This window comes from Pelagibacterium sp. 26DY04, assembly GCF_031202305.1.
Taxonomy (GTDB): Bacteria; Pseudomonadota; Alphaproteobacteria; order Rhizobiales; family Devosiaceae; genus Pelagibacterium.
In genome coordinates this window covers 2,494,500-2,551,919 of sequence record NZ_CP101731.1, presented here as the reverse complement: position 1 = coordinate 2,551,919, position 57,420 = coordinate 2,494,500, and the positions used below count along the sequence as shown (strand labels likewise).

General features: G+C 62.6%; 52 protein-coding genes and 1 tRNA gene (2 of these 53 running past the window's edge). 36 read left to right on the top strand and 17 right to left on the bottom strand.

The window, feature by feature from the left end; translation table 11 throughout:
* The 4 genes from NO932_RS12665 to ilvC all read left to right on the top strand — a co-directional run.
* On the top strand, positions 1–916 hold the 3' portion of the coding sequence (locus tag NO932_RS12665; protein ID WP_309211041.1) for a sn-glycerol-3-phosphate ABC transporter ATP-binding protein UgpC. 170 nt of this gene lie to the left of the window's left edge; 916 of the gene's 1,086 nt are visible here — the last part of the coding sequence; its start codon lies beyond the left edge, outside the window; the stop codon is at positions 914–916.
* Positions 917–944: 28 nt separating this feature from the next.
* Positions 945–2,966: an aldo/keto reductase gene (locus NO932_RS12660; RefSeq protein ID WP_309207673.1), complete on the top strand. Its 2,022-nt coding sequence runs from the start codon at positions 945–947 to the stop codon at positions 2,964–2,966.
* A gap of 231 nt (positions 2,967–3,197) precedes the next feature.
* Entirely contained in the window at positions 3,198–3,827 is a 630-nt protein-coding gene (locus tag NO932_RS12655) for a TetR/AcrR family transcriptional regulator (RefSeq protein WP_309207672.1), read from the top strand.
* Between the two features lie 131 nt (positions 3,828–3,958).
* Complete coding sequence (gene ilvC, locus NO932_RS12650) at positions 3,959–4,978, top strand: ketol-acid reductoisomerase (protein ID WP_309207671.1); 1,020 nt, start codon at positions 3,959–3,961, stop codon at positions 4,976–4,978.
* A 117-nt stretch (positions 4,979–5,095) separates the two neighbouring features.
* Here ilvC and NO932_RS12645 read toward each other — a convergent pair whose 3' ends face one another.
* From NO932_RS12645 to NO932_RS12630, 4 genes are read right to left on the bottom strand one after another with little or no spacing between them, the layout of a single operon-like run.
* Positions 5,096–5,656 carry a dihydrofolate reductase family protein gene (locus tag NO932_RS12645; RefSeq protein ID WP_309207670.1) on the bottom strand — a complete coding sequence of 187 codons (561 nt, stop codon included), beginning with the start codon at positions 5,654–5,656 and terminating at the stop codon, positions 5,096–5,098.
* Positions 5,657–6,106: an SRPBCC family protein gene (locus NO932_RS12640; RefSeq protein ID WP_309207669.1), complete on the bottom strand. Its 450-nt coding sequence runs from the start codon at positions 6,104–6,106 to the stop codon at positions 5,657–5,659.
* Positions 6,103–6,444, bottom strand: coding sequence for a metalloregulator ArsR/SmtB family transcription factor (locus NO932_RS12635; RefSeq protein WP_309207668.1), 342 nt, complete (start codon positions 6,442–6,444; stop codon positions 6,103–6,105). The genes NO932_RS12640 and NO932_RS12635 overlap by 4 nt, the downstream gene beginning before the upstream one ends.
* 47 nt (positions 6,445–6,491) lie before the next feature.
* Positions 6,492–6,824 (bottom strand): helix-turn-helix domain-containing protein, encoded by a 333-nt coding sequence (locus NO932_RS12630; protein WP_309207667.1) that lies wholly within the window; start codon positions 6,822–6,824, stop codon positions 6,492–6,494.
* A 110-nt stretch (positions 6,825–6,934) separates the two neighbouring features.
* On the opposite strand from NO932_RS12630, the gene NO932_RS12625 reads away from it, so the two are divergent.
* The 5 genes from NO932_RS12625 to NO932_RS12605 all read left to right on the top strand — a co-directional run bounded on the left by NO932_RS12625 (position 6,935) and on the right by NO932_RS12605 (position 11,079).
* Complete coding sequence (locus NO932_RS12625; protein ID WP_309207666.1) at positions 6,935–7,639, top strand: glutathione S-transferase family protein; 705 nt, start codon at positions 6,935–6,937, stop codon at positions 7,637–7,639.
* A gap of 148 nt (positions 7,640–7,787) precedes the next feature.
* Entirely contained in the window at positions 7,788–8,681 is an 894-nt protein-coding gene (locus tag NO932_RS12620) for a PhzF family phenazine biosynthesis protein (RefSeq protein ID WP_309207665.1), read from the top strand.
* Between the two features lie 76 nt (positions 8,682–8,757).
* Complete coding sequence (locus tag NO932_RS12615) at positions 8,758–9,189, top strand: hypothetical protein (RefSeq protein ID WP_309207664.1); 432 nt, start codon at positions 8,758–8,760, stop codon at positions 9,187–9,189.
* A 78-nt stretch (positions 9,190–9,267) separates the two neighbouring features.
* The gene (locus NO932_RS12610; protein ID WP_309207663.1) at positions 9,268–9,396 is read left to right on the top strand and encodes a hypothetical protein; all 129 of its coding nucleotides are present in this window, start codon (positions 9,268–9,270) and stop codon (positions 9,394–9,396) included.
* 135 nt (positions 9,397–9,531) lie between these two features.
* Positions 9,532–11,079 carry a 2-isopropylmalate synthase gene (locus NO932_RS12605; protein ID WP_309160636.1) on the top strand — a complete coding sequence of 516 codons (1,548 nt, stop codon included), beginning with the start codon at positions 9,532–9,534 and terminating at the stop codon, positions 11,077–11,079.
* Between the two features lie 28 nt (positions 11,080–11,107).
* Here the strand turns inward: NO932_RS12605 and NO932_RS12600 are convergent, their stop codons facing one another.
* Complete coding sequence (locus NO932_RS12600) at positions 11,108–11,944, bottom strand: leucyl/phenylalanyl-tRNA--protein transferase (RefSeq protein WP_309207662.1); 837 nt, start codon at positions 11,942–11,944, stop codon at positions 11,108–11,110.
* A 225-nt stretch (positions 11,945–12,169) separates the two neighbouring features.
* On the opposite strand from NO932_RS12600, the gene msrA reads away from it, so the two are divergent.
* Both msrA and NO932_RS12590 read left to right on the top strand, forming a co-directional pair.
* A complete protein-coding gene (msrA, locus tag NO932_RS12595) occupies positions 12,170–12,784 on the top strand; it encodes a peptide-methionine (S)-S-oxide reductase MsrA (protein ID WP_309207660.1) in 615 nt (204 codons plus the stop codon).
* A gap of 98 nt (positions 12,785–12,882) precedes the next feature.
* Positions 12,883–12,958, top strand: a tRNA-Lys gene (locus tag NO932_RS12590).
* Positions 12,959–13,080: 122 nt separating this feature from the next.
* Here the strand turns inward: NO932_RS12590 and NO932_RS12585 are convergent.
* The gene (locus tag NO932_RS12585) at positions 13,081–14,433 is read right to left on the bottom strand and encodes a metallophosphoesterase (RefSeq protein WP_309207659.1); all 1,353 of its coding nucleotides are present in this window, start codon (positions 14,431–14,433) and stop codon (positions 13,081–13,083) included.
* A gap of 182 nt (positions 14,434–14,615) precedes the next feature.
* Between NO932_RS12585 and NO932_RS12580 the strand changes: the two genes are divergently transcribed.
* The gene (locus tag NO932_RS12580; RefSeq protein ID WP_309207658.1) at positions 14,616–15,806 is read left to right on the top strand and encodes a GNAT family N-acetyltransferase; all 1,191 of its coding nucleotides are present in this window, start codon (positions 14,616–14,618) and stop codon (positions 15,804–15,806) included.
* Between the two features lie 5 nt (positions 15,807–15,811).
* The gene (locus NO932_RS12575) at positions 15,812–17,119 is read left to right on the top strand and encodes a lipopolysaccharide biosynthesis protein (protein ID WP_309207657.1); all 1,308 of its coding nucleotides are present in this window, start codon (positions 15,812–15,814) and stop codon (positions 17,117–17,119) included.
* A gap of 2 nt (positions 17,120–17,121) precedes the next feature.
* Here NO932_RS12575 and NO932_RS12570 read toward each other — a convergent pair whose 3' ends face one another.
* Entirely contained in the window at positions 17,122–17,694 is a 573-nt protein-coding gene (locus NO932_RS12570; RefSeq protein WP_309207656.1) for a hypothetical protein, read from the bottom strand.
* Between the two features lie 172 nt (positions 17,695–17,866).
* On the opposite strand from NO932_RS12570, the gene acs reads away from it, so the two are divergent.
* From acs to NO932_RS12535, 7 genes are all read left to right on the top strand, one after another.
* Positions 17,867–19,816 (top strand): acetate--CoA ligase, encoded by a 1,950-nt coding sequence (acs, locus tag NO932_RS12565; protein ID WP_309207655.1) that lies wholly within the window; start codon positions 17,867–17,869, stop codon positions 19,814–19,816.
* Positions 19,817–19,931: 115 nt separating this feature from the next.
* The gene (locus NO932_RS12560) at positions 19,932–21,032 is read left to right on the top strand and encodes a glycoside hydrolase family 3 N-terminal domain-containing protein (protein ID WP_309207654.1); all 1,101 of its coding nucleotides are present in this window, start codon (positions 19,932–19,934) and stop codon (positions 21,030–21,032) included.
* Between the two features lie 75 nt (positions 21,033–21,107).
* Positions 21,108–21,704 (top strand): LysE family translocator, encoded by a 597-nt coding sequence (locus tag NO932_RS12555; protein ID WP_309207653.1) that lies wholly within the window; start codon positions 21,108–21,110, stop codon positions 21,702–21,704.
* A gap of 129 nt (positions 21,705–21,833) precedes the next feature.
* Positions 21,834–22,634 carry a UDP-2,3-diacylglucosamine diphosphatase gene (locus NO932_RS12550; protein ID WP_309207652.1) on the top strand — a complete coding sequence of 267 codons (801 nt, stop codon included), beginning with the start codon at positions 21,834–21,836 and terminating at the stop codon, positions 22,632–22,634.
* Between the two features lie 107 nt (positions 22,635–22,741).
* Entirely contained in the window at positions 22,742–23,935 is a 1,194-nt protein-coding gene (locus NO932_RS12545; protein WP_309207651.1) for an MFS transporter, read from the top strand.
* A gap of 91 nt (positions 23,936–24,026) precedes the next feature.
* Entirely contained in the window at positions 24,027–24,845 is an 819-nt protein-coding gene (locus NO932_RS12540; protein ID WP_309160648.1) for a UDP-2,3-diacylglucosamine diphosphatase, read from the top strand.
* Positions 24,820–25,845, top strand: coding sequence for a glycosyltransferase family 1 protein (locus NO932_RS12535; protein ID WP_309207650.1), 1,026 nt, complete (start codon positions 24,820–24,822; stop codon positions 25,843–25,845). The genes NO932_RS12540 and NO932_RS12535 overlap by 26 nt, the downstream gene beginning before the upstream one ends.
* Before the next feature lie 54 nt (positions 25,846–25,899).
* On the opposite strand, the gene NO932_RS12530 is transcribed toward NO932_RS12535, so the two are convergent.
* Positions 25,900–31,836: a hypothetical protein gene (locus NO932_RS12530; RefSeq protein WP_309207649.1), complete on the bottom strand. Its 5,937-nt coding sequence runs from the start codon at positions 31,834–31,836 to the stop codon at positions 25,900–25,902.
* Between the two features lie 333 nt (positions 31,837–32,169).
* Between NO932_RS12530 and NO932_RS12525 the strand changes: the two genes are divergently transcribed.
* The 11 genes from NO932_RS12525 to NO932_RS12475 all read left to right on the top strand — a co-directional run bounded on the left by NO932_RS12525 (position 32,170) and on the right by NO932_RS12475 (position 42,343).
* Positions 32,170–32,550: an Hpt domain-containing protein gene (locus NO932_RS12525; RefSeq protein WP_309207648.1), complete on the top strand. Its 381-nt coding sequence runs from the start codon at positions 32,170–32,172 to the stop codon at positions 32,548–32,550.
* A 141-nt stretch (positions 32,551–32,691) separates the two neighbouring features.
* Entirely contained in the window at positions 32,692–33,012 is a 321-nt protein-coding gene (locus NO932_RS12520; RefSeq protein ID WP_309207647.1) for a 2Fe-2S iron-sulfur cluster-binding protein, read from the top strand.
* 137 nt (positions 33,013–33,149) lie between these two features.
* Positions 33,150–34,244: a DNA glycosylase AlkZ-like family protein gene (locus NO932_RS12515; protein ID WP_309211040.1), complete on the top strand. Its 1,095-nt coding sequence runs from the start codon at positions 33,150–33,152 to the stop codon at positions 34,242–34,244.
* 429 nt (positions 34,245–34,673) lie between these two features.
* Positions 34,674–36,068, top strand: a complete 1,395-nt coding sequence (cysG, locus tag NO932_RS12510) for a siroheme synthase CysG (RefSeq protein ID WP_309207646.1) — start codon at positions 34,674–34,676, stop codon at positions 36,066–36,068.
* A gap of 136 nt (positions 36,069–36,204) precedes the next feature.
* On the top strand, positions 36,205–36,513 hold the full coding sequence (locus tag NO932_RS12505) for a DUF2849 domain-containing protein (protein WP_309207645.1): 309 nt from the start codon (positions 36,205–36,207) through the stop codon (positions 36,511–36,513).
* Entirely contained in the window at positions 36,500–38,158 is a 1,659-nt protein-coding gene (locus tag NO932_RS12500; RefSeq protein WP_309207644.1) for a nitrite/sulfite reductase, read from the top strand. The genes NO932_RS12505 and NO932_RS12500 overlap by 14 nt, the downstream gene beginning before the upstream one ends.
* The gene (locus NO932_RS12495) at positions 38,145–39,431 is read left to right on the top strand and encodes a phosphoadenylyl-sulfate reductase (protein ID WP_309207643.1); all 1,287 of its coding nucleotides are present in this window, start codon (positions 38,145–38,147) and stop codon (positions 39,429–39,431) included. The genes NO932_RS12500 and NO932_RS12495 overlap by 14 nt, the downstream gene beginning before the upstream one ends.
* 77 nt (positions 39,432–39,508) lie before the next feature.
* The gene (locus NO932_RS12490; protein WP_309160657.1) at positions 39,509–40,540 is read left to right on the top strand and encodes an NAD(P)/FAD-dependent oxidoreductase; all 1,032 of its coding nucleotides are present in this window, start codon (positions 39,509–39,511) and stop codon (positions 40,538–40,540) included.
* Positions 40,541–40,600: 60 nt separating this feature from the next.
* On the top strand, positions 40,601–40,930 hold the full coding sequence (locus NO932_RS12485; protein ID WP_309160658.1) for a 2Fe-2S iron-sulfur cluster-binding protein: 330 nt from the start codon (positions 40,601–40,603) through the stop codon (positions 40,928–40,930).
* Positions 40,931–41,061: 131 nt separating this feature from the next.
* On the top strand, positions 41,062–41,676 hold the full coding sequence (locus NO932_RS12480) for a LysE family translocator (RefSeq protein WP_309207642.1): 615 nt from the start codon (positions 41,062–41,064) through the stop codon (positions 41,674–41,676).
* Between the two features lie 289 nt (positions 41,677–41,965).
* Positions 41,966–42,343 carry a hypothetical protein gene (locus NO932_RS12475; RefSeq protein ID WP_309207641.1) on the top strand — a complete coding sequence of 126 codons (378 nt, stop codon included), beginning with the start codon at positions 41,966–41,968 and terminating at the stop codon, positions 42,341–42,343.
* A 66-nt stretch (positions 42,344–42,409) separates the two neighbouring features.
* Here the strand turns inward: NO932_RS12475 and NO932_RS12470 are convergent, their stop codons facing one another.
* Genes NO932_RS12470 through NO932_RS12460 form a run of 3 tightly spaced genes read right to left on the bottom strand, consistent with a single transcriptional unit; the run spans position 42,410 to position 45,608 of the window.
* Entirely contained in the window at positions 42,410–43,417 is a 1,008-nt protein-coding gene (locus tag NO932_RS12470; protein ID WP_309207640.1) for a TIGR01620 family protein, read from the bottom strand.
* A complete protein-coding gene (locus NO932_RS12465) occupies positions 43,414–44,871 on the bottom strand; it encodes a YcjX family protein (protein WP_309207639.1) in 1,458 nt (485 codons plus the stop codon). The genes NO932_RS12470 and NO932_RS12465 overlap by 4 nt, the downstream gene beginning before the upstream one ends.
* A gap of 56 nt (positions 44,872–44,927) precedes the next feature.
* Positions 44,928–45,608: a YafY family protein gene (locus tag NO932_RS12460; RefSeq protein WP_309207637.1), complete on the bottom strand. Its 681-nt coding sequence runs from the start codon at positions 45,606–45,608 to the stop codon at positions 44,928–44,930.
* A gap of 74 nt (positions 45,609–45,682) precedes the next feature.
* Between NO932_RS12460 and NO932_RS12455 the strand changes: the two genes are divergently transcribed.
* Complete coding sequence (locus NO932_RS12455) at positions 45,683–46,096, top strand: VOC family protein (RefSeq protein ID WP_309207636.1); 414 nt, start codon at positions 45,683–45,685, stop codon at positions 46,094–46,096.
* A gap of 240 nt (positions 46,097–46,336) precedes the next feature.
* Here the strand turns inward: NO932_RS12455 and metA are convergent, their stop codons facing one another.
* On the bottom strand, positions 46,337–47,257 hold the full coding sequence (gene metA, locus NO932_RS12450) for a homoserine O-succinyltransferase (RefSeq protein ID WP_309207635.1): 921 nt from the start codon (positions 47,255–47,257) through the stop codon (positions 46,337–46,339).
* Positions 47,258–47,321: 64 nt separating this feature from the next.
* Positions 47,322–48,203, bottom strand: coding sequence for an ATPase (locus NO932_RS12445; protein ID WP_309207634.1), 882 nt, complete (start codon positions 48,201–48,203; stop codon positions 47,322–47,324).
* A gap of 567 nt (positions 48,204–48,770) precedes the next feature.
* Between NO932_RS12445 and NO932_RS12440 the strand changes: the two genes are divergently transcribed.
* The 4 genes from NO932_RS12440 to NO932_RS12425 all read left to right on the top strand — a co-directional run bounded on the left by NO932_RS12440 (position 48,771) and on the right by NO932_RS12425 (position 54,072).
* Positions 48,771–50,390 (top strand): flagellar hook-basal body complex protein, encoded by a 1,620-nt coding sequence (locus tag NO932_RS12440; protein WP_309207633.1) that lies wholly within the window; start codon positions 48,771–48,773, stop codon positions 50,388–50,390.
* A 156-nt stretch (positions 50,391–50,546) separates the two neighbouring features.
* On the top strand, positions 50,547–52,382 hold the full coding sequence (gene flgK, locus NO932_RS12435) for a flagellar hook-associated protein FlgK (protein ID WP_309207632.1): 1,836 nt from the start codon (positions 50,547–50,549) through the stop codon (positions 52,380–52,382).
* A gap of 7 nt (positions 52,383–52,389) precedes the next feature.
* Positions 52,390–53,829, top strand: coding sequence for a hypothetical protein (locus NO932_RS12430; protein WP_309207631.1), 1,440 nt, complete (start codon positions 52,390–52,392; stop codon positions 53,827–53,829).
* A 9-nt stretch (positions 53,830–53,838) separates the two neighbouring features.
* Positions 53,839–54,072 (top strand): hypothetical protein, encoded by a 234-nt coding sequence (locus NO932_RS12425; RefSeq protein WP_309160670.1) that lies wholly within the window; start codon positions 53,839–53,841, stop codon positions 54,070–54,072.
* Positions 54,073–54,252: 180 nt separating this feature from the next.
* Here NO932_RS12425 and flaF read toward each other — a convergent pair whose 3' ends face one another.
* From flaF to NO932_RS12405, 4 genes are all read right to left on the bottom strand, one after another.
* On the bottom strand, positions 54,253–54,624 hold the full coding sequence (gene flaF / locus NO932_RS12420; protein WP_309160671.1) for a flagellar biosynthesis regulator FlaF: 372 nt from the start codon (positions 54,622–54,624) through the stop codon (positions 54,253–54,255).
* The gene (flbT, locus tag NO932_RS12415; protein ID WP_309160672.1) at positions 54,572–55,000 is read right to left on the bottom strand and encodes a flagellar biosynthesis repressor FlbT; all 429 of its coding nucleotides are present in this window, start codon (positions 54,998–55,000) and stop codon (positions 54,572–54,574) included. Before flbT ends, flaF begins: the two co-directional genes overlap by 53 nt.
* 102 nt (positions 55,001–55,102) lie before the next feature.
* Positions 55,103–56,545, bottom strand: coding sequence for a flagellin (locus NO932_RS12410; protein WP_309207630.1), 1,443 nt, complete (start codon positions 56,543–56,545; stop codon positions 55,103–55,105).
* 349 nt (positions 56,546–56,894) lie between these two features.
* Positions 56,895–57,420, bottom strand: partial view of a flagellin gene (locus NO932_RS12405; protein WP_309207629.1) — the final stretch only. 983 nt of this gene lie beyond the right edge of the window; only the last 526 of its 1,509 coding nucleotides appear in the window; its start codon lies off the right edge, out of view; it ends in the stop codon at positions 56,895–56,897.

The window sequence follows — 57,420 nt, the reverse complement described above, 5'->3', positions numbered from 1 at the left end:
CGGCGAGATCGCCATCGGGGGGAGAACCGTCAACGATATCGAGCCCGCCGATCGCGGCATCGCCATGGTGTTCCAGTCCTATGCGCTCTATCCGCATATGAGCGTCGAACAGAATCTCTCCTTCGGGCTGCGCATGAACGGACGGCCAAAGGAAGACATCGCCCGCCGCGTCGAAAAGGCTGCTTCGATCCTGCAGATCGAGCCGCTGCTGGACCGCCGCCCGCGTCAGCTTTCCGGCGGGCAGCGCCAGCGCGTCGCCATCGGCCGGGCCATCGTCCGCGAACCTGAAGTGTTCCTGTTCGACGAACCGCTTTCCAATCTCGACGCCGAATTGCGCGTGCAGATGCGGGTGGAGATCGCGCGGCTGCATTCCGAACTCGGCACGACGATGATCTATGTGACGCACGATCAGACCGAAGCCATGACGCTGGCCGACAAGATCGTGGTGTTGCGCGAGGGCCGCGTGGAACAGATCGGTGCGCCGCTCGATCTCTATGACGACCCGGCCAACCAGTTCGTCGCCGGTTTCGTTGGCTCGCCGCGCATGAATTTTCTCGCCGCCCGCGTGCTCGACTCCCAGTCCGGCAGCGCAAGACTCGCGCTAATCAATCATGGCGATGTCGAGATCACCCTGCCACTGGCCGAGGCCGTTCCCCAAGGCGAAACTGTCACTCTGGGCATCCGTCCCGAGCACTTCGGCGATGCGGACGAGCCGGGCTGCCAGCTCACTGCCAAGGTGGACGTCGCCGAGCATCTGGGTGCGACGAGCTATATCTACGCCAATATGGCGAGCGGCGAGCAATTGATCATCGAACGCGCGCAATCGCGGTCCGAAAAAGACAATACCGAACTCACCGTCACCATTCCCGCACCCCGCGCCTATCTCTTTGACGGCAGCGGGCGGCGCATCCGATAACCTCGAACATCTCGAAAGCGATTTCTTCATGACGCAGCAGCACAAAGTCCGTTGGGGCATTTTGGGTCCGGGCACCATCGCGCGGGCCTTTGCCGGCGGGCTGGCCCATAGCCAATCGGGCGAACTCGTCGCCCTGGGCGCCCGCAACCCGGCCAAGCCCGACTATGCCGAGCATTTTCCCGGCGCCCGCGTCCACAATGGCTATGACGCGCTGCTGGCCGATCCCGAAATCGACGCCGTCTATATCGCAACGCCCCATCCCCAGCACGCGCAATGGGCCATCAAGGCCACCGAAGCGGGCAAGCATGTGCTGTGCGAAAAGCCGATGGGACTCACCGCGTTCGAAGCCGACGCCATGTTCCACGCGGCGCGCAAGGCCGGAACGTTCATGGGCGAAGCGTTCATGTATCGCCTGCACCCGATGACGGAAAAAATCGTCGATCTGGTGCGATCGGGCGAAATCGGCGAAGTGCGGGCCATCAAGTCGAGCTTCGGCTTCGCCATGCCGCGCTTCGATCCCGAGCACAGGATGTATGCCAACGATCTGGCCGGCGGCGGCATCCTCGATGTCGGTTGCTACCCGGTCTCCATGGCCCGGCTGATTGCCGGCGCCGCTGCCGGAAAGCCGTTCCTCGAACCGGAAACCGTTTCCGGCATCGCCCATCTGGGCGAGACCGGGGTCGATGAATGGGCGGCCGCGGTGCTCAAATTCCCCGGCGGTATTCTCGCCGAAGTCTCCTGCTCGGTCTCGCTCGCCCAGGACAATGTACTGCGCATCCTGGGCACCAAGGGTCGCATCGAGGTCGCCGATTTCTGGTTCGCGACCGGCCACAAGGGCGGCACGGCGATCATCGACATCGTCCGGCCCGACGGCACGCACGAGCCGGTGGAAGTCTCCGAGGCCGGCTGGCTCTATGCGTTCGAGGCCGAAGCCGCGAGCCGGGCCATCCTCGCGGGCCAAACCCAGTTCGCCTGGCCGGGCATGAGCTGGGACGACACGCTGGGCAATTTGGGTGTGCTGGACAAATGGCGCCGGACGGCGGGCCTCGAATACGAGATCGAAAAACCTTCCCTGCGCACCCACACGCTCAAGGGCGAAGCCCTGGCCGTCAAGGCGGATAAAATCGGCCGCACCAACGTCCCGGGCCTGCCCAAACCCATCTCCCGCGTCGCGCTGGGTTTTGAGGATTTCCGCAGCTTTGCCAGCGCCGCCATCCTGCTCGACGCCTTCTACGAGGCGGGCGGGAACGCCTTCGACACCGCTTTCATCTATGGCAAGGGCATCACCGAAAGTTTGTTCGGGGATTGGCAGGCCTCGCGCGGCGTGCGCGAAAATATCGTGGTCATCGGCAAGGGCGCGCATTCTCCGCTCACCTACCCCGAAACCATCGCCAAGCAGCTCGACATCAGCCTTGAAAAGCTCAAGACAGATTATGTCGACATCTATTTCATGCACCGGGACAACCTCGACGTGCCCGTAGGCGAATTCGTCGACGCCATGGACGCCGAGGTCAGGCGCGGCCGCATCCGCGGCCCGTTCGGGGGCTCGAACTGGACGCGCGAACGGTTCGACGAGGCCGTCGCCTATGCGCAGCGGACCGGCAGGACGGCGCCGGCTGCGCTGTCGAACAATTTCTCGCTGGCCGAAATGCGCGAGCCGATCTGGGAGGGCTGCATCGCGGCGGCCGACAAGGACTGGCGCAAATGGTTCGCCGAAAAGGGGGTTACCAATTTCGCCTGGTCGAGCCAGGGGAGGGGGTTCTTCACCGAAAAGGCGGGGCGGGACAAGACCGACAATGAAGAGTTGGTGCGCGTCTGGTACACCGAGGATAATTTCGCCCGCCGCGACCGGGCCATCGCGATGGCCCAGAGATTGGGCAAGAAGCCCATACATGTGGCACTGGCCTATTGCCTCTACCAGTCCTTCCCGGTCATTCCGCTGATCGGCCCACGTACACTGGCCGAACTCGATGATAGCCTGAAGGCAATGGACATCACACTTTCACCCGAGGAAATCGCGTGGCTAAGCGAAGGCATAGGTCATGAGTGAAGCAGTGAGGTGACTGCATGTTGTCATTCTTTAAAGCACGGTGAACCGGCTGAGGCGCCCGATCGGCGACGTCACCTCTCGGTGGTGGTGGTAGCAAAGATGTGCAGATCGGGCTTGAAAAAGGGCGAACCGTACCGTACGGTACGGCTAAGCAGGAAGAGCCGAGGTCCGCGGAAACGGGGCTCGGCCTCTTTTTAGAGTCTTGAGAGCCAATCGCCAAGAGTATTGTTCGTGACGCCGCCGCCCCTGACGATCAGCGAAGAAAGCCTGACAGACCGGCAGAAGGACGTGCTGGATGCAGCGTTGGGCCTTCTGGTCGAGGGTGGGGATGGGCTCACGATGACTGGCGTCGCGAGGCGCGCGAGCTGCTCGAAGGAAACGCTCTATAAATGGTTCGGGGACCGGGACGGGCTGCTGACGGCGACCGTGCAATGGCAGGCCTCCAAGGTTCGCATGGTGCCGGTGGATCGCGAGACGCTGGAAAAGCGCACGCTGGCGATCGCGCTGGAAAAGTTCGGGCGCGACTGGCTGACGGTGTTGACGGGGGAAACCTCGGTGGCGCTCAACCGGCTGGCGGTTTCCCACGCAGGGCAGGAAAAACGCAATCTTGGGCGGATCGTGCTCGAGAACGGGCCGATCGGCATGGCCAAGCGCTGCATTCCGCTGCTCGAAGCCGGGCGTGAGGCGGGGCTGCTTGAGTTCGAGGATGCCGACCAGACATTCCGTACCTTTTTCGGGCTCGTGGTGCGCGACACCCAGATCCGGATGCTTTTGGGCGAGCAGCGGCGGCCGAGCGAAGAGCTGATCGCGGCGCAGGCGCGGCGGGCCCGGGAACAGTTCTTCACGCTCTTCGGCGTGTGATTTTGGGGCATGCCAACGTTTCGCCAACGCCGGCATGCCCCAGCTATTTTTTCGTCGCGTTTCCGAACCGCAAAAGTGGGACCACTTTTGCTGGAAACGCTCCAACCGACAAGCGAGCTAGGGAGAGACCAATGCGCGTTTATTACGATCGGGATGCCGATCTCAATCTTCTGAAATCCAAGAAGGTCGCCATCATCGGCTATGGCAGCCAGGGCCGCGCGCATGCGCTCAACCTGCGCGATTCCGGCGTGACCGACATCGCCATCGGCCTGCGGCCGGGCTCCTCGACCGCCAAGAAAGTCGAGGCCGACGGCCTCAAGGTGATGAGCGTGGCCGAGGCTGCGGCCTGGGCCGACATGATGATGATGGCGACGCCGGACGAGCTGCAGGCCGACATCTATCGCGACGAAATCGCCCCCAATATCCGGGATGGCGCAGCGCTGGCCTTCGCGCACGGGCTGAACGTCCATTTCGGGCTGATCGAGCCCAAGAACACTGTCGACGTGCTGATGATCGCGCCCAAGGGCCCCGGTCACACCGTGCGTGGCGAATACGAAAAGGGTGGCGGGGTGCCGTGCCTCATCGCTATCCATCACGACGCGACGGGCAATGCCCATGATCTCGGCCTCGCCTATGCTTCGGGCGTCGGCGGCGGGCGTTCGGGCATCATCGAGACGACCTTCAAGGAAGAGTGCGAGACCGACCTGTTCGGTGAGCAGGCCGTGCTTTGCGGCGGTCTGGTCGAGTTGATCCGTGCCGGGTTCGAGACGCTGGTGGAAGCCGGCTATGCGCCGGAAATGGCCTATTTCGAGTGCCTGCACGAAGTGAAGTTGATCGTCGACCTGATCTACCAGGGCGGCATCGCCAACATGAACTACTCGATCTCCAACACGGCAGAGTGGGGCGAGTACGTGACGGGTCCGCGCATCATCACGAGCGAAACCAAAGCAGAGATGAAGCGGGTTCTGGCCGACATCCAATCGGGCAAGTTCACCTCCGAATGGATGCAGGAATATCGCGCCGGCGCGGCCCGGTTCAAGGGCATCCGCCGCAACAATGACAGCCACCAGATCGAGGAAGTCGGCGGCAAGCTGCGCGACATGATGCCGTGGATCAAGGCTGGCGCCCTGGTGGACAAGTCGCGGAACTAGGGGCCGCTAAGCCAATTGTCGTCTCCTCCCTTCGTTGTCCCCGGGTCAAGCCCGAGGACGACGAGGTCGAGAGGGTAGAGCATCGTCAAAGGCCGGCTTTTGCCGGGCCTTTTTTGATTAGGCGGATGCGTTTTCCACACCGTAGTAGAGAACGATACCGCCGTTCATGAGTGGCTGGCTCTTGAGGAGCTTGAGGTCGATTCGTTCGTCGGACGGCTTGAAGAGCAGATTGCCGCGGCCGAGCAGCAGTGGGGCAATGCCAAGGCGGTATTCGTCGACGATGCCGGCTGCGAGCAGGGTCGAGAGCAGGTCGGCGCTGCCGAAGACGTAGAAATTGCGGGTGGCGGCGCGTTTGAGATCGGCGATCGCCGAGACGATGTCGCCGCTGATAATCTTCGTATTGTTCCAGTCCGCTTCGGTCAGGGTGTCGGAGACGACGTATTTGGGAAGGCTGTTCATCGCGTCGGCGATGGTGCCGGTTTGCCTGGTCCAGTGGGCAGCCATGCCCTCATAGGTTCTGCGTCCGAAGATCAAGCCTTCGGCATCTTCTTGCTGGGCGATGGAGAGGGCTTCCAATTCGTCGCCCCAGACGGTTTCGTGCATCGAGAGGTCCCACGGCTCGGTGCCTTCGAAATAGCCGTCGACGCTTGCGATGTTCCAGACGATGAGCTTACCCATTTATTCCTCCACGACTTTGGCAAGGGCGGCCAGCAGGTCGACGGTGCCGATCTCGCGCATTTTCGGATCGTCGTAGCCGTCGAGAAAAGCGCCTTGTTCAGTGAGCTTCAGGCGCGTGCCGTCCTCGGCTTCGGTGAGTTCGATGGTGGTCAGCGAGGCCGAGATGTGCTGGCCGTCGGCGTCCATGTCGTAGGCGTAGATGATGCGTTCGTTCTCGATGATATCGAGATAGATGGCGTCGAACCTGAAGGAATGGACGCGGCCATGCGCGTCGACGACGCCGTGGCTGTGTTCCCGGCCGCCCACGCGGAACTCCATGGTGGCGTTGTCGTTTCCGAACCACTTGCTCTTGGTTTCGATATTGGAAAAGGCCGAAAAGACCTTGGCGCGAGGGGCTTTGTAGGTGCGTTCAAGGGTGAAGGTAGCGTGAACGACGTTGCGTTGTGTCATGTGTCTTGTTTCCCAGAGTCGGTTTCGAGAAGGGCGCCCAAGGCATCCAGGCGCCGTCCCCAGAGATTGCGGCGCTCGTTGATCCACTGCTCGGCACGGCTCAATGCCTGCGTGTCGAGCGTGCAGGTGCGCACCCGCCCGACCTTTTGCGAGGAGACGAGGCCCGCTTGCTCGAGGACGGAAAGATGTTGCAGCACGGTGGGCAGCGAAACGCCGAGCTGGCCGGCAAAGTCGCTGACCTTTGCATCCGATTTGCTCAGCCGATCGATCATCGCGCGGCGATTGCCGTCGGCCAGAGCGTGGAACATGAGATCGAGTTGCTGCGAATGATTAGGCATGCACCTAACTATCGCGTGGCAATGCTTAGGTCAATGCCTAAGTTTTATCAGTCGACTGGAGCGAGGGCAGGGGTCGAGGTTTCTTCCCACCAGTTGCCCAGGGCGTCGATCAGCGGCACGAGCTTTTGGGCGGCGGGCGTGAGATCGTATTCCACCCGCAGGGGATAGCCGGAAAACTCGGTGCGCTGGACGATGCCGGCGTCTTCAAGCTTGCGCAGCTCGAGCGTCAGCATCTTGTGCGAGATGGTGGGATTGTCGCGAAGCAGGTCACTGAAGCGCTTGGTGCCGTCCTTGAGGTAATAGATGAGCAGGGTGGGCCAGCGGCCGCTCAGGACCTGCATCACCTCTTCGATGGGGCAGCGGGAAACAAGGTCTTTCATCGTCGGCCTCGTGGTTACAAAAAGGTGCGTAATTTACTTGGGACCGCGATCGGCTAGGGTCCGGCACTCGCTGCGCAGCGTGATCGAAAGAAATCACGGAGAAGACAATCATGGAACCGATCCTTATTTATGGCTTCCCTGCAGGAAGTTCCATGGGGCTGATGGCTACCCTCGAATGGATGGGTTTGCCGCACCGGCTTTGCCGCGTCGATATGATGGGCGAAATGCGTGAACCGGCCTATCGGAGGCTCAACCAGCGGGTGGAAACGCCGGCATTGGTCACCGACAAGGGCGAAATCATCACCGAAACCATGGCGATTGCCGCCTGGCTCGAAGCGCGCGATAGCGAGAGACGTGTGAGCTTCGATCCGCTCAGCGGGCAAGCCGATCGCATGCATCAGATGATGGCGTTCATAAACACCGGCTTTACCGGTTCGTTCGGCCCGCTGTGGGCGGCGCTGGAGATGGAAACGCCCGATCCGCAGGTGCAGGCAGTGCTCCGAAAATTCGGGAGCCAAGCGGTGATCGAGCGGCATGACAGGCTCGAAGAACTGGTCGGCGATGACCGGTTTCTCGTGGGCGATCGCCCCAGCATGGCCGATGGCGTGCTGATCGGGGTGGCGCGATGGCTCGATTTCCATCAGGTCGCCGACAAGAGCCGATGGCCGAAGCTTGCGGCGCTGCGCGGACGGATCGAGGCGGAACCGGCGGTCAAATACGCTACGGCGCTGGAAAGCGGCGAGGCGGCGACTGGTAGCGGCGCATGCCTGGGGCATGTCGAACTCGCCGAGGTGATCGAGCGGTTCGGCAAGTGAGACGACCGGGCGCGGGGCATGGCCTCGCGCCCGCATGATCGGTGTTGCGTCTATCCATTTAACGGGGCTTTATCAAAAGCGGCTTAGACACACAGCCAGAGGCCGCGCCGTGGGAGGCAGGGCGGCTGGCCGATCAAGGACGCTGGCGATGAAACTTCCCTATTTCCTGCTCGATGTGTTCACCCGCGACCGGCTGAGCGGCAATCCGCTGGCCGTGGTGCTCAAGGCCGACGAGCTTTCGAGCACGCGGATGCAGGCGATCGCCGCCGAGTTCAATCTTTCCGAGACCGTGTTCGTCCTCGCACCCAAGGTCGAGCGCAACACGGCGACGCTGCGCATTTTCAGCCCTGTCAATGAGATGCCCTTTGCCGGCCATCCCACAGTCGGGGCCGCCGTGCTGCTGGGGTTGCAGAACCGGTTGAGCGCGGTGCGGCTGGAGCTGGGCGTCGGCAATGTCACTGCCGTGATGGAAAAAATCGACAAGCGGACCGGCGAGGCCAAGTTCGCGCTGCCCAGGCTTCCCGGGCGGACCGGGGAATTGACCGATATCGCGGCAGTCGCGGCGCGGCTGGGATTGTCCGAGAGCGATATCGGCTGCGATGGCATGATGCCGGCGCAGTATTCGGCCGGCAACGCCTTCTATCTGGTGCCTCTTGCCGACGCGAAAGCGCTCGAAAGGATCAAGCTCGAGCGGCGCGGATGGACGGATACGTTTTCGGGCGAGCGTAATTCGGTCTATGTGTTTGCGCCGACGCCGAAGGAGCGCGGCAATGACTATGCGGCGCGGATGTTCCACATCGCTCATGGGAGCGGGGAGGACGCCGCCACGGGCTCCGCGGCTGCGGCCCTGATCGGGCTTCTTGCGGAGTATGGCGGTTATGGCGACGGGCACCACGGGCTCAAGGTCCGGCAAGGGCGCGAGATGGGGCGGCCGAGCGAAATCGGCGTGCAGTTCAATCTCGAGGGCGGCGTGCTCAAGCATGCGGGTATCGGCGGGCCGGCGGTCATTTTCGCTGAAGGCGTGATCGATCTGGACGAGTGATTCTCTAAAGGCATTGCGGTTGACATCGGCAGATGGAGGAGCCACCTCTCATCAAGGGCTGTCTCGGGAGGACATCATGGGCATAGTCAATTCCCTGTTGCTTGCGGCGCATCTGGCCGGGCTGGCAATGATCGTGGGTGCCACTTTGGTGCTATGGCGCGCCGGAGGCGTTCTGGCGCGGGGTGAAGGAAGTCCGGGGCTCACCCGGCTTGGCGAGCGGGTGATCGTTCTGGGCGATATCGGGCTGGGGCTCAACTGGATCAGCGGCCCTGTGATGATCTTCACCAAATATGGCGGGTTCGGTGCTTTCGTGGGGCTGGGCCCGTGGTTCTGGCTCAAGCTGGCATTTGTCGTGGCACTCAGCGGAATGCTGGGCGCCGCCGGCGGCAATTTCCGCCGCGCGCGTGCCGACCAGACCGGCGCGGGCGGCCGGATCGAGCGCATTGGCGGGATTGCGGCGCTCTGCGCTTTGGGGGTGATCGTTTCCGCCGCCTTCACTTTTGGGTAGGCCGAGCCGACCAACAGGGTTGCAAGGCGCGCCAGTTTTGCCCATGATAGAAAAATAGAACGCAACCAGGCAGGACTAATGCGCCGTCGTATCAACCGCGCCATTGCCATAGCCGCCAGCAAGCAGAAGGCTTTGCAGGATCGTATCCTTATTGGATCGGCGCTGCTGGTCTCGCTTGCGCTTCTACTCCTCCTTATCAGCCCCTGATCACCGGCAGTCCGCTCGACGTGAAGCGGACGGGTCGTCAGGGGATAGCGCCACAACAGCCGAACAGAACTGATTGTCCGGCCCAGATCTGCTGCACCAAACGTTCGCGCAGGGGCCGATAGAGGAAGATCCAAGATGAGCACCAATACCGATCGCGTCTATATTTTCGACACCACCCTGCGCGATGGCGAGCAGAGCCCCGGCGCGACCATGACGCTGGAAGAAAAGCTCCAGGTTGCCGAAATCCTCGACACCATGGGCGTCGACATCATTGAAGCCGGATTTCCGATCGCCTCCAATGGCGATTTCGAGGCCGTCGCAACCATCGCCAAGCGGTCCAAGAATGCGGTGATCGCCGGGTTGGCCCGCGCCATTCCCGCTGACATCGACCGGGCCGGGGAGGCGGTGCGGTTCGCCAAGCGCGGACGCATCCATACGTTCGTTTCGACCTCGCCCATCCATCTGGCGCACCAGATGAAAAAGACCGAGGACGAGGTGCTTGAAATCGTCACCAAGACGGTGACCCAGGCTCGCAATCTGATCGACGATGTCGAGTGGTCGGGCATGGACGCTACGCGCACGCCGATCGAATTCCTCGCCCGCTGCACCGAGGCGGCGATCAAGGCCGGCGCGACGACGATCAACATTCCCGATACTGTCGGCTACTCGACGCCCGAGGATTACTACCGCCTGATCAAGGATCTGATCGAGATGGTTCCCAATTCGGATCAGGCGATCTTTTCAACCCATTGCCACAACGATCTTGGCATGGCGGTGGCCAATTCGCTGGCTGGCGTGCGGGCCGGGGCGCGGCAGGTGGAATGCACGATCAACGGCATCGGCGAGCGCGCGGGCAATGCGGCGCTCGAAGAAATCGTGATGGCGCTCAAGACTCGGGTCGATGCGCTGCCGTTCCACACCAATATCGAATCCACCGCGCTTTCGCGGGCTTCCAAAGTGGTGTCGGCGGCGGCCAATTTCCCGGTGCAGTACAACAAGGCCATCGTTGGCAAGAACGCGTTCGCCCATGAGAGCGGCATCCACCAGGACGGCATGCTCAAGAACGCTTTGACCTATGAGATCATGACGCCCGAAAGCGTGGGGATCAAATCCACATCGCTGGTGATGGGCAAGCATTCCGGCCGCCACGCCTTCAAGGAAAAGCTCAAGGATCTGGGGTACGAGCTGGCCGACAACCAGTTCCAGGAGGCGTTCCAGCGCTTCAAGGATTTGGCGGACCGCAAGAAGCACGTCTATGATGATGACATCGTCGCGCTGGTGGACGACGAGATGGGTTCGGGCGCCGATCGGATCAAACTGGTCGATATGAGCGTCACCTCCAAGACGGGTGGGGTGCATCGCTGCGAGCTCAAGGTTGCGGTCGACGGGAGGCCGGTCGAGGTAGCGTTTGACGGTACCGGTTCGGTGGACGCGATCTTTAATGCCATCAAGGCGGCCGTCGATGCCGATCCGCATCTAGTGCTCTATGCCGTCGACGGCGTCACCGGCGGCACGGATGCGCAGGCCAACGCGCATGTGCGGCTGGAGATGAACGGGCGGATCGCCTCGGGCAATGCGACGGAGCCCGACACGCTGGTGGCTTCGGCGCGCGCCTATCTCAACGCGTACAACCGCCTGCTCGTCGAACGCGGCGCGCCGGCACAGGGCGCCTTGGCGGGATAGGCATGGAGATCGAGCCGCTGATTAAGAGTCAGCGGCTCTTTTCATTGGAGGGGCTCGGCTGCGCCGGCTCCCACGCCGCCGTTTCGGCGAGCGAGAATTTGGCGGTCCATGAGCCATTGCCCAGCGTGGAGATGTCGGGGCTGTTCAGGAGCGCTGCATACTCGGCCCGCGGCAGGATCGTGCCGCCCAACGCTTGGACCCATGGCGACATGATCTGATGGTCGACGGCGGTAAAGCCGGCGCTTGCCAGATGATGGTAGAGGCTGACGATGGCGAATTTTGACGCGTTGTCGGCAGTGTGGAACATCGACAGCGCGGAAAAGACCGGGCCGACCGCCACCCCGAACAGACCACCAACGAGTGTGCCGTCCGCGTCGTAAATTTCGACCGAATGGGCATGGCCTTCGGAATGGAGGCGGCTATAGAGCGCCTTCGCCTGAGGCGTAATCCAGGTGAGGTGCAGGCGGGAAGCCTCGCGCGGGGCCGCGCATCCGTCCAGAACGCCGGCAAAATCGGTATCGAAGGCGACGCGCATATCGGTGCCGCGCATGGTGCGGCGGAAGCGCTTGGCGATGTGGACGTGCTTCAAATCCATGACGGCCCGCTGGGGAGGGGACCACCATTTCATCGAGCCCCAATGGCCTTGCGGATAAAAACCGCGCGCCATGGCCGCCAGCACGGTGGGCGTGGAAAGGTCGTGGGCAACGCCTGCAAAGCCCGGTGGAAGGTCGCGGATGCTGGCGGGGTCAGGGATTGAGGGCGTTGGGGCGACCCTGTCGCGGATGAGGTTCCAGACCAGAAACGGCACATAGCGCGCTCTCGGCGGGCGCAACCAATAGGCGGTGGCGAGCGCAAGGCGTTGCAAGCTCCATGATCCGGGCACTCTGTCACCCGGGGATACCAAGCTTGTCATCGTATTGGGCTCGCTAGGTCGATCACTTACGGAAGATATACTGTAACCGAACCGATTGGCGCATCATATTTGGGATTAATGGTTGCCAGAGCATTGCGACCTCTGGCCTCACGACGGATTGACTTGCCGGCGCCTTGAGCGGGGCCCAGTCTGTCTACCCTGGAGAGGAGATTGCCCATGCGCGGGACTTTGATTGCTTTCGGCCTTGCCGGCTTGAGCCTTTTCGCCGGTGCGCCGGCTTTCGCCGATACGGCGCTTTTCGCCGGCGGGTGCTTCTGGAGCGTTGAATCCAATTTCGACAAGGTCGAAGGGGTCACCGCCACGACGTCGGGCTTTGCCGGCGGGCATGTGGAAAACCCAAGCTACGAGCAGGTCGTCTATGAGGATACCGGTCATTATGAAGTGGTCGAGATCGAATACGATCCGGACGTGGTGAGCTTTGCGCAACTGTTGACGGTTTTCTGGCACACCACGGACCCGACCGATGCGGGCGGGCAGTTCTGCGATCGCGGCGAAAGCTACCGTACGGCGATCTTTGCGCTCGATGAGGAGCAGCGTCAGACAGCCGAAGCGAGCAAGGCCACATTGGCCGAGAAGACCGGACTGACCATCGTTACCGAGATCAAGGACGCGGCGCCTTTTTACGCGGCCGAGGATTACCACCAGAACTTCCACGTCACCAACCCGGTTCACTACGAGGCCTATCGCGTCGGGTGCGGGCGCGACATCCGCATCAATCAATTGTGGGGCGAGCAGGCGTTTCTGGGAACCAGCGCCAATCCGTTTCCTTAGAACCCAGAAAAATCTCGTTGGACGGGTGGACAGGGCGAAACGCGTTTGATAGAGAGGCCGAACTTCGGCGGTGCGCTGAGCGCGCCGCCCGATGGTTTGGGTGTATAGCTCAGTTGGTAGAGCAGCTGACTCTTAATCAGCGGGTCCAAGGTTCGAGTCCTTGTACACCCACCAAAAACCTCTAAAGAATCGATGGCCAGAGATGCGCGCTTCGCGGGGCAGTTACTGTTCCGCGACGAACGGATTGAACATTGTGTTCCATCCGTTCATCTCATCGGGCTGGCGCGCGGGATGCATCAAAGCGCGTCGATGACCACTGATTTGACCCTAAGGTCGGGGACATCGACGAAAACAAGGTCTTCCCGGCCGAAATAGTTCTTCTGGTTGGTTGCAGACCAGTCGTTGGCGGCAATGAGGTAGGTGTCCTTTTCCGGCAGGTCGGTCGGAGCGCCGTAGAGGAAATCGCCTGTGCGCCGGGCAAGGGGGATGTCGCCGTCCTGGTTCACGCGGCCCAGGATTTCCTCGAGCGTTTCGCGGCTGATTTCGGCGGTCTTGAGGGTGCCGTCAAACCTGACGATGGAATCGAAAGCGTAGCGGGTGACCTCGCCTTCGGGAAAACCAGTGCCAAAAGTGGTGTGGCCGATGAAACCGATATCGGCGCCGGCGGCACTTGCCAGGGTCGCGGCGACGAAGCGGGCGCTGTCGGCAAGCGATTGCGCGGCTTGGCTGCTGCCGATGACAGCGCGTTCCTCGGCGGTCAGGTGCTCTTCCATAGTGCTGGCGATCAGCGCGGCGAGGTCTGCGTCGGCCTGGCCCGTGGCGGCGATCGGTCGACGCTCGACGGCCAGCGGGCCGGAGGCATCGATATCCACCACCGTCATGAGACTGGACCACGAGCCGGTGTGCAGGTAGCGGGTGGCGCCTTCGCTGTGGTCGAGAACCACATGGTCGTGCCCGCCGACCAACAGCGTACCCGCCGGGAGCAGGGGCAGCATATCGCGGTCGGCAGTGATGCCGGCATGGCTGAGCACGACCCGGGCGCCGGAGGGATCGAGCAGATTGATAAGATGCTCGCCAGCCCATTGAACGGGATCGGGCACTTCGATCATCTCGCGCGTCGCGGCAGGATAGGTGTTGATGGCCGCAGTACCCAACCCGACGATTGAAATCTGCATTCCACCCAGGGTGAGGCTCAGAGCGGCAGGGGCGTAGGCCTCGCCGGTGCGGGAGTCGAGGATGTTGGAGATAACGGTGACGCCGCGCTGCTCTGCCTTGGAGATGAAATGGGCTAGGTCGTTGTCGAGATCGGGTTCGTGATTACCGATGTTGAGAACCGTGGGCGCGAGACGGCCCAGCGCCTCGAGCAAGGCCCAGTCGATGACACCGCCCGATCGTACCGCAACCACATTTCCGAGTTCGAACACGTCGCCGTTGATGAGGATGGCAACCGGGCCTTGGCTCGCCTCGACCTCAGCGGCGACCGCAGCCAGAAGCTGGGCGGAGACCTCATAGGCGGAGTGAAGATCTGAGAGGATGATCAGCCGGATCGGTGCGTTCTCCTGCGCGAAAGCGGGACGGACGAGAGGAAGGAGAGCCGTCGAGCTCATGAGCATGAGGGCTTGGCGGCGATCGAGCGAGAAGCTTGGCACGGGCTGATCCTGCTGGCGGTGGATGCAAGGGAAGCGTCGGGCGATTCACTAGGGTCGCGTGATGACACTGCGATGACGTGGCGGGAGCATAAGCGTTCCTTTACCACTTGGGCAGTTGAGCGGTTTTGCAGTTATTGCGGAAACGGTTCGGCAGGTGGTGGCGAGGTACGGTAACGCAATGAATGCCCATACGTCCTCAGTCCGTAGCAGCGGTGATGCCGATGTCGTTGACCAGCCAGCCCCCCTTTGTTGCCCCCCGCACGGTGGTGGATGAGCGCGCGGATATCCTGGACTATCGCGTCCTCGACGGCGAGGAATGGGACCGTGCCATTGCCGGTTTCGACGGGGTTTGCCAGGAGCAGCTCTTCGCCTATGCGCGGCTGCGTTGGCCAGGCGTGGCGCTCGAGCCTGTGCTGTTTTCCCAGGGGGGACGCGCGCTGGGCGGCGCGTTGGTGATGCTGCAGCGGCTGCCGTTGGGGCTGGCGACGATCGCGCTGGTCAAGTGGGGGCCCTTCCTGGCGGATAACCGGGCTGGTGCCGCCGAAGGCAGAATGGCGTGGATTATCGACACGCTCGTTGCCGAATATGTGGATCGGCGCGGGATGATGGTTTCGATCATGCCCAAGGTGGAGGCCAGCGAGGACAATCGCGTAGCTGCGATGTTGGCGGAGCGCGGGTTCAGGCCGGGCGTGGGCGTCAAATATCCGCTGCGCTATGTGGTGGACGTGACGCTCGACGATGACACGCGCATGGCCGCGTTCGGGCAGAAATGGCGCTACAATTTGCGTAAGTCGCTCAAGGCCGGGCTCGATTTCGAGACGGCCGCTCCTCATGAGGTGGAGCGCTTCATGGCGCTTTATCAGGCGATGAGCGAGCGCAAGCTGTTTCCCGATTTTTCCGGCATCGCGACGGTCGAGGGATTGATGGCGATGCCGGAGGGGACGGCGCGGCCGGAGCTGTTCTTTGTCCGGCACGGGGAAAAGACAGTGGCCGGCGCAGTGATCTTCACCGCCGGCGACACCGCTTGCTACCTTTATGGCGCCACCGATGATGCGGCGCTGGACCTGCGGGCGGGGTATTTCCTGCATTGGCACATCATCCGCTGGCTGCGGGACAATAGCCGGGCCAAGCTCTACGATCTTGGCGGCACAGACGGATTTGCCGGATTGCATCAGTTCAAGAGCGGCATGGTGGGCGAGGCGGGGCATATCAGCCCGCTGCCGCCGGTGATGAACCACGCCACCCATTGGCGCGCCTATGCGATGGGGACGGCGGCGTACAAGGGGCGCGAAATCCTCACGCGCAGCCGCGATGCGGTGCTGGCAGCGCGGCTGGACCTGCAGCGGCGTTTCAAACGCGGCGTCAAGGCGTGAGCGGCATGTCGGTTACCCGCAAGCTGGCATCGAAATCGGTGCTGATCTTTGGCCTTCGCATCTTCGGCGCGGGGTTCGTCTTTATCGTCCAGGCGGCAATCTCGCGCGCCTGGGGAGCGCAATCGCTCGGTGATTTTCTGCTGGTCATCGCTGCGGCCAACCTGATCGCCGTTGTGCTGCCGTTGGGCTTCCAGACGGTGGGGACATATTTTTCCGCCGAATACGGTTCACGCGGTGAAGGAGCACATCTGCGGCGATTCGTGGGGCGATCATACTGGCAGATGGCGCTTGGCGGGGTCGCGTTGCTCAGCCTGGGCTGGCCTCTCACATTCCTGCTTGGAGAGGCAGGCGAGCATTTGCGACCGCTCTGGATTCCCACCGCACTGATCGGAATAGCGACGGCCATCACCTATGTGAGCACAATGGTGCTGGTGGGGCTCAAACAGCCCATGGCCGGATACCTGCCCGACATGATCTTCCGGCCGGGGCTGACGCTTGCGGCCTTCGGCGCGGTGGCGCTGCTGAGCCCGGTGCCCGACATGGGACGCATGCTCTGGCTGCTTTCCGTGCTGCTGCTTGGGTTGTTTCTCGTCCAGTGCTTCTGGGTGCAGCGTGCGGTGGCGGCGGTACCGGCGGCCGATACGGTGCGTGCCAGCGAGCCAAGGCGCTGGTGGCGGTTTGCGGCGCCCTGGGTGCTGATCACGCTGGCCTCGGACTATTTCTTCGACATCAACCTGATACTGCTTGCGGGGCTGCTCGACCGGACCGATCTGGCGATATTCGGGGTATCGACGCGGATTTTCGCGCTGGCCGCTTTTGGCGTCGTCGCCGTTTATTCCCTGACGCTACCCAATATGTTCGACGCCGAACGCGATGCCGACAAAAGCGCCTATGGCCGGCGGGTTGGCGAGGCCAATCTGGTGGCGACGGGATTGGCCCTGGCGCTGTTCGCGGGCGTTCTGGTTTTCGGACGCTATGTGCTGATGCTGTTCGGGCCCGAATTCGCCGACGGCGCTCTGCCGGTGGCGATCCTGTGCCTGGGACTGGTCGTCCGCGCCGCGTTCGGACCGGCTTCGCTGGTGCTTTCGATGCGGGACCGGCCCTGGGACAGCCTTCCGTCGGTGGTGCTGGGAATCTTGGCGCTGGTTATCGGCAACAATGCCCTGGTGCCCGCTCATGGCCTCATGGGCGCGGCGATCTCGGCCTTCGTCGCCATCTCGCTATGGTCGGTTTCGCTATGGTTGACGGCGCTTTACCGCACCGGGATCGACGTTTCGATATTTGGGTTGATGCGGAAGCCGGTGGCCGTCTGACCTCAGCGATCCAGCAGCGCCATTGCCTTGAGCTTCAGACGCTTGCTCAGCGGCAGGGTGATGCCGTTATCGTATTCCTCGACCGTTTTGGTGAATTTACGCTCCATGACGAGATAGTCCTCGCCGAAGATGTGATCTTCGAGACGGGCGACTTCCTTGTACCCATAGCGCTTCAAGAGCGCGAGGGCGGGGCGGTTTTCGGGGCGGGTATAGGTGGAGGCTTTGTGGAAGCGGGAATTGTCCCAGTGGGAGATGAAGGCATCCATGCCGAACCGGCCCAACGGCGTGCCGCGATAGGCCGGGTAGATGGCCGACCAGTATTGGAAAATGGTGCCGTTGGCTGGGCCGGAGATCAGGAAACCGCCGGTCGCCCCGTCCATTTCGAGCAGCATGATGTGCCAGGGATCAAGCTCTATGAGGGTGCGCAGGAAGGTCTTGTCCAAGCGCGCCTTTTCATAGGATTTGAAGCGATCGCCGTAGTAGGGCATAGAATCGATCAGATCCATCAGCTCGCGATGGATTTCGGTGATATCGGCGTGCGTGGCCGCACGCGAGGTCATTTGCGCTTCGCTCATTGCCCGATCCCCTCTCAATGGCACGAACTTAGGCAGGCCCGCGCTAAAAAAGCGTGAGCGGCAAATTCGCCGGTTTCGTAAAGAACAGGCGAGGGGGTGTCCCAGCGCCTTGCCCCAGCCGGAATCGGCGGGTTAAGAGTGGGGCAAAGACTATCGCACAAAGGAGGAATCCATGAGCTCGGAGGCCCTGTTCGCCCCGTCCGCCGAGACTGTCGAGCGGACCTATGTCACCGCGGCCCAGTATGAGGAGATGTATGCGCGCTCGGTCGCCGATCCCGATGGGTTCTGGGGCGAGCAGGCGCAGCGGATCGACTGGATCAAGCCCTTCACCAAGGTCAAGAACACCAGCTTTGAATGGCCCGACATCTCGATCAAATGGTTCGAGGACGGGGTGCTCAACATTTCGGCCAACTGCATCGACAGGCACCTGGAAACGCGCGGCGAGCAGACCGCCATCATCTTCGAGCCGGACGATCCCAAGGCCGAGGCGCGGCACATCACCTACCGGCAGCTTCATGCGGAAGTCTGCCGCCTTGCTAATGTGCTCAAGGACAGCGGCGTCAAGAAGGGCGACCGGGTGACCATCTACATGCCGATGATCCCCGAAGCGGCCTATGCCATGCTGGCCTGCGCCCGGATTGGGGCGGTGCATTCCGTGGTGTTTGGCGGGTTCTCGCCCGACGCCCTGTCGGGGCGGATCAAGGATTGCGACAGCCGCGTCGTGCTGACGGCGGACGAAGGGTGCCGCGGCGGCAAGAAGGTGCCGCTCAAGGCCAATGTGGACAAGGCTCTTGTCGATTGCCCGGACGTCGAAAAGGTTATCGTCGTGCGCAACACCGGCGGTGACGTCGCCATGGAAGCGGGGCGCGATGTCTGGCTTCACGAGGCCATGGAAGGAGTGTCTAGCGCATGCGCGCCCGAGCCGATGAACGCCGAGGACCCGCTGTTCATCCTTTATACTTCAGGCTCGACCGGCAAGCCCAAAGGCGTGCTGCACACTTCGGGCGGGTACCTGGTTTATGCTTCGCTCACCCATCAGCTCACCTTCGACTATCGTGACGGCGAGGTTTACTGGTGTACGGCCGATGTCGGATGGGTCACGGGGCACAGCTATATCGTTTATGGCCCGCTGGCCAATGGCGCGACGACGCTGATGTTCGAGGGCGTGCCCAACTCCCCCGACGCGGGGCGGTTCTGGGAAGTGGTCGACAAGCACAAGGTCAATATCTTCTATACCGCACCCACCGCGATCCGGGCGCTTATGGGGGCGGGCGACCAATTCGTCGAAAAGGCCGACCTTTCGAGCTTGAGAATTCTGGGCTCGGTGGGCGAGCCGATCAATCCCGAAGCCTGGATGTGGTATCACCGGGTCGTGGGGCGCGAACGTTGCATCGTGGTCGATACCTGGTGGCAAACCGAGACGGGTGGGTTCATGATCACGCCGCTGCCGGGCGCTATCCCCACCAAGCCCGGCTCGGCGACCAAACCATTCTTCGGGGTGCAACCGGTGGTGCTGGAGCCGGAAAGCGGCAAGGTGATCGAGGAGACCGAGGCCGCTGGCGTGCTGGCCATTGCCGATAGCTGGCCGGGACAGATGCGCACGGTTTATGGGGATCATCAGCGGTTCAAGGAAACCTACTTCCAGCAGTACAAGGGATATTACTTCTCCGGCGACGGCTGCCGGCGGGATGCCGATGGCTATTACTGGATCACGGGCCGGGTGGATGACGTGCTCAACGTGTCCGGGCACCGGCTGGGAACGGCGGAAGTGGAGAGCGCGCTGGTGGCGCATCCGAAGGTTTCCGAAGCCGCCGTTGTCGGGTTCCCGCACGATCTCAAGGGGCAGGGCATCTATTGCTACGTGACGCTCATGGCCGGGGAGACGGCGTCGGACGATCTGGCCACCGAATTGCGCAATTGGGTACGCAAGGAGATCGGGCCGATCGCTTCGCCCGATCATATCCAGTTCGCTCCCGGCCTGCCCAAGACGCGGTCCGGCAAGATCATGCGCCGTATCCTGCGCAAGGTCGCCGAGAACGATTACGGGGCGCTGGGGGATACCTCGACGCTGGCCGATCCCGGCGTGGTGGACGATCTGATCGAAAACAGAAAAAACCGCTGATGCAGAACGAACGCCGGGCACGAGCCCGGCGTTCTTGTCTTTGCAGGCCGATTTGTGCCCCAAAGGTGCGAAAGTGTCGGTCCTCCCGCCCGTGGAATCACGGCACGAATGAAAGATGACCATGCGTTTTGTTGCTTCGATCTGTCTTGCCCTCGGCCTGCTTGCTGCGCCATCCGCCTCGGCCCAAAGCATCGAGGACATGGCCGGGCAGATGGTGATGGTTGGATTTTCGGGAACCTCGCTCGATGACGCCGGCGTGCGCGCCGTGCGCGATCAGGTGAGCCGGGGCGAAATCGGTGGCGTCATGTATCTGCGCACCAATGTGGAGAGCCTCGAGGCGGTGCGGGCCATCAATCGCGCGCTGGTGTCGGCGCGGCCATGGCTGCCGCCCTTCATCGCACTGGACCAGGAGGGCGGGCAGATCGAGCGGCTGACGTCGGCGGTGGGCTTTGGCGAGATTCCGTCGGCGCGCAGCGTGGCGAGAGGCACCCCGGACGAGGCCCGCAGTGTTTACGGGGCGCTGGCGGCCGAGTTGGCAGGGCAGGGTTTCAACCTCAATTTCGGCCCCGTGGTCGATCTCGACCTCAACCCTGACAATCCCATCATTGCCCGCTATCAGCGCGCCTTCGGGGACGATCCCGAAGCGGTGAGCGCGCTGGCGGCGGCATTCGTCGAAGGACACCATGCGGCGGGGGTGGCGACGGCGCTCAAGCATTTCCCCGGCCACGGGTCGAGCCGGGACGATAGCCATGAAGGATTCGTCGATATCACCGGGCTTTGGCAACCGCTCGAGCTTGAACCCTATCGTGCGCTGATCGACGCCGATCTGGTGGATATGGTTATGGTGGCGCACCTCTTTAACGCCGAGATTCAGCGTGGCGATGCAGACCAATTGCCTGCCAGCCTATCGCAAGCCTGGATCGAAGACGTTCTGCGGGATGATCTGGGCTTTGACGGGGTGGTGATCACCGACGATCTGGAAATGGGTGCCATCCGCTCGCGGTTCGATCTGCACGATACCATCGTGCGGGCGGTCGAGGCGGGGGTGGATATCCTGCTGTTTTCCAACACGGCTGAATATGACCCGGCCTTGGGAGCGGAAATCTCGCAGATTCTGGTGGCCGAGGCCGAGGCGGACCCGGCGTTTGCAGACCGGGTGGCGCAGAGCTACGCGCGCATCATCGCGCTGAAACGCAGTGTCGGGATTTTGCCTTAGCGGATTTGCCCATTGGCAAAATGGGCGCGCGCTGATAAATAGTCAGCATTGCTGACATATATTGGCGTTTCCAAAATGCTCGATGGCTCCCTTGTTGCCGCCTTCGTCCTGGCTGCGGCCAGTTCGTATTTTTCTCCCGGACCGAACAATTTGATGCTCATGACCTCGAGCGCCAAGTTCGGGATCGGAGCGACGGTACCGCATGCGGCGGGAATTGTTTTCGGATTTCCGCTCATGGTGTTCGTCGTGGGATTGGGGCTCGGGGAGATCTTCACCGCCTACCCTTGGGTCAACACGATCATGCGCTATGGCGCCGCGATCTATTTCCTGTGGATGGCCTGGACCATGCTGGGCATCAAGATCGGCAGCGCCAGCGGCGGAGAGCGGCCTATGCGGCTCTATGAAGCCGCCGCATTTCAGTGGATCAATCCCAAGGCCTGGGTGATGGCGATCGGCTTTGTCGCGCTGTTCGTGCCGCCGGGGGAAGGGCGGCTGACCAGTCTTGTCCTGGTCACTATCGGCTGCATTGCGCTCAGTCCGGTATCGTGCGGCACCTGGATGGTGTTCGGGCGCGGGCTTATCGCGTTTCTGCGCCGGACAGGGGGCGAGCGGTATCTGGGGTGGATTCTGGCCGCGCTGATGCTGGCCTCGGTGGTGTTGTTTCTCATCTGACACAGCCCAAGGCCGATGCGGCGACAGAAGGCGAAACGGTTTTGCCATACGGGAGCGCTCGTCTAAAGTGGCGCGGCCGCGCGAACGGGAATCGGGCGTGCGGCGAGCCAGAACGAGGGTGCCTTCCGTATGGAAGAATCAGGGACCGTCCGGCACGTCAGGGCGCTCTTTATCAGCGATGTGCATCTGGGGATGCAGGCGATCCAGGTCGAGGAACTGCTCAAGTTCCTCGCGCTTTACGACGCCGATACGATCTATATCGTGGGCGACCTGATCGACGGGTGGCGGCTGCAGAAAGAATGGAACTGGCCCCCCGAATATGACGCCCTGGCCAATGCGCTGTTCGACAAGGCGCGGGCGGGAACGCGCATGGTCTATCTCGCCGGCAATCACGACGAGTTCTTGCGCGACTATCTTGGCACCTATTTCGGGGGCGTCGAGATCGTCGACCGGATGATCCACATCACCGCCGACGGCAAGCGGTATCTAGTGATCCATGGCGACCAGTTCGACGTGGTTGTCGCCAACGCCAAATGGCTCGCCCATATCGGGGATTGGGCCTATAATTTCGCTCTCAAGATCAATGCGCCGATCAACTGGGTGCGCCGCCGTATGGGGCTGGCCTATTGGTCGCTTTCGGCCTGGGCCAAGCAGAAGGTCAAAAGCGCGGTGTCGGTGATGGGACGGTTCGAAGAGGCGCTATCGCTCGAGGCGCGCAATTCGCAGGTCGACGGGGTGATCTGCGGGCACATCCATCACGCCGCGATGCACCATAAATTCGGCATCCATTACATCAATTCGGGCGACTGGGTGGAAAGTTGCACAGCCATCGTCGAAGGTCACGACGGAGCGTTCGAGTTGATCCGCTGGAAGGATGTTTCCGCACCGCCACGCCGGCGGCGCGGGCTGGGACGGCTTAGGGCCGGCTAAGCCGCTATCGTGCAATATTTCTTACGAAATTGACGGCCATCGCCGCTTGCCAGCGATGATGGGGCAACGCATGGTCTAGGCAATCTCTCCTGCCGGATTCCCGATCCATGCCGTCGAGCCTGCCTGCGCGATTCACGACGCCCGAGATGCGCACGGGCCTATACTACGCCGCGATGTTCCTACCGGCCGGCGTCTCCACCCTGCTGCTGCCCATCTGGCTCGACGGGAGGGGCATCGGGGAGGAGCAGATCGGGATCGTCAGCGCCACGCCGATCATGGTCATGATCGCGCTCAACCTGTTCGTCGGCCGTATCGCCGACCGCGCCAAGGACTGGCGCAGCGTGATCGTTGCCGGGTCGCTGGTCAGCGGGGTGGTGTCGCTGGGATTCGTGTTCGTCGACGAGTTCTGGGGCGTTCTTCTGTTCAACACGCTGGTGGTGATCCCGATCATGGCGATCGAACCGGTGATCGACGCGGCTGCAATCCGCATGACGCGGCGGCGCGGCTCGGACTTCGCCAAAGTGAGGATCTGGGGCACGTTCGGCTATATCGCGATGACTGCAATTGCCGGCCTTTTGTTCGGCTGGCTGGGGATCGCGGTGTTCGTGCCGCTCTTCATCGCAACCTGCCTGATGCGGGGCGCGGCGGCGTTGCCGCTCCCCTTTTTCCGTGCGCCGGAGGGAACCCAGAGCGCCGCGCCGCCGCTGGCGCTTTCGCCCGATACGGCGACCACATTGCGCCAGGTGTTCAGGCCGTGGTTCATCCTCACATTGGCAGGCACCGCGCTGCTGCAGGCGAGCCATATGCTGATGATCAGCTTTGGGGCGCTGCTCTGGGTGCGGGCCGGGGTGCCGGAAGCGGCGCTGGGCGTGCTCTGGATCGTGGCGCCGGTGTGCGAGATCGTCACCATGTTGTTCTTCGCCCATTTCGCGCGGCGATTTTCGGCGCGTCACCTTTTGCTGGCAGCGTGTATTGGCGGGGTGATCCGCTGGACGGGTATGGCGGTTTCCACTGAAATCTGGCAATTGGTGCTGCTGCAGGCACTGCACATGGCGACGTTCGGGCTCGCCTATATGGGCATCGTCAACTTCATCGCCAATTGGACGGGTGAAGAAATCGCCGCGCAGGCGCAAAGCTTCTATGTGGTCATGCGTCAGGCCGCCTCTGTTCTCGCGCTCATGCTGTTCGGACCGCTGGTTTCGCGGCTCGGCCTTGAGAGCTTTTATGCCGCTGCGGTGATGGCGGCTTTGGGGGCGGTGATGGTGTTCATCTCGCTTTCGATCAAGGACACCAAGCGCTGAGCCCAGTCGGCTGCGGCTGACTGTCACAATAGGGTTGTGCAAATCAGGCATTCACCCGTCTCGCGAGCCAATTGTCTTGCGGATAAGGGTCATGCAACCAGCAGTTTCCCGAACGCCCATCCGGACGCTGTTCATCAGCGACACCCATCTGGGTATGCGCGGCGCCCAGGCCGAGGCGCTGCTGGAATTCCTCGATTCGGTGGACCCGCAAGCGATCTATCTGGTCGGCGACATTGTCGATGGGTGGAAGCTCAAGAAATCCTGGCACTGGCCGCCGGCCGGCAATCGGGTGGTGCAACATCTGCTCGAGCGGGTGCGCAACGGGGTGCGCGTTACGTATCTGCCGGGCAATCACGACGAATTCCTGCGCGAGTTCGCGCCGCTCAAATTCGGCGGCATCGTTGTGCGCGAACGGGCTATCCACCAGGGCGCCGACGGAAGGCGTTATCTGGTGATCCATGGCGACCAGTACGACGTGGTGGTGCGGCATGCGCGGTGGTTCTCCTGGCTGGGCGATGTTTCCTACAACGCGGCTTTGCGCGTGGCGCTCGCAGTCAACAGGGTGCGCTCGCGGCTGGGGCATCCGCGCTGGTCGCTCTCGGCCTGGGCACGGGCCAATGTGAGCAAGGCTGCCGCGCTGGTCGAGCGGTTCGAGACCGCGCTGGCCCGGGCGGCACTCGATGCCGGTGTGGATGGGGTGATCTGCGGACATATCCACGCCGCGGCGATCGGCGAGCGTGACGGCGTGCGCTACCTCAACTGCGGCGACTGGGTCGAAAATTGCACCGCGATCGCCGAGCATGCGGATGGACGGTTCGAACTGATCCGCTGGGCGGGCAAGCCGCAGCCGGCGCCATCGCGGACCGAAACCTGGGAGCTTGCCGATGGTACGCCTGCTCATCGTTTCTGACGCCTGGCACCCTCAGGTCAACGGCGTGGTCCGTTCACTCGATACGGTGGGTCAGACGCTGGCGGCGCGGGGATATGAGGTGCTGTATCTCACGCCAGAAACCTTCTGGACCGTGCCGCTGCCCACCTATCCCGAGATCAGGGTTTCCATGCCCTCGCTGCGCGGAGTGCAGGAGTTTATCGACAAGTTCAATCCCCATCATATCCACATCGCCACCGAAGGGCCGCTGGGGCTGGCCGCTCGAGGCTATTGTGTGACGCGGGAACTGGCCTTCACCACCAGCTACCATACGCGCTTTCCTGAATATGTGGCGGCGCGGCTGCCGGTGCCTGTGGAATGGAGCTATGGCTATCTACGCTGGTTCCACGCAGCGGCGTCGGTCACCATGGTGCCCACCACATCGGTGCTGCGGGATTTACGGCGCAAGTTCTTCCGGCACCTGGCGATCTGGTCGCGCGGAGTGGATTTGAAGGCCTTCAGCCCCGGCCCCAAGGCGATGTTCGCAGGGTTGCCCGGGCCGCACCTGCTCTATGTCGGGCGGGTTGCCGTGGAAAAGAACATCGAGGCTTTCCTCGAACTCGATCATCCCGGCACCAAGATCGTGGTGGGCGACGGGCCGCAGCGGGCGGCGCTGGCGGACCGGCACCGTGATGTTGTGTTCACCGGCAAACTGACCGGCAGCGCGCTGCGCGACGCCTATCGCAGCGCCGACGTTCTCGTCTTCCCCTCCAGGACCGACACGTTTGGCAACGTCATGCTCGAAGCCATGGCTTGCGGCACGCCGGTCGCGGCTTATCCGGTGATGGGACCGATCGACGTGCTCGCACGGGAGCAGGGCGGGGCACTGGATGAGGATTTGGGTGCCGCCGTGCGTCGGGCCCTGCCTATTCCGCGCAGCGAGGCGCTTGCGCGGGCGCGGCAGTTTACCTGGGACGCGGCGGCCGATCAGTTTGCGCGCCGGCTGGCGCCTGTGCGGCGTCAGATCGCCCACGTGGCATAAAAAAACGCGCCCGCATGGGGCGCGTTTGATTTTTTGACGAAGCAGAAGAGCTTTTTAGCCCAGTCGGCCGCTTGCGTGAGCGAGCATCGTATAGACCTTGCCGCGATTGCTCATAAGCTGATTGAACGTCTGCTGCATCCCGTTGGGGCCATTGGCCGCTTCCCCCAGAAGCTGTTCGAATTCGCTCATATAGGCATTGGCCGTGCGGGCGAATTCGGTGTCGCGCTGGAGCTTGCGGCGCACCTCGTCGAAGGTCGACTGGCCGGTGATGGTGTAAAGCCGGCGATTGAAGGCTCCCGACTCTCCATCCTGATAGCGTGTCCAGGCGGTCGAGAGCGCGTTGTCGTCGATAGCGCGGGCAATGTCCTCGGTAAGGCTCGAAAGGTTCAGCGGGCGCTGATTGCCAGCCTGGCTGGCCGAAGCATTGCGCAGCACGTCGCGGAGCCAACCGCCTTCCTGCTGGCCAGCGGGAGCGGCGGGCTGCGCCGACGGACCACGGGACTGTGCCAGCGCTTCGTTCAGCCGTTCGGACGGCGATTTCTGCGCCTCGGCGGGGCGGGTCGGCGCCATAACCGGTGCCTGCTGGCGCGCCGGCTCGGGCTCCCGGGTCGGGGCAGGGCGCTGCGGCTGCGGGACCGGTTCGCGGCGGGCCGCCGGTTCGGCCAGGCGCTGGGATGGCGTGCGCGGGGTTGAGCGGGTCGAAACCTCGTGAGTGCCCGGCTGGGCGCGCACGATGGCGTTGAGCTCGGAAAGAGCTTCGATCTGCTCGGCGACCACTCGACGCATGGCGGCAGCGCTGGCGCGGGTTTCCTCGGGCAGGTCGAGCACCGAACGCTGCAACTCGTTGCGCGTGGCTTCGAGTTCCTGGCCGAGCTGGGACGCCGTCATGCGCATGGCATCGGCGGTGTCGGTGAACCGGCGGGTGGCATCCGAATAAGCGCGTTCGATGTCGGCAAGCAGATCTGCCTGGGTCTGGCGCAGAGCCTCGCTGGCGCGCTGGCCTTCGCCGCTGGCCAGATCGCCGATCGTCGAAATCTGGCCGGCCACGGCATCCGAGGTCGAGGCCAGCGCGTCTTCCATGGCCTTGCGGGCCGAGATGAGGCGCCGTTCGGTCTGGTTGACGGTGTCGGCGATCGACTGGGCGAAACCGCGCAGGCGGTTGTCGATTTCGTCGGTACGGGCGGCAAAACCGTCGGCCAGCGCTTCCATGGCGCCACGGCGGTTTTCCAGGGTTTCCATCGTGGAGTTGGACACCTCGGCAAGCGATGCGGCGGCACTGGTGAAGCCGTCGGTTTCGGCGTTGAGCTTGCCCGACATCTGGCCGAACTGCTCGAGCATGGACGAGATGGTATTCTGCAGCGCCTCGACGTGCTGACCCATCATGGAGCCTGCCTGCTCGGTGCCCGATAGCGCTTCGCGCACGGCATTGGTATAGGCTGTGGTCTGTTCGCCCACATTGCCCTGCAGACGGGCGAGGTTGCCGGTCGAGGCTTCGAGAACGCGCTGGAGCAGGAGGTTGGCGTCGTTGAGCTTGCGCAGCGACTCGGTGACCTCGTGCTGGATGCGGTTGGACGATTCCGCCATGATCTCTTCGGAATCGCGGGCGTTTGCTTCCAGAGCGGCGCGCAGCAGGTTGGTCTGGGCGCCCAGAGCGTTGGTGAGCTGGTTCTGCTTGGTGTCGATCAGCTCCGCGAACTTGTCGGAATGTTCCGACACGATGCGGTTGATCTCGGACGCCTTGCGGCCCAGTTCGTCGGCCGTGTTGACGGCGCGGACTTCCACCAGATCCTCAATGTGGACGGCCGAAGAGCGCAGCTCTTCCATGGCCTTGCGGACCACCGCATCCATGCGCATGACCGTCTGCTCGACATCGGCCGAGATATTGGCCGTGACGTTGGCGAGCTTGTCGTTGAGCACCTCTTCGATGCGGCTGGCGCCGGATTCAAGATCCGCCATGGACTGGCCGATGGCACTGTGGATCGACCCGGTGAGGGTGGATTCGATGCGGTCGGCGCCCGCTTCGAGATCCCGCATGGAGTCGGTGATGGTGCCGTGAATGGCCTCGTTGAGACCGGCCAGGCGTTCGGCGGTAATTTCCGCGCGGGTGGTGATGGCCTCGGGCAGGGTGCCCAGGCGATCGTCCACCATCTCAGTAATGGCGGTACGCGCCTCGGTGAGGCGGGATTCCACGAGGTCGGCGGCATCACGAGCGCTCCGGCCAACCGAAGTCGCAGCCTCGCCGATCTTGGCGGTAACGCCGGATTCGGCATCGGTGATGCGGGCGACGGCGGTATCGATTTCGCGGCCGATATTGGAATTGAGCTCGGATACCTTGCTCTCGATGAGCTGGGACACCTGCGTCGAGCGCTCTTCCATGGTGCCGGTGACCTGGGCGAGGCTGCCATCGATAGTGGTGCGGATGCGTTCGCCCGAAGCGTCGACGGCGGTGGTGAGTTCGTTGGTGCTCTCGGAAATGGCGGCGGCCATGTGCTGGGAGCGCTCGTCCAGCGATTCTTCGAGGCGGCTGCTGCGCTCGGAGATCGTGCGATCGAGACGTTCAGCGGATTCGTCGATCACCCCGCCCATGTAGCGCGTGCGCTCGGTCAGGGTTTCCGCAAGCTGGCTGGAGGTGATGTCGAGCATCGAGTTCATGGCGCTGGCGCGTTCGGCCAGCGTGTCATCGAGCTGCGTGGTGCGGGCCGAGAGGGTGGTATCGAGCTGCACGGTGCGGGCATCGAGCGCCGCGTTGAGCTGCTCCGAGCGGTTGTCGAGCGCGGAGGTGAATTGCTCAGCCCGGCCGTCGAGGGCCGAGGTGAACTGTTCCGTCCGGCTGTCGAGAGCCGAATTAAACTGCTCAGTGCGGCTATCGAGAGCAGAGGTCAGCTCTGCGGAGCGGCTATCGAGGGAGGTTTCGAATTCGCGGGCGCTGTTCTCGATGGCCGAGGTGAGGCGCTCGGACCGCGTTGCGAAGGCCGATGTAAACTGTTGCGTACGGCTATCAAGAGCAGAGGTGAGGTGGCTGGTGCCGTTCTCGATGGCGGCGGCGATCTCTTCGGCACGGCCGTCGAGCACCGAGCCGATCTGCTCGGCCCGTCCGTCGAATGCGGAGGTGAGCGCTTCGGTCCGGATATCCAGGCTCGAGTTAAGGGAATCCGCGCGCGTATCGAGCGCCGAGGTGAGCGCTTCGGTGCGGCTGTCTATCGCCGCGGTGAGTTCTTCCGCACGACCATCGAGTGCAGCCCCGATCTGTTCCGCACGACCGTCGAACGCGGATTTCAGCTCTTCGGTGCGGCTATCGAGGCTGGAGTTGAGGAGGCCGGCGCGTGTGTCGAGCGCCGACGTCAGGGCTTGGGTGCGGCTGTCGATAGCGGCGGTGATCTCGTCGGCGCGGCCGTCCAGGGCGGCGCCGATCTGCTCGGCCCGGCCATCAAAAGCGGAGGTCAATGCCTCGGTGCGCATATCCAGGCTCGAATTGAGAGCATCGGCGCGGCTGTCGAGCGCGGAGGTCAGAGCCTCGGTCCGAATATCGAGGCTGGAATTGATGGCGTCGGCGCGATTGTCGATAGCGGCCGAGAGGGCATCGGTGCGGATATCGATAGCTGAAACGAATGCATCCGAGCGCTGGTCAAGGGCTTCGGTGAGCGATGCGGTGCGTGCTTCGGCCATGGCGGCGAAGCTTTCCGCGCTGGTTTCGAGCGCGGTCGAAAGCGCGCGGCCCTTGTCGTCGAGCAGGGTTTCGAGGCGGTTTGAACGCTCGGCGATTTCGCCTGTGTGCCGGTCGAGCGAGGAGACGAGTCTTTCGCCTTTCTCGCCCACGATGGAATCGATCTGACCGATGCGGCCGTCGAGCACCACCGAAATCTCATCAACGCGTGCATTGAGCTGGGACAGCGTGTCGGCGCCGGCGCGGGTGAGGGCCTGGCGGGCGTGCTCGGCCGATTCCCCGAGAGCTCCGTCGAGCCGCAGAGTCATGGATTCGATCTGGCTCTCGAGCGCGTTGGACTGGATTGCAAAGGTCTCGTCCAGGCGATCGGTGATGCGGCTGAGGCTGGCCTGCGCTTCCTCGGCGCGGCTCGCGATGTCGCCCGAAACCCTCTCGCCCAGGGCGGCGAAGGTCGAGCCGAGCACCTCGCTGCGCCGGGAGAAGTCCACCAGGATGGATTCGGTCGAGCTCTTGAGGACCTCGCCGATGGTGGCAGACTTTTCCTCAAGGGCCGCCGAGATGGAAATCGTGTGCGAATCCAAGGCACTGACCAGCGAGTTGATACGCGTATCGACGTTGTCGCTGACCATGCGAGCCCGCTCGTCCAGCGCTTGGGTGAGCGCATCGGTGCGGCCGGTGAAGGTGGTTTCGATCCGATCGACGCCATCGCCCAGGGCGGCGGCAAGGGCTTCGGCACGGCCTTCGAACGCGGCCTGAACCTCCTGGACGCCGGTGCCCAGCGTGGCGGCGAGAGCTTCGGCACGGCCGGCAAAGGCGGCTTCAACCTGTTCGACGCCAAGGCCAAGCGCGTCGGCAAGCGCTTCGGCGCGGCCTTCGAAGGCAGCACGAACCTCTTCGACCCCGGTTCCCAGCGTCGCCGCAAGGGCTTCGGCGCGGCCGGCAAAGACGCTCTCGATACGCTCGACGCCCGTGCCCAGGGCTTCGGCAATGGCTTCAGTCTTGCCCGAGAAGGCGTTCTCGATGCGATCGACGCCGCCGCCGAGCGTTTCGGCCAGCGCCTGAGCGCGGGCGTCGAGCGCCGAGGTAAGGGCGCCGGTGCGCTCGTCGAGCAGGGTGTTGAGACGGCCGGTGGTGTCGGTGAGTGCGGCTTCGACCATATTGGAATGGCCTTCGAGCGCAATTTCGACGCTCGAGGCGCTGGAGGTGAGAACGGTATCCAGTCGGTCGGTCGAAGCGTCGATGGCGCTGGCCAGCGCGTTGGCCCTGTCGGTCAACGTACCATCAAGGCGGCTCGAACTATCGTCGAGCGCGCTGATGAGGTCCGCCGTGCGGCTTTCGACGGTATCGGTGAAGGACTGGCTGCGCCGCTCGAAGCTGGTTTCGATGGTGGTGCCGGCCGTTTCGACCGCTTCGGCCATCGCGGTGCCGCGCTCGGCGATCGCCTGGGTGATCTCGCCGCCGGTGGCCCGCAAACGCTCGGTGAGCGAGGTGCCGATCTGGTCGAGATCGGTCGTGACATTGCCGTGCACCGCGGCGATCGCTTCGCGCATGCGCTCGGAATTGGTGACCACGGCCTCGCGCTGGCTGGCCAATTCCTCGATGAGTTGGCGCATGCGGGTTTCGTTGTCGGAATAGGTGCGCTCGAGCGCGGTCACTTCGTTGTGGACCATCACCTCGAGTTCGCCGGCACGGGAGAGGGCGCGTTCTAGCCCATCCCCGATGGCGTTGACCTCGCGGCGGACGGCCTGGCCGACGGTGGCGATCTTGTGAGCGGCGGCCGATTCAGGCTCGGAAAGCCGCATGGCGGCCTGGGTCATTGAGGCGGCGGCGAGGCGCAGATCCTGGGCGCGGCGGACGAGGAAGGCGATGGAGATCATCGCGAGGGCGGGCAGCGCGATGATGGCGGCAAGCGCCGCGAAATCAAGGGTCTGGACGAATTCGGCGACCGTCAGACCCTCGGCGAACTGGTTGCCGTAGCGCATGGCGGCGATGATGCCGACGCCGATAAACCAGAGGATCGAGGCGATGATGGCGAACCAGACCGGGGCGTTGGAGGCGCGGGTCTGGAGCGCGTAGAAGGCCGAGGAAGCCGGGGAACGGTCGTCATTAGCGACCGAGGACGCCTGGGCGGCGATCTTGTCGGCGGCCCGCAAGCGCTCTGTGTTCGTTGGAGTTTCGCGACGCTGTTCGCGCTTGGCCGGCTGACTTTCGACCTTGCGGGCGGGCTTATCGTCCATCGAGAAGACCGAGTCCTTGAGTGCGTTTTCGACAGCGGAAAACGCAAGCGCTGCCGGATCGTCCTTTGGGGTGGTCGACTTGTTCGCCATACTCTAACTACTCTTTACTCATGCGCCGCACACACAGAAACGGCTTTTGCGGCAACGGGTTAGCGGAAGCGTTCTGCTATCCGCGCGTTGCCGGAAAGGTGGGAAAAGCGCGGAGACGTCCCCCGCAGTGGCCCACTCTGCCGCCTGCTTACCATAGAGGTATACACCCTTTGGCGCCATTGCTGAAATCTTTATTAAAAGACCGTTAACGCCTTTTTTCGCCTCAAGCGCCGTTGTCGAAATCATAGCAGAAATCAGGGATTAAGGGTCTTTTTATCCAATCAGAGTTAAGGTTTGACCAGCGTTTGTGACGGTGGATACGAGGGGTTAATCATGGTGCAGCCAAGGCTTGGGCCGGTGCTCGATTCCCGGCGTGTCGACAGGACCAACAGGCCGCTCGACCTTGTATTTCTGGCCCGGCAGACAATGGGGAACCGGGCTCTGGAATGCGAAGTGCTGCGCATGTTCGAAACGCAGGTGGCGCTTTATTTCGAGCGCGTGGCTGCGGCCACCGATCCCGAGCAAATTACCCTGGGGCTTCATACACTTAAAGGTGCGGCGCGAGGCGTGGGTGCCGTGGCGCTGGCCGAGCAGGCTAAGGCGGCGGAAGAGGAGTTCGCGGCGGCCGGGCGGATCGAGGAGGAAACGCTGGCCGATCTCGGCATGGCGGTTTCCGAGGTCGTGGGCTATATCGGCGCGATCCTTTCCGAGTAGCGTCCACATGATTCATCTACGGGTCGAGATCAGCCGATGTGCGGGTGATCGACGCGGCTATCTGTCGTCTGCCGGAACGCTTGTGCCAATTGGCGCGCGGACCTATATCCGGCTGAAAATTAATCCCCGGAGCCTCACCCCATGCCTATGATCACCTTCATCGAACCCGATGGCACGCGCCGCGAGATCGAAGCGGAGGTGGGATCGACCCTGATGGAAACGGCGATCCGCAACGGGGTGAGGGGGATCGTCGCCGAATGCGGGGGGGCATGCACCTGCGCGACGTGCCATGTCTATGTCGAGGATGAATGGTTCGGCGTGACCGGCGGGCCATCCTCGATGGAAGAAGACATGCTCGATTTCGCTTTCGATGTGCGCGATACCAGCCGGCTCTCATGCCAGATCAAAATCCGTGACGAGCTCGACGGGCTGGTGGTCAAGGTGCCGAGCCGGCAGGGTTAGTACGCGCTTTCCCGGGCGCGGGGATATGTTTGACAGGTCGCTTCGTTCTTGCAATGTTCACGGTGAACCTTGCATAGAATCAGCTCGTGGCCAAACGTCCGATCACCATTGCCCCTGACCAGGCCCGCGGCATCTGGATGGCCGCGCAGCGGCTCGATTCGGCCGAGCCCTTCGGGGCGGGGCCGGAGGCGGTGCAGGCGGCCATCGCGCATCTGGGCTATGTGCAGATCGACACGATCAATGTGATCGAGCGCTGCCACCATCACATCCTCTATTCGCGCATTCCCGCCTATCGGCGCAGCGATCTGGCGCATTTGCAATCGACCGAAAAATCGGTGTTCGAATACTGGACGCACGCGCTGAGCTATGTGCCCACGGCCGACATGCCGTTTTTCATTCCGGCGATGAAGGCGTATCGGGAAAATCCCAGCGCCTGGTTCGGCTCTGTGACCAAGGCCGAGGTCAGCGCCATGACGCGGCGGCTCAAGATGAATGGGCCGCTCAACATCCGCGACATCGACGACGATGAACTGGTGGACAAGACCCACCCCTGGGCGAGCCGGAAGCCTTCCAAGCGTGTGTTGCAATTGATGTTCTATCAGGGGCTGGTGGCGATCGCGGCGCGCGAGGGGATGGTGAAGACCTATGATCTGATGGCCCGGCATTTCGGCTGGGAGAAGCCGCCGAGGCCCGCGACCGAACGCCAGCGCACCGCCTATCTGCTCGACCGGGCGCTACGCAGCCAGGGGGTGGTAAGCCTGGATTCCGTCTGTCACCTCAATGCCCCGGCCAAGGCGGCCGTTCGCGAGCTGATCGAGGCTCGGGTCAAGCGGCGGCTGCTCAAGCCGGTGACGATCGCGGGGGCTGAAAAGGTGCAGCATTGGGCGCCGCCTGAGGTGCTGGACCAGCCGCCGATGGTTCCCGTCAACCGGGTGCATATTCTTTCGCCATTCGATCCGCTGATCATCCAGCGCAAGAGGCTGAAGCTGTTTTTCGGCTACGATCACATCTTCGAAGCTTATGTGCCGGCGGCCAAGCGCCGGTATGGCTATTTTGCGCTGCCGGTTCTGGTCGACGACCGGGTGATAGCGGCCATCGATCTCAAGACCGACCGGCAGAACAGCAAGCTGCTGGTGCAGAAATGGACCTGGCTGGAGGAGGTAGGGGCAGAAGCCAGGGAAGCGATCGAAGCAGAGCTGGGGCGGTTCGAGCGGTTTCAGTTGGAGGGATGAGTCAGAGCGGAGAACTGGTGGATTTCGATGCCACGGCGGGTGTCGGGGTAAGCACTCTACCGGTGCCGTGAAGCCGTGCAGGCCTCCGGGTCGAGCCCGAAGACGCGATGGAGGGGGGAGGCGGGAGTGGTTGGAGCGCTGCGCTTGCGTTGGGGCGGGCTTTCTCGATCTAAGTCGAGTCGATCCGTAGTGTTTTGCGGGGCGGATGCGGGGGCGAAATAAATTGCGTGGGGTGGGTGGGGGCGAATGTGGCGTTCTATACAGGAGGAGCGGAGGGAAATAAGTCTCCGATCAGGGAGGGCGCACTTGCTGGGAGGCCTGGAAAACCTTATTTTCCAGCGTGTTTGACAGAATTGCGTTCTTCTCCCGCGCGGCCGTCAAATCTAAAAATCGTCAACTCGCGCCCCTGATGCCAGGAGACCCTCACCCGTGGCACGGCTGAACACATTTCCTGTTTCTGTGAAGGTGGCCGGCCGCCGGATCGTCATCGTGGGCGGTGACGGGGAGGCGCTGGCCAAGGCGAGGCTGGCGGTCAAGACCAGTGCCGAAGTGGTGGTGTTCGCGGCCGAGGTGGAGACGGATTTTTCTGGGCTCGAGGTGACGGTGATCGAGCGGGCGGTCGAGGCGGCCGATTTCGACAATGCGGCGCTGGCGTTTGTCGCCGATCATGGGCCGGATGGCGCGCGGGCGCTGGAGATGGCGCGGGCGGCGGGGGTGCCGGTCAACGAGGTGGACGTTCCCGAAAACTGCGATTTCTTTACTCCGGCAATCGTCAATCGGGCGCCGATTTCGATCGCCATTTCGTCCGAAGGCGACGCGCCGGTTTTGGCGCGGCTGGTGCGGGCGCGGATCGAGGCGATGTTGTCGCCGCGGCTGGGCGAATTGGCGCAGTTGGCCGGAGCGATGCGGGAAAAGGTTGCGGCGCTGTTGCCGGATGGGGTGTTCCGACGGCGCTATTACGAGGCGCTGGTGACCGCGCCAGCCATTGAGGGTGCGCTTGCGGCGGACCGGGGCGAAGCGGCGGCCGATGCGCTGCTCGCCCTGCACGCCGAAGCCAAGGGCGGCGAGGGCGTGGTGTGGCTGATCGGGGCCGGGCCCGGAGCCGAAGACCTGCTGACGCTGCGGGCGCAGCGGCTTTTGCAGGAAGCCGATGTGATCGTTCATGATCAGCTTGTGCCCGGGGCCGTCGTCGAGATGGGACGGCGGGATGCGGAACGCATCTGCGTGGGCAAGGCCAAGGGTCATCATTCGTTTTCGCAGGCCCAGATCAATACGCTGATCGCGCGGCTGGCCCGCGAGGGCAAGAAGGTGGCGCGGCTCAAATCGGGCGATCCGATGGTGTTCGGGCGGGCGGGCGAGGAAATCGCGGCGCTGCGCAAGGCGGGAATCGAATATGCGGTGGTGCCGGGCGTGACCGCGGCGCTGGCGGCTGCGGCCGATACGGCAACGCCGGTGACGCTGCGCAAGGTTTCGAGCGGGTTCGTGTTCGCCACCGCGCACGGGGCCGATGATGGCGATCTGCAGCATTGGGCGGCGCTGGCCGGATCGGGGCTGACGCTGGGGCTCTATATGGGCAAATCGATTGCTGCCGACGTGGCGCGGCGGCTGATGGAGCACGGGGTTTCGGCGGCGATGCCGGTGGGGATCGTTGTCAATGCCGGGCGGGCCGACAAGGCGCTCTATGCCGGGACGGTCGGCGCGCTGGCGGCTGGGGAGATCGAGTTCGTGGATGGGCCGGCGGTGATCTTCGTTGGCGAGGCCGTGGCGCAGGGGGATTGGGCGCGGGCCGAAACCATTGCCGCCGTGGCGGAGCGGGTGGCGTGATGGGCGGCTGGAATAGAGCCGAGGCGCTGCCGGTTACTGGATCCCGGCGCAAGGCCGGGATGACGATGGGGGTGGGGTCGGCGGCGTGGCCCAACGCTATCCCGTCGTCATTGAACAGAGTTGAACAGTAGAGAAGATGTCCAAAATCCTCACAGGTAACGAATTGCTCTCAGGGGCTACGGTTTATCTCGACGCGCAGGGGCGTTGGGTCGAGGCGCTGCAGGCGGCGCGGGTGTTCGGGAAGGACGAGGCCGAGGCGCTGGAGGCGGCGATCGCGGCGACCAAGGCGACCGGACGCGTCATCAGCCTTGAAAGCGAGGACGTGGAAATGAGGGATGGAGCGATCTATCCCATCCGTATTCGCGAGCGCATCCGGGCCGAGGGGCCGACGGCGCCGCGCTTTGAACGCCAGCATCTGGCCGAGGACGAATATGTATCGATATGACGAGTTCGACGCCGCCTTCGTTGGCGAACGCGTGGCGCAGTTTTCCGATCAGGTGCGGCGGCGCATCTCGGGGGAATTGACCGAGGACCAGTTTCGGCCGCTGCGGCTGATGAACGGGCTCTATCTGCAGCTGCATGCCTATATGCTGCGGGTGGCGGTGCCCTATGGCACGCTCTCTTCGCGGCAGATGCGGATGCTGGCCCATATCGCGCGCAAATATGATCGCGGATACGGGCATTTCACCACGCGCCAGAACATTCAGTACAACTGGCCCAAGTTGCGCGATATTCCGGCCATTCTTTCCGACCTGGCGAGCGTGGAAATGCATGCGATCCAGACCTCGGGCAACTGCATTCGCAACGTGACCACGGACCAGTTCGCCGGAGCGGCGGCTGACGAGATCATCGATCCACGGCCAGTGGCCGAGATCATCCGGCAGTGGTCGAGCCTGCATCCGGAATTCATCTACTTGCCGCGCAAGTTCAAGATCGCCATGACTGGTTCGCCCAACGACCGGGCGGCGATCAAATTCCACGATATCGGGCTGATGGCGCAGACCAATGGGTCGGGCGAAATCGGCTGGGCGGTCTATGTCGGCGGCGGGCTGGGGCGGACGCCGATGGTGGGCAAGCTCATCAACGGCTTTGTGCCGCACGAGCATCTGCTGGCGTATCTGGAAGCGATCCTGCGCGTCTATAACCGCTACGGGCGGCGGGACAACAAGTACAAGGCGCGCATCAAGATTTTGGTGCATGAAGAGGGGCTGGAGACCTTCAAGGGTCAGGTAGAAGCCGAGTTCGCCGAAATCCGCGGCGGCGTGCTGACGTTGCCCGAGGAGGAACTGGCGCGCATCGAGGCCTATTTCCCGCAGCCGGCTTATAAGGACATCGGGGTCGTGAGCCTCGATGTGGAACGGGAAAAGATCCTCGATCCTGCTTATGGGCGGTTTTTGGAGAACAACACCTTCCCGCATGCGCGGCCCGGCTACACGTCGGTGACGATTTCCCTAAAGCCCATCGGCGGGGCGCCGGGGGATGCGACGGCCGAGCAGATGGAAGCGGTGGCCGATCTCGCCGAGCGCTATTCCTTCGACGAGTTGCGGGTGACGCACGAGCAGAACCTGGTGCTGCCGCATGTTGCGCTGACCGATCTGCGGGCCGTTTATGACGGGCTGGTCGAGGCCGGGTTGGCGGACGCCAATGCGGGGGAGATCACCGATATGATCACCTGCCCGGGGCTCGATTATTGCGCGCTGGCCAATGCGCGCTCGATCCCCATCGCGCAGGACATTTCGCGGCGGTTCGCGGCGCCGGAGCGGGCGCGGGAGATCGGCAAGCTCAAGATCAAGATTTCCGGCTGCATCAATGCCTGCGGGCATCACCATGTGGGCCATATCGGCATTCTGGGCGTCGAGAAGAAGGGCACCGAGCTTTACCAGATCACCGTGGGTGGTGATGGAAGCGAGGACGCGGCGATCGGCAAGATTCTCGGGCCGGGGTTCGTGGCCGAAGAGGTGCCAAGCGCGATCGAGCGGCTGGTGGATGCCTATATCGCCCGGCGCGCAAGCGAGGACGAAACGTTCATTTCAGCGTATCGGCGGCTGGGGGACGCGCCGTTCAAGGAGGCGCTTTATGGCAATGGCTAGTCCGATCATCTCTGCGGCCGAGCCCAAGCACGACAAGCTGCGCCAGCTCGGGATCATCGCGCTCAACGGCATGTTCGACGAGATGGATGCCGAAGCGGTGCTGCGGCAGGCGGTGGAGGAATTGCTGCCGGGCGAAATCGCCATGGTGTCATCCTTCGGCGCGGATTCGGCGGTGTTGCTGCATCTGGTGTCCAAGGTCGACCCGACGCTTCCGGTCTATTTCCTGGAGACGGGAAAGCACTTCCCCGAGACGCTGGCTTATGTGGAGACGCTGAAAGAGCGGCTGGGGCTGACCAATGTGATCGCGCTTTATCCCGATGCGGCGGATATCAAGCGCTTCGATCCCGATGGAACGCTGTGGGAAACCGATCCCGATAGCTGCTGCCATATCCGCAAGACCGAGCCGCTGGACAAGGTGTTGTCGGGCTTTGGCGGCTGGGTGACCGGGCGCAAGCGGTTCCAGACCGCCGAGCGCGGGGTGCTGCCGCATTTCGAGCTGACGAGCGACGATCGCATCAAGGTCAACCCATTGGCCTACTTTACCAACGAGGACATCGAAGCGTACAAGGCGGCTCACGATCTGCCCGACCATCCGCTCTACAAGGACGGATACAAGTCGATCGGCTGCGCGCCCTGCACGAGCGCGGTGGCCGATGGCGAGGACCCCAGGGCCGGTCGGTGGCGCGGACGCGACAAGCGCGAATGCGGCATCCATTTCGACTTCAACGGGAGCATCGCAAAGCCGGTGAGCCAATCGAAACTGACTTTGTTCCGGGACGGGGAATTCAAATCCGACCCGTGGCGCGCCTGGGAAGAGGGCGATATGGCCGCCGAGGTGCGCTATACGCATGTGCCGGTGACTGTGTTTCTCGAGCACCGGGAGGCGTTCAAGGCCAATCCGCATCCGATTGGGCTGCAAGTCAATCCTGGAGAGAACGTCGAGGAGGTGGCCGAGGATCTTTCGCGGTTCGCTTCGATCGCCATCAACTTTCCGGCCTTCACGGACGGGCGCGGTTATTCGAGCGCGCGGCTGATCCGCGAGCGCTATGGCTATGAGGGCGAACTGCGGGCCGTCGGCGATGTGCTGACCGACCAGATTCCCTTCATGCGGCGCTGCGGCATCAACGCCTTCGTCGTCACCAACGCGCCCACCCGGGCGGCGCTGGAAAAGGACGCGCTGGCCGAGGTTTCCCATTACTACCAGCCCGTTGGCGCGCGCGTGGAAGTTCCCGCCGGCACGCGTCCCTTCCTGCGCAAACCTGCCACCCATTGACCCTCCATACTTGACAGGCTTCGTCATATATTCCAAGCGAAGCCTTGATTTTTCTTGCTGACCAGGACTCCTTCGATATGAGCGGAAATGAAATCGTCACCGATGTCGTGATCATTGGCGCAGGCCCCGTGGGCCTGTTCGCCGTATTCGAATTGGGGCTGGTCGATCTCAAATGTCACGTGATCGATATTCTGGACCGGCCCGGCGGGCAGTGTGCCGAGCTGTATCCGGAAAAGCCGATCTATGACATTCCCGCCTTTCCCGAGATTTCGGGGCAGGGGCTGACCGACAATCTGATGAAGCAGATCGCGCCGTTCGGGGCCGAGTTCCACTTTTCCCAGATGGTCACCAATGTGGAGCGGCTCGAAGATGGCTCGTTCCGGGTGACGACCGATGCGGACGAAGTGTTCGTGGCCAAGGTGATCGTGATCGCCGCGGGTGGCGGGTCGTTCCAGCCCAAGCGTCCGCCGGTGCCCGAGATCGAGCAGTATGAAGGCAAGTCGGTATTTTATGCCGTGCGCAAGATGGACGATTTCCGTGATCAGGATCTGGTGATCGTTGGTGGCGGGGACTCGGCGCTGGACTGGACGCTCAATCTCGAGCCGTTGGCGCGTTCGCTGACGCTGGTGCACCGGCGCGACGAATTCCGCGGCCATGCTGACAGCGTCAACAAGATGCGCAAGCTGGTCGAGGACGGCAAGATCAACTTCGTGATGGGTCAGCTCGGGCGTCTCGAGGGTGCGGACGGCCAACTTTCCGAGGTGTTTCTCAAGACCGCCGGCGGCGAGATGGGCATTCCCGCAACCCGGCTGCTGCCGTTCTTTGGCCTGACCATGAAGCTCGGCCCAGTGGCCGATTGGGGGTTGGACCTTCACGACAACGCGCTGATCAAGGTGGATACCGAACGGTTCGAAACCAGCGAACCCGGCATCTTCGCGATCGGGGACATCAACTGGTATCCGGGGAAGCTCAAGCTCATCCTTTCGGGCTTCCACGAGGGCGCGCTGATGTCGCAGGCGGCCAAGCGGATCGTTCACCCCGATGCCAAGGTCGTGTTTCAGTATACGACCAGCTCGACCAGCCTGCAGAAGAAACTCGGCGTGGCTTGACCTCGGGCGCTGCCACGCGCAATTAGAGCGGGCCTCACACTCAGCTTTCCAGGACCTCACATGCGTATTTTCGTGACCGATCAGACCGGCACCGAACACGAACTCGAAGCCCTTGAGGGTTGGCGGGTGATGGAGGTGATCCGCGACTGGGGGCTCAACATCAAGGCCGAGTGCGGCGGTGCGTGTTCGTGCGCCACGTGCCATGTGTTCGTCGATCCCGAGTGGGTGGAAAAGCTCAATCCGCCCACCGACGAGGAAGAGGACATGCTGGATTCGGTGCCCGACTATGAGGCCAATTCTCGGCTGTCGTGCCAGATCCTGATGAGCGAGGAACTGGACGGGCTCAAGGTACGGCTGGCGGATTCGGCGAGCCAGGACGCGGCGGCTTAACGGGAGCGCCCGGTTTTTTGTCGGGTGCCACGCAGGCTGGAAGGGGTGACCGGACCTCAACTGGTGCTTTGCGGTTTTTCGGCGCGGGTGTATGAGCAGTTCGATTGCTCGACATAACCTGAGTCCTCATCATGAACCCGCTCGATTTTGTTCCCTATGCCGTTGCGCTGGTGATTGCTGCTGCGATTCCCGGGCCGGGGATTGCGGCGGTGGTGGGGAAGGCGTTGGGTGCGGGGTTCAGGCCTGCGCTGTGGTTCGGGACCGGGCTGGTTTTGGGCGACCTCACCTATCTGACCCTTGCTGTGCTGGGGTTGGCCGCGGTGGCAGCCGCGTTTTCCGGGGTTTTCGTCGTCATCAAGGTATTGGGCGCCGCTTACCTCGTCTATCTCGCCTGGAGTTTCTGGAAGGCGGGGATCGATCCTGACAAGGTCGAGGCGCGCAAAGGCAATGGGGCGTTCGCCTCGATGCTGGGCGGCTATTCGGTGACGCTGGGCAACCCCAAGACCATCATCTTCTATATGGCGTTGCTGCCTACAGTGGTCGACCTGGAAGCCATGACGCTGGAGCGCTTCGGATGGCTGGTGCTGATCACCATCATCGGGCTTTATGCCGTGCTGCTGCCCTATCTGGCGGCGGCGGCCAAGGCGCGAGAATTCCTGCGCAATCCGCGTGCGCTCAAGCTGCTCAATCGCGGAGCGGCTGGGGCGATGGCCGGCGCGGCGGCCTATATCGTGCTCAAGCAATAGGGCCGCGCCTTATTAATCCAGGATAATTTTCAGCCCCTTGGCATCTCGTGAGCGGCAGCCGCGAGGCGCTGGAATCTGTCTTGCTCGGGCACCTTCAATCGTGATCTGCAAGGGGGTGCAAGGTTCCGGCCGTCGGCCGGAAAATATTCATGCAACTCCATCTTGCCGGCAACCATTGTCTAGGCAACGCATCGCCGGCTTCAACTTGAATAGTTTCATGATCGCACGAGCTGGCAGCGCGTTGTCTTTCTCGGGGCTAAAGCCCTAACGAGATAAAAGGAGAATAACCATGAAACGCTCTGCTCTTTTTGCTTCTCTCGCCCTTACTGCCGGTCTTGCCGTTCCTGCCTTTGCTCAGGAAATCGGTGGCATGACCATTCCTGAAGAGGATTGGGGTCTTGTCGAACAGCGCTGTGCCGAACTCGAAGGCGAGCCGATCAGCGAAGTGTTCGAGGATGAACCCACCGCCGCGGCCGAGGCCAACGCTCCCGAAGGGATCGATCTTTCCACGCTGACGCGCACGGATTGCGAGGAAGCCGGTATCCTCGAGCCCACTGGCGAGGCCCCTGATGTCACGAACGGCGAAGAGCCCGCCGATGACACAGGCGAACCTCCGGCCGAAGACGGCGATGAAACCGAAGATGACGACAATGACGATGGCGTCTAAGGCGATCAGGTCGTAGGCCATTTTGAGGGACAGCACTCAAGGGGTGCTGTCCCTTTTGTTTGGCCGCTATTTGGTGTCGGTCGAAACGCGGGCGAGGTCTGCCACGAAATCGGCGACCACTGGCGACTTCTGGGTGGAAAAGGGCAGCGGACGGACGAGCTTGATCGCTGCGATGCCGACCCGGACGGTCATCAATCCGTTGAGGACACCTTCGCCCAGGCGAGCGGAAAGCTTGGCGGCCAGCCCCTGGCCGATGAGCTGTTCGACGACGCCGTCGGTCAAAACGAGACCGCCTGTGACGGCCAGGTGCGAGAGGATGGCGCCGACGAGGCGCAGGAAACCGAAAAAGCCCGGTCGGGCGCCGTAGAGATCGGCCAGATTGCGTGCCAGACGAAAACTTTCGAACACCACGAAAGCCAGATCGATCACCGCGCGCGGGGCGATGGCGGTGACCAGCGCCACGCGGCGGACGCTCGACGCCGTGAGTGCGCGGGCGCGGGCATCGAGTGGCGCCATTAGCGCGCGCTCGGCGGTTTTGATCAGCTCGGCGCCATCGAGGATGGAACCGATGTCAGTCTCTAGGCCGGCGCGCGGTCGGGCGAGATCGGGGCGATCGGCATAAAGCGCGGTGAGTTCGGAGGCGATCTTCTGGGCGGCGGGCAGGTCGTCGGTCAGAAGCGCCGCGGCAGCGCGCTCGCGCAGGCGGTCCATGGTCTTGAGACGGGCGAGGCCGATGAGCTCGCGCACGGTGAGCACGAGAAGCGCGAGGAGGAAGACGCCGAGGATGGCAAGGCCGAACCAGCCCAGCCAGTCATAGGTGGCGAAAAGATCGCTGATCAGCCGTTCGGCGGCAAGGCCAAGGCCGAGGGAGATGAGCGTGCCGCCGGTCCAGAGTGCGAGGTTGCGCCAGAAGCGGCCACGGCGCTTCGGAGCGATATCGGTGTCGGCCAGCGCCTCGGGCTTGGCCTCGAAGACGTCGGGGGCCGGCTCGGCGAGACTGGTTTCGAAGGCGCGAGGGGCGCGCGCTTCGGCTTCCTGGCGGGGCGTTGTGGGAATGGCACGGGGCTCTCTCATTGCATTTTGTCCCCGATCAGGAAATCGAGCGCGCGATCCAGCCGGATGTAGGGGAAGACGGGGTCGCCGGTTTCGCCCATGGGGAGATCGGTGGGTGGCAGGAAACGCAGGAAATTGAGTTGAGGCGTTGATTCAACGCTCTTGAAAAGAGATTCCGGGTTTTCCGGTAAGTCGCCGGGAAACAATGCGATTTCGGTTGTGCCGTCGTAAACGGTATCGCCGAGGCGCTGGCCGTTTTCGGGCGTGCCGATGATGGTCGCGAGCGTTTCCCCATTGTCCTTGACCGTGCCCTCCCGAGTGGCGCGGATGGCGGCCATGGCGAGGGAGCGGGTTTCTGCGCCAGCGAATTTGGCACGCCGGGAGGCGTTGGCGACGAGGCGATTGAGGATGGCCTCAAGGCGCGGGTGGGAGGTGTGGTGCAACAGATCGGCCTTGGTGGCGGCAAAGAGAATGCGATCGATCTTGCGGGTGAAAAGACGCGAGATGGGGTTGGAGGTGCCCTGGCGGAAGCAGGAGAGGACCGAGGTGAGCGCGGTTTCAAGATCGGCCACGGCTTCTGGGCCGGCGTTCAGGGCACGCAGGGCATCGACGAGGACGATCTGGCGATCAAGGCGGGCGAAGTGATCGCGAAAGAAGGGGCGGACGACGACGGATTTATAGGCCTCGTAGCGGCGCTCGAGCATGGCGTAGAGGCTTTGATGCCGCGGCGTGGATGCCGGCTCGGGGAGGGGCGCGAAGGTCAATGCCGGGGAGCCTTCGAGATCGCCCGGCATGAGGAAGCGGCCCGGCGGCAGCGTGGAGAGGGCGCGGGCATCGCCTTTTGATGCGCGCAGATATTGCGTGAAGGCCACCGCGAGGGTCTCGGCGGTGACGTCGTCGGCCTCACCCAGGGGATCGATAGAGCTCAGGGCGTCGAGGAAGGGCTTGGCTTCGTCGGCGCGGGCCGGACGACGGGCGAGAGCCAGGGCCTCGGCGCTCCATTCAGCGAAGGATTTGGTCAAGAGCGGCAGGTCGAGGAGCCATTCGCCGGGATAGTCGACGATGTCGAGATTGAGGGTGGAGACGCCTAACTGGGATTTGAGCCAGGAGTTGGACTGGTAGCGCAGGGTGAGGCGGAGCTGGGAGATGCGGCGGGTGGATTCGGGCCAGACGGGCGGGGTGCCCAGAAGCGCGGCGAGGTGGTTTTCGTAGGCGAAACGCGGGGTGGCGTTGTCCGGGTGCTCGGCGAGGCGGACGCCGATCAGCCGGCCTTCCGCCATGGGGGCGAAACCGGGGAGGCGGGCGCCGGTCAAAAGGTTATGGATCAGCGCGGTGATGAAGATGGTCTTGCCGGCGCGCGAGAGGCCGGTGACGCCCAGCCGCAGTGTGGGGGTGATGGTGCCGGTGGCGGCATCGGCGAGATTGCCCAGGGCGATGCCGAGTTCGTCGGTGATCGTGGTGGGTACGCTGGGCAAGGGCAGGTCTCCGGTTGGCTCGAACAAGGTAGGCGGGCGCCGGGAGAATGCAAGGGCTAGCCGGCGCCGAGCCGACACAGATATTCGCGCAGCAGTGCGGCTCGGCGGGGGCGGAAGCTGGTGGCGGTGGGGTGCAGGGCGAGGATGCGTTCGAGGCGGAACATGCGGAAATCCTCGCGCAGGCAGCACCAGGCGAGGGTGGTGAGGGCGGCTTCGGTATAGACGATCGCAAGGGGCCAGATAGTACGCTCGGTTTGCGCGCCGCCCTTATCGGCATAGCGGATGGCGAGGGCCTCTTCGCGCCAGCACGCCTCGCGGATCTCGGTGGTGAAGGCCGGGGCCGGGGCGGCGTCGGGGCGGTAGACCTGCGAGATGGCGTGGAGGAGGTGCTGCTCGCGGTCGTTGGGGAGCGTGGCGGCGACCTTGGCGAGGACGGAGGCGGCCGCCTGGCTGAGGGCAGGATCGCCCATCGACCGGACTTGGGCGAGGCCGAGGACGATCGCTTCGATTTCGGTGCGGTCGAAGGTCTGCGGCGGCAGGGAATAATCCTCGATCAGGCGATAGCCATAGCCGCGCTCGCCCTCGATGCGGGCGCCGGCGGCGCGCAGGCTGTCGATGTCGCGGTAGAGCGAACGTAGGGACACGCCGGTTTCCTCGGCAAGGCGCGCGGCGGTGATGGGCGCGGGCATCATGCGCATGGCCTGGAGCAGGCGGAAGAGGCGGTCTGGGCGGGCCATGACAACTGCCGGAAAGTGTCAGTTGTGGCAGGTTATACCCTTTGCATCGGTTCACGCAAGGCAAGGAGATCGCCATGACCATTTCGACGACGACGCATCTTAATTTTCGCGGCAATGCGCGTGAGGCGCTGGGGTTTTACCAATCGGTATTTGGTGGGGAACTGACGGCGTTCAGCTATGAGCAGGCCAATGCCGTGCAGCGGCCGGAAGAGGCCGATCAGGTGATCTGGGGGCAGGTGACTTCGGAGGCTGGTTTCCGCGTGATGGCCTATGACGTGCCGGCCTCGCTGGTGTGGGATGCGGGAGTGATCCCGGTGTTCGTCTCGGTCCGGGGGGATGATGAAGGGGAGATCAGAGGGTATTGGGAAAAGCTGATCGAGGGGGGAACCGTGGTGCAGGATTTGGGGCCGGCCGGGTGGTCGTCGCTTTATGGGATGGTGAGAGATCGGTTCGGGGTGACGTGGGTACTCGATGTGTTGGGGCAGTGAGCTTGTTTGAAACTGTGGTGCCGGGACACACTTCTGAACTGCGTGGGAGCCTTGCGGGTCTCCGGGTCAAGCCCGGAGACGACGAGGGGAGAGGATGGTGAGAGGCTCAGCGGGGGGCGCCGGGAATGCCGCCCAGCCTCTCCCCGCTGGGGGAAAGGGTTAAAGTTCGGCGCGGACCCTGACGGTCGATCAGCACGCGCGTGGGAACGGGGGTGCTTCAGATCGTTCCGCCTCGACGCTCTACCACTCCCCCGTGCCGACTTTTGAGAGGTCATAGGGAGTGGTCTGGTAGATTTCGTTGATCCAGTTCTGGAACAACAAATGCGCATGGCTGCGCCAGCGGTTTTCCGGGGTTTTGCTGGGGTCGTCGCCGGGGAACAGATTGACTGGCAGGGGCGTATCCAGTCCGGCCTCGTGGTCGCGGTGGTATTCGTCGGCCAGCGAGGTGTTGTCGTATTCGAGGTGGTTGAGCATGTAGGCGGCGCGGTATTTGCGGTCGTCGAGCATGCAGACGCCCACCTCCTCGCTGTCGATCAGGATATCGAGATCGGCCGTAAGGCTCGTGCGGTCGATGTCGTTATAGCGCGAGACCGGCACGGCGAGATCGTCGGAAAAGCCGCGCAGGAACGGGTGCCGGGTGTCGAGCACCTTGTGGCGGAAGACGCCGAACGCCTTTTCGGGCATGCGGTAGCGGTTGACGCCATGGAAATGGTGTAACGCGGCCTGGGCGCCCCAGCAGATGAACATGGTGTGGTGCACGTTGGTCTGGGTCCAGTTCATGATTTCGACCATCTCGGGCCAGTACCGGACATCCTCGAACGGCATGTTGGCGATGGGTGCGCCGGTGACTACGAAGCCGTCGAACTTTCTTTCGCGAACCTCTTCCCAGGTCGAATAAAAGCTCTGGAGGTATTCTTCGGGCGTGCTCCTGGACAGCGGGTCGGTCACGCGCACCAGCGAGAGATCGATCTGAAGCGGGGTGGCGGCAATCAGGCGCGCGAACTGGGTCTCGGTGCGCTGCTTGTTGGGCATCAGATTGAGCAGCCCGAACTGGAGCGGGCGGATATCCTGCCGGACGGATCGGGATTGATCCATCACCACCACGCCCTCGTTTTCGAGGGTCTTGCGGGCGGGAAGCTGGTCTGGAATGCGGATAGGCATGGAGAAGTTCCTTTAGCGGAAGCTTATATATGTGCAGGTTTGGGCTGGGTGAACCGAAAACGGTTCAGGGGCTTACGGCCACCGCCGAGCGCGCGGCGATGGCCCTGCACATGAGCTCCATGAAGTCTTTTTCGTCGCGCACTCCGGAAAGCTCGGCAGCGTCGACCTGATAACCGAAATTGTCGGCAAGCGCCTGATAACGGGGCAGGCGATCGCGCAGCAGGGCTTCAAAGCCCCACACGGCAAAGGCGTCGGGATCGACGTCGTCGTCGCGAGTGACCCCGCTCATCCGCTTGAACTCCTCCCATTTGATGATGAGGAATTGCGGCGGATAGTACATCGGCTTGGGATTGGACTTGAAGCGGTCGATCAGGCGCTGGGCGTCGGCCTCGGTGCCACGCAGGTAGAGAAGCGCCGTGTTTTCGGTCAGCGCCTTGACCACGGGGTCTTCGGGATTGTGCGGATCGAGCACTTCGATCAGTGAGCCGCCGGTGTCGCAGAGGAAGTTGTCGTAATCGTAGAGATCCTTGGCGCGCTCGATGAAATAGGGGACATCGAGCAGGGCGTAGATCTCGGCGACGCGATGCTGTTCCTGGCGGCGCTGGTATTCGGCAAAGGGTAGGCCGCCCCGCGCCGGATTGCCGGGGGTGCCCAGATAGGTCGAGAGCGGATCGAGATTGTCGAAAGAGATGTTGGAGTCGATCGAAATCGAATCCGAGCGCAGCAATTCGGCGAGGAAGGGGACCTTCATCGCCTCGCGCTTGAAGTTGTCGACGATGTACTCGCCCATGTGCCGCGTGCCGATGCGGAAATCGACCGAGAAGTGAAACCAGTCGGCCCGGCGCAGGATGTTGCCCAGCCGCGTCTTGCCGACGCCGGCCATGCCGAAGACCGTCACGGCCTTGCGGGGGGAAGCGCGGAACTCATCGGCGGAGGCGAACAGCATGGGCGGGCTCGGGGTAAGTGAATACTTATTTATCGGAGGGTCTGCTTAGAGTCATATGGGGCGGGCGTCCAGTGGGGCGCGTGATGACCCGGACTTCTTCTGCATTTGCCGGAGCCTTGCGGGTCTCCGGGTCAAGCCCGAAGACGACGAGGTGGAGGAGATACGGCAAGAGCCGAAGGTGCTCGCATACCTTGCCCCGGGTCAAGCCCGGGGTGACACGGTGGGATGATGGAGGACGGGGACAACAACGTTTTGTGAGGCACACGCTCTCGTTTCGTCATTGTCGGGCTTGACCCGACAATCCGCAGCGCTGCCGGTGCAGGAGGTGCTGGGGACGCACTTCTTCTGAACTGCGTGGGAGCCTTGCGGGGGCAAGGCTGCCGCGATTTCCAAACGTGTTGGGCGGAAGAATTTGCCGGGCTGGTGGCGAAAGATTCCGGGCGAAGTGGTGTTGCGATTGGAGTGTCCGCCGGAAGTCTGAGTTATTTCAATGTGTTAAAGTTTTGGCATCGCCCTTGCATCTCCCGTGACAAACACGCGCTCGGCGCAGGTAAGACGGAGAGTGAAATGGGTATCTACGGGGCTTTGCAGACGGCGGTAACCGGGATGGCGGCGCAGTCGTTTGCGCTGGAGAATATCTCGGGCAACATCGCGAACTCGCAGACCACCGGCTACAAGCGGATGGAAACCGGCTTTATCGACCTTATTCCCGACGCGGCGGTGGGGCGGCAGGTGCCGGGTGCGGTGTTGGCCTATTCGCGTTCCACCAACGATGTGCGCGGCGACATCATCACCTCGGCGACCGGAACGCATGTGGCGCTCAATGGTTCGGGGTTTTTCGTGGTCGCGGAAAAAACCGGTACGACGGATGGAGAGTCGGTGTTTGGCGACGCCAATTTCTACACGCGCCGCGGCGACTTCGAGATGGACCGCGAGGGGTATCTTTACAATGGCGCCGGCTACTACCTCAAAGGTGTGCCGATCGACTCCTCTACCGGCAACGTGGCTGGCTCGGTTCCGGAGATGGTGCGGGTTTCCAACGGGTTGATCCCGGCCAAGGCCACCCAGCGGATCGACTATGAACTCAATCTGCCCGATACGCCTGCCGTGGGGTTGGCGGCGGATTTTGCTACCGCTCTGTCCGGTACAGACCTCGATGAATTGACAGATGAGACGCCGTTGGCGGACCTGGATATTGAACCAGACGATAGGCTTACTTTTTCGCTCAACGGCACTGCAGTTACCCCAGATTTTATCGCGGAGGCGGGGGATACGGTTGGCGATTTGCGTACATGGTTTGCTGAAAACGCGCCAGGCGTCGACGTCTCAGTGGACGCCGAGGGGCGTCTGCAGATCGTGGCAGGCAGTACGGAGGACACGTTCACCATTGGTGGTGACGTTGCGTCAGCGCTAGGGATCGCAGGCACGCAAGCCGTGCCCGACGCGCCGGAAACCAATTCGGACTTCGTGGACCGGACGGTCGAGGGAGGAGCGATCACTGTCTATGCGCCTAACGGCGCTTCGGTGAACGTGCAGATGCGCTGGGGCAAGATTTCGAACGAGCCTGACACCTGGCGGCTCTACTACATGAGCAATAACGAGCCTCAGCAGTGGTCCGAAGTGCCCGAAGGTGAGTTCACGTTTAAAGATGGCGTGCTGCAGACCCAGGGCGGGAGTGCTGTCTCGTTGGACGATCCGCTGCGGCTGAACCTTCCCAACCTCACCATCAACGGCCAGACCGTGGGCAATGTGGAGCTCGACTTCGGCACCGGTGGGCTGACTCAGTTCGACAACGCCAATGGCCGTGCAGCGGTATCCACGCTGGCCCAGGACGGCTATCCGGCCGGCTCGTTCATGTCGGTGGCGATTAACGATTCCGGGCGCGTGGTCGCGACCTACTCTAATGGCGAGCAGATCGAGATCTATCAGCTGGTGACTGCGAACTTCAACGCCGAGAACCAGCTCAAACGACTCGACGGCGGTGTTTATTCGTCGACGGCGGCGTCGGGCGAGGCCATCCTTTCCACCGATGGCGGGATGACCGGTGGGGCGCTGGAGTCGTCGAATACCGACATCTCGGAAGAGTTCACCAAGCTGATCGTGACCCAGCAGGCTTATGCCGCCGGCACCCGCATCGTCTCGACCTCTGACGAGATGCTGCAAGAAGCTCTCAACATGATGCGGTAGAGCAGGTGATGGCGGGCTGAAAGCGGCCGCTTTTTGCGCTTCCGGTGCTCACGCTCCGCGCCGGTTCTCGAAAGCAACCGTTTTCGCCTCGCCCTGACCTGCTCTCCACCTCGCCAAGGCAGAATTGATTAGACGGCTTGAGATGGAGTTGATGCGATGGGACTGAGTTCGACACTGTCGAATGCTCTGGGTGGGATGAATTCCAGCCAGCGCGGGATCGATGTCGTTTCGCGCAACATCGCCAACCAGGGCATGCCCGGTTATCACCGGCAGTCGATCGTCATCGAGGAAACCGCCTTCGGGACGAGTTCGCAGGTGCGCTCCTCGACCTTATCGCGCGCCTTCAACGAAGCCTTGGAAAAGCAGCATCTGGTGGCAGTGTCCTCGGCGGGCTACCATCAGGTGCGCAGCAATTTTCTCGACCGGCTGCAGATGCATCTGGGCAAACCGGGGGACGCCAATTCGCTCGATACACTCTATGCCGGGTTCGAGAATGCCCTGCAGGCACTGGCGACCAATCCCAATGATGTGACGACACGCGCCGGCGTGCTCAATGCCGCCCAGCAACTGGTCGAACAGCTCAACACGCTGACCGGGGCCGTGCAGGAGATGCGCAGCGAGGCCGAGGCCCAGATCTCCAATTCGGTGTCGGAGCTCAACCGCCAACTCACCTCGCTGGCAGACATCAATGTCCGCATCCTCGACCAGTCCCAGGACCAGCAGGCCCGCCTGGCACTGATGGACGAGCGCGACCGGCTGGTCGCATCGATTTCGGAAAAGATCGACGTCAAGGCGAGCTATCGGAACGATGGCACCGTGGCGCTGATGACCGAGAGCGGGGTGGGCATTCTCGATGTCGAACCCTCGCTGTTCGAGTTCCGCTCCAGCGGAGGGCTCAATTCCACCTCGCTGTTCGACAGCGACCCGGCTGAAAGCGGAGTGGGGCAGCTCACGCTGCGCACGCCATCGGGGCTCGAGATCGACCTGACAGGGCAGAAGCTGTTGTCCTCGGGGTCCATCGCGGGACTTCTGGAGTTGCGCGACAACACGCTGGTCAACATGCAGGATCAGCTCGACGAGATCGCCGCCGCTCTGGCTCAGGCGATGAACACGGTGACGACGACAGCCACGGCGACGGAAGCTGAGCCCGACAGATTTGCGCTCGATCTCGAAGGCATGGCGCCGGGCAATTCGGTGCTGATCACTGCTGGCGGGGAGCGGGTGCGTGTGGTCGCGGTGGGCGAGGATGCCAGCCTGCCGCTAACCTCGCCCAATGCCAATGGCGAGCGGGTGGTCGGCGTCAACATCAGCGGCACTGATCCCAACCAGGCCGTGGCCTATACACTGAATGGCATGTCGCCACCTTTGGCTGGGTTGACCATCGGCTTGGATGTCATCAGCGGCAACCTCAGCGTCACTCGCACGCCCGGGATCAGCTTTTCGATGACGTCGCAGATCACGGCGAGCGGCAATCAGGATGGGAGCGGTGCGCTCAACCTGTTCGTGGATAGTCGCGGGGCAGCCTTCACCAATTCGCCCGACGGCGATGGGCAGAAGCTCGGCTTTGCCGGACGGATCGCCGTCAATCCTGCGCTGATCGCCGACCCGACGCTGCTGGTCAAATTCGAGGCGGGAACCTCGCTGGGTGATGCGACCCGCCCGCAGGCGCTGCTCGATAGCCTGAAATCAATGGAGTTCGTCTCCGAGAAGATGACGGCGCTTTCAGACGGCGGGGTGCGGCTTTCGGGGCAGGTGACCGACCTCATCGGCCAGATGATCAACCATCAGGGCAATGTGGTCGCCAAGGCGGAATCCGAAAATTCATCGGTGAGCTATACGCTGCAATCGATCACGACGCGGATGACGGCCGAATACGGCGTCAATGTCGATGAGGAGATGGCGCGGCTGATGCAGCTCCAGAACGCCTATTCGGCAAGTGCACGGGTGGTGTCGACCGTGCAGGAACTCATCGACGCGCTTCTGGCGATGTGAGGTTGAAATGATCGTCAATAAATCGATGTATCCGGTTACGAGTACGCTTCAAACCATCACCTCGATGCAGAAGCAGTTCGAGAACCTCCAGCTCCAGCTTGCGACCGGCAACCGTTACAACACACTGGCCGAAATGGGGTCGGACCGGGTACACACCCTCAACCTCGAGGCGCGGTTGAGCCGGATCGAGGGCTATCAGGCAAATATCCTCACCGTCGAAAACCGGATGAGTTTTTATACCAATGGGCTGGAGCGCCTCGATGAGATCGAGGCCGATGCGCGGGCGTTGGCGGTGCCGGGTGCCTATGGCACGGACGGGATCAACTTCACCAATGTGCGCAATCAGTCAACCAACCTGCTAAAAGAGGTGATCGATGTGCTCAACACCGACATCACCGGGCAGTATATTTTCGGCGGCAACAAATCCGACACCAAGCCGGTGGCGAGCTTCGACGAGATCATGAACGGGCCCAACGGCTTCGTAGCCTATTCCCAGAACCGCAATGCCGAAGACATGGGCAATGGTGGGCGGATCGACAGAACCGTAACGGGCACGGCACTTACGCTGACCGAAGACGGGGCGCACGATTACGGGTTCAAGCTGGATTCAGTGGCGAGCACCGGGGCCGGGATTTCCGTCAGCGAAGCCACCTTGACTGGTGGGGAGCAGCAGGTGTCGATCTCGGTCGATGCTCAGCCGCAGCCAGGGGATACGGTGACTATCGGCATCACCCATCCGCATGATCGCGATACCGTCCATTACGTGACCTTTACCGCGACCGACACCACGCCTCTGCCTGAAGGGGGCTTTTCGATCGGGGCCGATGCCGAGGAAACGGCGGCCAATCTTCACGCGGCGATCGGGGATAAGCTCGGCACGCTGACCGAGACCGATCTGCGCTCGTCGTCCACCTATGCGGCTGCAGACGATTTTTTCAATGCCACCGGCGAACCTCAGGATCCCGCGGCAACCGCCTGGTACAGGGGGCAGGACAGCACCAACCCGCGCCAGACCGTATCGGCCAATGTGGACGAACACACCAAGGCCCATTACGGCGTGCAGGCCAATGAGGCGGGTTTCGTCGAACTGATCAAGGGGCTGGCCGTGTTTGCCGTCTCTGAACTCTCACCGCTAGATGAAACCAACGCGGCGCGCTACGACGCGCTGGTGGAGATCGAGCGCAGCCGGCTATCCGAGGACAACAACGCGCAGACCGGGTCGATCGAGGCGATCACCATGGAACTGGGGTTGGCGGCTTCGACGGTCAATACCGTCAAGGAGCGGCATACCCAGTACAATGCGCAGCTCGAGACGATGCTGGCCGATATTACGGTGGCGCCACGCGAGGAAGTTGCGATGATGCTGCTCACGCTGCAGACGCAATTGCAGGCGAGCTACCAGGCTACCGCGATGGCGAGCCAGTTGACGCTGGTGAATTATCTTTAAGAGCGGCGGATGAGCAATAAGATTGTTCGCAATGAGCGCATCAAGCTGACCGCGAACTTTATCAATGCGTTGGCGTCGGGAAGCGTTCTCGTGGGATTGGTAACGCCTCTTGCCGGCGTTGCGCTTGGAACGTTTGCTGTGCGGGACGCTTGGAATCTCGTAGGCTTCGGCTTATTTGGACTCGTGTGGGCGCTCGTGCTACATTCGTTCGCCAGGCGCATCCTGGCAGATTTGGAGGACTGAGTTGGAAACGTTGATCTTTTGGCTTTGGCCCAGCGTTATTTTCGGCTTGGTCATCGCATTTTCAATTTTCATCACCCGGCATGACCGCAAGCCGCACGGGCCGGCTGAATAGGCTGTGCCCCGAAAACGAAAAAGCCCCGGTTGATACCGGGGCTTTTTCGTGGGCGCGATCGATAGCGATCAGCCGCCATTGCCGCGCAGGCCGGCGGAGATCTGGCGGTTGATGTTGATCAGCGCGTCGAGCTTGGACGGGTTGCGGGTGGCCATGACCTCGTAGGTCTGACCCATGACGAAAATGCCGAGATTGGCAACGTTCTGGCGCACGGGGGCGGGCAGGGGGTGGTCGTCATTGGTGACCGACTGGACGAAGATCGACCAGATCTTGCGGTTCTTGTTGAGCGCCTCGTCGAGTTCGTCGAGACGTTCCGGCCAGGTGTCCCGAATGGCCTGGAGATGGGAGGCGGAGCGAGCAAGTAGGTTCGATTCGAGGGTACGCGGATCAGCCGTCTGCTGGGCGGTTCTCTGATAGGCCAGTGCCCCCTGATTTAGCATTTGCCAGCAGCTCCCCTTCGTATTCGATCAGCTTCTTTGCAGCCCTGAGAGCCTTGTAGAGGTCGCCGGTTAATATCTCATTATTGATATTGTCGATGATGGGGAGAGTTGATGGCGCCGCTTTGACGACGTCGTTGATGAGCTCGAAATAGCTCTGGGTGAGCTTGTCGACATTGCCTTCCACATACATGATCTGGATGGCCAGATAGACGGCCTTGGCGGGGGTGTCGGCCGTCGCGGGCGTGAGAATATCCTTTTCGCGCAGGATCGGAGCCTTGCCCTCGATGAAGAGCCTCGTGCGCTGATCGGAATTGGTGATCACGCAATTGCCCACCAGAAGCTTTTCACCGGGCTTGAGTTCGACCTTGAGCGCCATGATTCTTTCCCCAATCGTTGCCGCGACTATGGAATCCGCCGAGGCAAAAGAAAAGGGCGGCCCTTCTGGGCCGCCCCCTTCCGATACTTGCTCTTCTTGTTCTTAGAAGAGACGGAGCACTGCCTGGTCCTGCTGCGAAGCCATCGACAGAGCGGTCGAGGACAGCTGCTGACGGGTCTGCAGGGCGAGGAGGTTTGCGGCCTCTTCGTTGGCATCGGCCAGGGTCAGGTTCGACGCGCCGGTTTCCAGCGTATTGATCATGTTCTTGGAGAAGTCCTGGCGGTTTTCGACGATCGAGAGCGACGAACCGAAGGCCGAAGCCTGCGAGCGAACCGTGTTCACGGCAGTCTTGATGTCGGCCAGCATGGAGTCGATGCTGTCGTCGCTGTCCAGATCGGTCTCTTCCATGTTGGTCTTGATGCCAAGGGAAGCGGAATTGATCGACAGGCCGCTGGTGGCTTCGCCGTCTTCGTTCGGAATGCGCGACTGGATCTCGAGGGACGAGGTGTCGGTTTCGTTGAACGTGATGGTCAGCTTGTCGCCGCGCAGCAGGTTGATACCGTTGAACGAAGCGTCATCTGCGAGCTTGTCGAGCTGGTCGCGCAGTTCATTGTACTGGCTGGACAGGTCGGCACGAACTGAGTTGCCGCCGATCGAAGCGCCAGACGACGTTCCGTCGATAACGCCAGTGGTGCTTGCGCCGCCCACGGTCAATTCCTGGGTCGAAAGGTTTTCGATACGCAGGTTGCCGTTGTCGTTGGAGGCACGGATGTTGGTGTTGAGTTCGGAGTCGTTGTTGATGGACGACACGAGCTCGTCGACGGTCAAGGCGCGGGCGCCTTCGACAGCCGCGGTGCCGGTTGCCGTGCCGGCAGTCAGGCCTGTTGAGCCGGGCGTGTCTTCGGCGATGTTGCTGATTTCAAGAGTGGCAGCTTCACCAGTGGCATTGGAGGAGAAGCTGAGGCCGTCGCCATCCGCGTTCTGTCCGACGGTCACTTCAACGTTGGCGTCATCGAGCTGCTGTTGAATCGATGTGACTGCGGACGCGAGACTGGCGCCGGAGGTTTCGTCGAGAGTGACCTCAGTGCCGTTAACCTCGAAGGTTGCGGTTTCGCCAGCGGCAACCGGGGTGAACGTGCCACCTTCGATTTCGGCCGAACCAGCAGCAACTGCCGCCACGCCAGGATCTTTGACGAGATCGACGGTAACGCTGGATTCACCAAAGGCGCCGCCGGTCAGTGTCAGGGACTGCTGGGTGTCGGTGTCGAGGTCTTCGCTGATGGAGAACGATGCCGTTTCGAACGACTTGTCCTGGCGAGCCTGGCGCAGGGTCGACTGCATGGACTCCAGGGTCTTGGTGATGGCGGTCAGGCCGTTGTCGGCAGCTTCGATGGTCTGAATGCCGTTGGCCATGCCGTCCATCAGGGCGTTGATGTCGCTGGCGCGCGAGTTCAACGAGGAGGCAGTGAAGAAGTTGGTGGGGTTGTCCAGCGCCGAATTCACCTTCTTGCCGGTGGCAAGGCGGTTCTGGGTCGTTGCCATCATATCGGCGGTGTTCTGGAGCGAAAGCAGGTTCGAGCGAACCGCTTTGGAAAGCGTAATATCGGACATTGGAAATCCCTTTCTAGGATTTACGCGTGTTACCAGCGTCTCTTCCTGAGACGACTGGCCCGACAGTGCTTGGAGACCTTCTAAAGATTAGTTAAGCGGAAACGGGACAGTGGACGAAAATGCGAGATGCGGGGGAGGTCGATTTTAGAGGCCGATCGTGCGGATAGAGTAGGCTGGATTCCGGGAACAGGTTCTGAATGGCAGTTGAGAGGAGGGATGCCCTGGGCTAGGAAACAAAAAGGCGGGCCGGAGCCCGCCTGAAAAGTTTCTACTGTAGCGCCGCTTAGCCGAAGAGGCGCAATACCGCCTGGTCGGCCTGGCTGGCGAGGCTCAAAGCGGTCTGGGAGAGCTGCTGACGGGTCTGGAGGGCCAGCATGTTGGCCGATTCTTCGTTCGTATCAGCCAGGGTGAGATTGGCGGCGCCGGTTTCCAGAGTATTGATCATGCGCTTGGTGAAATCCTCGCGGTTCTGGACGACCGAGAGAGTGGAACCGAGCGCGGAGGCTTGCGAGCGCACTTCGTTGAGAACGTTCTGGAGATTGCTCAGCAGGCCGTCGATATCGTCGTTGAGATCGAGGTCCTCGGGGAAGATTTCGTTGAGGCCGAGATTGGCGGCGTTCACGGCGCGTGTCTCGCCCTTGGCATTCTTGGTCTGGATCTCGATGGTCGAGGTGCCGGATTCGTTGAAGACGATCTTGAGCTGGTCGCCGCGGAGCAGGTTAACGCCGTTGAACGACGCATCCTCGGCGATCCGGTCGAGCTCGGTGCGCAGATCGTTGAATTGGCGTGCCAGGTCGGAGCGGGAGTCA

Coding starts and splice junctions, on each gene's coding strand:
- NO932_RS12430 (WP_309207631.1), top strand. CDS start 52,390: ATGATCGTCAATAAATCGATGTATCCGGTTACGAGTACGCTTCAAACC.
- NO932_RS12410 (WP_309207630.1), bottom strand. CDS start 56,545: ATGATGGCAACGACCCAGAACCGCCTTGCCACCGGCAAGAAGGTGAAT.
- NO932_RS12575 (WP_309207657.1), top strand. CDS start 15,812: ATGTCGGTTACCCGCAAGCTGGCATCGAAATCGGTGCTGATCTTTGGC.
- NO932_RS12500 (WP_309207644.1), top strand. CDS start 36,500: ATGTATCGATATGACGAGTTCGACGCCGCCTTCGTTGGCGAACGCGTG.
- NO932_RS12455 (WP_309207636.1), top strand. CDS start 45,683: ATGACCATTTCGACGACGACGCATCTTAATTTTCGCGGCAATGCGCGT.
- NO932_RS12625 (WP_309207666.1), top strand. CDS start 6,935: ATGGAACCGATCCTTATTTATGGCTTCCCTGCAGGAAGTTCCATGGGG.
- NO932_RS12525 (WP_309207648.1), top strand. CDS start 32,170: ATGGTGCAGCCAAGGCTTGGGCCGGTGCTCGATTCCCGGCGTGTCGAC.
- NO932_RS12515 (WP_309211040.1), top strand. CDS start 33,150: ATGGCCGCGCAGCGGCTCGATTCGGCCGAGCCCTTCGGGGCGGGGCCG.
- NO932_RS12660 (WP_309207673.1), top strand. CDS start 945: ATGACGCAGCAGCACAAAGTCCGTTGGGGCATTTTGGGTCCGGGCACC.
- NO932_RS12480 (WP_309207642.1), top strand. CDS start 41,062: ATGAACCCGCTCGATTTTGTTCCCTATGCCGTTGCGCTGGTGATTGCT.
- NO932_RS12505 (WP_309207645.1), top strand. CDS start 36,205: ATGTCCAAAATCCTCACAGGTAACGAATTGCTCTCAGGGGCTACGGTT.
- NO932_RS12560 (WP_309207654.1), top strand. CDS start 19,932: ATGACCATGCGTTTTGTTGCTTCGATCTGTCTTGCCCTCGGCCTGCTT.
- NO932_RS12635 (WP_309207668.1), bottom strand. CDS start 6,444: ATGCCTAATCATTCGCAGCAACTCGATCTCATGTTCCACGCTCTGGCC.
- NO932_RS12495 (WP_309207643.1), top strand. CDS start 38,145: ATGGCAATGGCTAGTCCGATCATCTCTGCGGCCGAGCCCAAGCACGAC.
- NO932_RS12485 (WP_309160658.1), top strand. CDS start 40,601: ATGCGTATTTTCGTGACCGATCAGACCGGCACCGAACACGAACTCGAA.
- NO932_RS12615 (WP_309207664.1), top strand. CDS start 8,758: ATGGGCATAGTCAATTCCCTGTTGCTTGCGGCGCATCTGGCCGGGCTG.
- NO932_RS12425 (WP_309160670.1), top strand. CDS start 53,839: ATGAGCAATAAGATTGTTCGCAATGAGCGCATCAAGCTGACCGCGAAC.
- NO932_RS12475 (WP_309207641.1), top strand. CDS start 41,966: ATGAAACGCTCTGCTCTTTTTGCTTCTCTCGCCCTTACTGCCGGTCTT.
- ilvC (WP_309207671.1), top strand. CDS start 3,959: ATGCGCGTTTATTACGATCGGGATGCCGATCTCAATCTTCTGAAATCC.
- flbT (WP_309160672.1), bottom strand. CDS start 55,000: ATGGCGCTCAAGGTCGAACTCAAGCCCGGTGAAAAGCTTCTGGTGGGC.
- NO932_RS12640 (WP_309207669.1), bottom strand. CDS start 6,106: ATGACACAACGCAACGTCGTTCACGCTACCTTCACCCTTGAACGCACC.
- NO932_RS12445 (WP_309207634.1), bottom strand. CDS start 48,203: ATGCTGTTCGCCTCCGCCGATGAGTTCCGCGCTTCCCCCCGCAAGGCC.
- flgK (WP_309207632.1), top strand. CDS start 50,547: ATGGGACTGAGTTCGACACTGTCGAATGCTCTGGGTGGGATGAATTCC.
- NO932_RS12570 (WP_309207656.1), bottom strand. CDS start 17,694: ATGAGCGAAGCGCAAATGACCTCGCGTGCGGCCACGCACGCCGATATC.
- NO932_RS12470 (WP_309207640.1), bottom strand. CDS start 43,417: ATGAGAGAGCCCCGTGCCATTCCCACAACGCCCCGCCAGGAAGCCGAA.
- NO932_RS12535 (WP_309207650.1), top strand. CDS start 24,820: ATGGTACGCCTGCTCATCGTTTCTGACGCCTGGCACCCTCAGGTCAAC.
- acs (WP_309207655.1), top strand. CDS start 17,867: ATGAGCTCGGAGGCCCTGTTCGCCCCGTCCGCCGAGACTGTCGAGCGG.
- NO932_RS12520 (WP_309207647.1), top strand. CDS start 32,692: ATGCCTATGATCACCTTCATCGAACCCGATGGCACGCGCCGCGAGATC.
- NO932_RS12530 (WP_309207649.1), bottom strand. CDS start 31,836: ATGGCGAACAAGTCGACCACCCCAAAGGACGATCCGGCAGCGCTTGCG.
- NO932_RS12460 (WP_309207637.1), bottom strand. CDS start 45,608: ATGGCCCGCCCAGACCGCCTCTTCCGCCTGCTCCAGGCCATGCGCATG.
- NO932_RS12490 (WP_309160657.1), top strand. CDS start 39,509: ATGAGCGGAAATGAAATCGTCACCGATGTCGTGATCATTGGCGCAGGC.
- NO932_RS12620 (WP_309207665.1), top strand. CDS start 7,788: ATGAAACTTCCCTATTTCCTGCTCGATGTGTTCACCCGCGACCGGCTG.
- NO932_RS12610 (WP_309207663.1), top strand. CDS start 9,268: ATGCGCCGTCGTATCAACCGCGCCATTGCCATAGCCGCCAGCAAGCAG.
- NO932_RS12580 (WP_309207658.1), top strand. CDS start 14,616: ATGCCCATACGTCCTCAGTCCGTAGCAGCGGTGATGCCGATGTCGTTG.
- NO932_RS12540 (WP_309160648.1), top strand. CDS start 24,027: ATGCAACCAGCAGTTTCCCGAACGCCCATCCGGACGCTGTTCATCAGC.
- NO932_RS12630 (WP_309207667.1), bottom strand. CDS start 6,824: ATGAAAGACCTTGTTTCCCGCTGCCCCATCGAAGAGGTGATGCAGGTC.
- NO932_RS12605 (WP_309160636.1), top strand. CDS start 9,532: ATGAGCACCAATACCGATCGCGTCTATATTTTCGACACCACCCTGCGC.
- msrA (WP_309207660.1), top strand. CDS start 12,170: ATGCGCGGGACTTTGATTGCTTTCGGCCTTGCCGGCTTGAGCCTTTTC.
- NO932_RS12645 (WP_309207670.1), bottom strand. CDS start 5,656: ATGGGTAAGCTCATCGTCTGGAACATCGCAAGCGTCGACGGCTATTTC.
- NO932_RS12550 (WP_309207652.1), top strand. CDS start 21,834: ATGGAAGAATCAGGGACCGTCCGGCACGTCAGGGCGCTCTTTATCAGC.
- NO932_RS12545 (WP_309207651.1), top strand. CDS start 22,742: ATGCCGTCGAGCCTGCCTGCGCGATTCACGACGCCCGAGATGCGCACG.
- NO932_RS12440 (WP_309207633.1), top strand. CDS start 48,771: ATGGGTATCTACGGGGCTTTGCAGACGGCGGTAACCGGGATGGCGGCG.
- NO932_RS12555 (WP_309207653.1), top strand. CDS start 21,108: ATGCTCGATGGCTCCCTTGTTGCCGCCTTCGTCCTGGCTGCGGCCAGT.
- flaF (WP_309160671.1), bottom strand. CDS start 54,624: ATGCTAAATCAGGGGGCACTGGCCTATCAGAGAACCGCCCAGCAGACG.
- metA (WP_309207635.1), bottom strand. CDS start 47,257: ATGCCTATCCGCATTCCAGACCAGCTTCCCGCCCGCAAGACCCTCGAA.